We start from the raw sequence: 57,671 nt of genomic DNA, 5'->3' as shown, positions 1-57,671 counted from the left end.
TTTGAGTGCTGATTTTTTATAATGAGCAATAGTCCATCAGTGATTAAGAATCTTGCTCAAGAAATCCTGTGCACGATCAGACTTGGCATTTTGGAAAAACTCATCTTTACTGCAGTTTTCGATGATATGCCCTTGATCCATAAAGATGATACGGCTAGCCACTTGACGAGCAAAGCCCATCTCGTGAGTCACGCACATCATGGTCATGCCTTCTTTGGCAAGCTCAACCATCACTTCAAGTACTTCTTGGATCATCTCAGGGTCAAGCGCAGAAGTCGGCTCGTCAAACAGCATGGCAATCGGATCCATCGACAATGCACGAGCGATGGCGACACGCTGCTGCTGACCGCCTGACATCTCGGCAGGGTATTTTTTGGCGTGTGCAGCTAGACCGACACGGTCAAGATAGCCCATGCCTTTTTTGATGGCATCAGCTTCATTACGACCAAGCACTTTCATCTGTGCGATGGTCAGATTGTCGATGATTGATAGATGTGGAAACAGCTCAAAATGCTGAAACACCATGCCGACACGACTGCGTAGCTTTGGTAGGTCGGTGTTTTTGTCGCCGACGCTGATGCCATCGACTAGGATTTGACCGCCTTGAAATGGCTCAAGTCCGTTGATGGTCTTGATAAGTGTTGATTTACCAGAGCCTGATGGACCGCAGACGACAGTCACATCGCCTTTGTGCACATGGGCGGTGCAGTCGGTCAGTACCTGAAAATCGCCATAGCGTTTGGTGACATTGCTAAGCTTAATCATGATTTCATCTGAATTATGCCCATTGTCAGTGACCAGTCCGCCAAACTCATTGATATAAGTGGTTGCGTCAATTTGTGTTTGAATAGCCATAGATTATACTCGTAAATTCTTTTGAAGTTTCGCCACGCCTTTTGAGGCAATCAGACTGATAACAAAATACACTGCACCAGCACCTAGGATATAGTACTCAAGCAGACCCATCAGCTCGCCACGCACATAAGCGGCACGGAATAGATCAACGAGACCTACAGCAAAGACAAGCGTCGTATCTTGGAATAAGATGATGGATTGTTGAAGTACCAGTGGCAACATCTTGCGAAATGCCTGTGGTAGGATGACCAGTCGCATGGTCTGTGAATAGGTCATGCCCAGCGCTTTGGCGGCATTGATTTGACCTTTGCCAATTGACTGAATACCAGCACGCACCACTTCGGCAAAATACGCCGCTTCAAACATGATAAAGGCAATAGTACAGCTCATAAATTTGGCGTCAATGGTCAGATACTGACCTGTCACCATGCTGTACATCATCGGTACGGCAAAATAAAACCACAGTAGTACCAGTAGTAGCGGTACAGAACGAAAATAGTTCACATAAATCTTGGCAGGCGTGGCAAGCCAAGCTTTGCCCGACAGACGCATCAAGGCAAGCACTGTACCCAATGACAGACCGCCAATGACCGCCAAAATCAGCACCTTAAAGGTGACGGCAAGACCAGATAATAAGATAGGGGCTGCGGTTTGTAATTCGTTAAGCATGGCTACCCCCGTCGATTTGACCCTTGATACGCAGTTTCTTCTCAAGCGTAATCATGCCAAAAATCAGTGTTAAGTTGAAAATCAGATAAATCACTGTGGCAAAGGTATAAACTTCAAAACTGTTTTGGGTGTATTCGCTGATGGTTTTGGTTTGGCTAATCAGCTCGGTGACGCCGACCAAAGATGCGATAGATGCGTTTTTGAAACAGTTGGTGAGTTCAGAGCTTAGCGGTGGCAAAATCACACGGAACGCCTGTGGCAAAATTACATAGCGATATGATTGAGCGGTGCTAAAACCCAGAGCAGCAGCGGCATTTGATTGACCTTTTGGCAGAGACTCAATACCTGTACGCACCTGCTCAACGATACGAGCGGCGGTGAATAGACCTAGACCGATGGCAGCAGAGATGGCAGCAGAAGTGTTTGGGTCTAAGCCATACCAAAAACTGCGAAAGCCTTCGGTGAGTAGATTTGGCATGACATAAAACCAAAAGAACAGCTGAACAAGTAGCGGTACATTGCGAAAAAAATCCACATACAGCTTGCCAATCAGTTGGGCTGATTTACTTGGCAATGTACGCATGATACCAAGCACAGTACCAATCACCATGGCGATACACCAAGCGGATGCACCGATGATGAGTAGCCACTGAAAACCAGTGACGAGCCAGTGCCAGTAAAGCTCATTACCAACACCTGTTGGGCTAAATAAGACGCCCCAATTCCATTGATAGTTCACAAAAAACCCCTTAATAAAACATACAATCACAGCCAATATCCGATGGATACTGACTGTGAATTGTTAGGGTGGTGTTTGATTATTTAGCTTGTGTTGGTTTGTCGGTTGGATTTGCCAACAGGGCTTTTAGGTTGTCAGACATTGGGAATTCCATGTTGACATTCTTCGGTGGGATTGGCTGAGTGAACCACTTGTTGTAGATGTTGTTGATCTCGCCTGAGCTGTACACGCCTTTTAGGGTGTCATCAACCAGTGCTTTGAACTCGGTGTCGCCTTTGCGCATCATACAGCCATAGATTTCAAATGACTGTGGCTCACCAACGATGTGCCATTTGGCAGGATCTTTGGCTTTGGCTTTTTCGCCAGCTAATAGGACATCGTCCATCATAAAGGCTTTGGCGCGGCCATTTTCAAGCATCAAGAACGCTTCGCCGTGGTCTTTGGCTGAGATGATGTTGATGTTGAGTTTTTTCTCGTCGTTGAATTGACGGATATAACGCTCAGAAGTCGTACCTGCGGTGGTAACGAGCGTTTGATCTTTTAGATCTTCAAAGCTGTTGATGCCTGAGTCGGTGGCAGTCAATAGACGAGTACCGATTTCAAAGAAACCGACTGAGAAATCGACTTGTTGTGCACGCTCTTCGTTATTGGTGGTAGAGCCACACTCAAGATCGACTGTACCGTTTTGAACCAATGGAATACGAGTTTGTGAAGTCACAAGGTTATAACGAACCTTTAGGTCAGGCATTTGTAGCTTTTCTTTGACTGCTTCAACAACTTTTAGCTGTAGGTCGTGCGCATAGCCGACAGGTTGATTTGGATTGTCAGCGATGTAAGAAAATGGAATAGATGAGTCGCGGTGCGCCAATACAATCGTACCTGATTGTTTGATTTTTTCAAGCGTACCTTGTGTGTTGCCAGCAGGTGCAGCGGCAGCATCAGTGCCAGCAGCTGGTTGCTCAGCAGGCTTATTACAAGCAGTTAGTCCAACAGCCGCAACAAGGGCTAGACCCAAAGAAAGTGGTTTGATTTGAAACATTATATTTCCTTATAACAACAAGTCTGAGCGGTCAAACAAAAAAACATCACTGCAAAATAACCGCTCAACGGTAAAACAAATTCACCGTATTATTTAAAATAATCGAAAATTTGGACGAATGCAAGCAATGTTTAATGATTTATAGACAAATTTTGTAAGCTTATTGTAACATTTGATAGATGATATCAGTTGTAAAATGCCACCTTTGGAAGGTTATTTTACAAAATTATTCTATACAAATTGATAATATCATTAATACAAATCATCGATACAACCAGTTTTTATCAAATAAAATAAAAGGCGTTACTAAGAACGCCTTATCGTGGATAGCTAGAATTGTATGCAAAGAATAAAAATACATCTATTCACTGCTTAATAAATAATCAATAATCACCGGCGCATGGTCGCTAAACCATTGATCTTTATACACCCAAGCATTGACGGTGCGATCACGCCAATCTGGTGAGCAGGCTTGATAATCGATACGCCACCCGACATTCTTGGCACGGGCTTGACCTCGATTTGACCACCATGAATAGATGTCAGCATCATGGCGTACGACACGAAAAGTATCGACATAGCCAAGCTCATCATAGATATGATCAAGCCAAGCTCGCTCATGTGGCAGGCAGCCGGATGCTTTTTGGTTGCCTGACCAGTTTTTGATGTCGATACGCTTGTGCACGATATTATAGTCGCCACAGACGATGATGGATTTGTTGGCATCACGCCATGCCTTTAGGATGTGGCGGTATTGTTCTAGGAAATGATCTTTGCGGGCTTGGGCGTCATCGCCTGATGAGCCTGATGGCAAGTACAGCGATGCGATGTGTACGGGTGTATCAATGCCATGCGATGATAAGTCAAATTCAGCCGTGATAAAGCGTCCTTGACTATCAGCAAGCTCAAAACCTAAGCCATCTATGACCGACACAAAGGGCAATCGGCTATAAATCGCCGTGCCTGCATAGCCTGCGCGCTCGGCAGGGAATAGATGTGTGTGCCAACCATCGGGGCGAAATTTATCCGTCCACTGCTCATGGGTGATGCGGGCTTCTTGGATGCACACGACATCGGCATCGGATGTGGCTAACCACTCAAAAAAGCCTTTTTTATCAGCAGAGCGTAGTCCATTGACATTGATGGAGATGACACGCAGCACTTTGGCGGGATTGTCATAGATGGCTTTGGTGGGTACGACATCATTGGGCTTGACATCAAAGCTTGGCGTTACGCCTGTTGCCTTTGGTGCGCCTGTGGTGGCGGATTTGGCGATGCGTTTGGGCTTGATGGTGTTGGTCGCAGGTGGTGCGACTGATGGCTCAGCTTTGGACTTAGCTTCTGAAGTGGTTTGGGTGGATGGCTTGGTATTTAAAATTGATTTGGGTTTATTTAAAATGGATTTAACAGTCATAATCATCTAAAAAAACAAAAAGGGCGAAAACTCGCCCCATGCTACTTGGAACTTGATAAAATAGCAAGTAAAAATCTTACGATTTTATCAATGATTGGCTTTGATAATTGTATTTAATGACACTCTTGCCATCGATTTAATTTTTGATTTGCTCATCAAGCAAGGTTTCTTCGCTTGATTTCCAATTATACGCCCCGTACAGCACCATTTGCATTTGACGAGTACAGCGATGAAGCATGGCTTGTTTTTTGGCTTCAAGCTCATCGACGCTTGGGCGTTCGTCTTCATCGAGCAGATCAGGCATATAGGTCAAATCAAGCCAATCAATAATCCATGAGAACGACAGATTGACCCCAGTTTCGGCGAGCAAATAGCGATCTTCGATACTGATGTGCTCAAAGGCAGGCTGCATCCCCAGATCTTCACTCATAATCTTGGCAAAAGTGGCAATCTGCTCGCTGATGGCACGGCGAACCGCTTCAGAACCGCCAAAACGCTCGGATGCGATGAACTGCCAATAGCGTGGCTGGGCATTGACCGCCTTAAAAAACAGCTGAACGCTTTTGGCGATTTGTCGATCAAAGCTACGCTTGCGACCCAGTTGCATATGTTCACGCAACATGGCAAGGGCGCTACCTAGCTCATCTTCGACCAATGCCTTACCAAGGCTTTCCATGTCATCAAAATGTCGATAAAATGCTGTCGGCACGACACCAACTTCACGGGTAACTTGGCGTAAGCTGATTGAGCTGTAGCCCTGACCGCTCATACACAGATCAAGTACCGCATTAAAAAATGCTTGGCGTGTTTGGCGTTTTTTTTGTTCACGATTGGTGGATTTTTCGACGCTCATGGTTTGTCCATAAAATTGAGTGAATGACTGTATATTATCGACAAAAAGCCACACAGTTGCAAGTGATAAAGCCTAAGATGATGATTTTTTGTGCTAAAAATTGTTTACAAGTGTTGCAATCGTGCCGTTTTGATTGGATAAATAAAAAAATCCACCTGCAAGCAAGTGGATTTGGTAAGTATAATCAATGGAGAATAACCACAGATTAGCTCTTTTTGGTGCAATCAAGTAGCACGGCATTGTCGCTACCAACCACTTTGGCTTTGTCGCCATCAATGGTGAGTGTCATGCCTTTGTTTTCACCTTGAATGCCGTCATTGGTGGTGTAGTTGTTTTTGTTGTTTGGATCTTGGTTGAGATCATAGACGATGCTGTCATCGGTCAGATGGGCTTCGATTTCACCTTCGTGGTCATGGACGACGATATGTACAGTCTTGTCGCCACATTGATATGCATCACCTTCGACGTGCATATGGTCGTGCCCTGCGTGGTCGCCGTGATCATGACCTTCGTGATCATGCCCCTTGTGGTCATCACCTTCGTGATTGTGTTCTGCATGGTCAGCTTGTGCCGTTTCACCTTCTGTGGCTGGTGCTTGAGCGGTGTCGGCTGTCTTGGTGTCAGTGCTTGTGCTTTGGGCGGTTTCAGTTTTGGTTTCGGCAGTTGGCTGTTCGCTTGGTTGTGAACAGGCGCTTAGTCCAAGTGTGGCAATGATACTTGCGATGAGTAGTTTTTGTTTCATGATACAGCTCCTTGATGTGGATAACCGAAATAGTATAACCCAAAATCGAAATGATTTTCAATTAAAAAAATCAGCCAATACATAAGCATTGGCTGATTGAGTTTGTGATTATTAGACATTGAATCTAAAGTGCATCACATCGCCATCTTGGACGATATAAGTTTTGCCTTCTAAGCGAGATTTACCAGCGGCAGCAGCACCTTTTTCGCCACCATGCTCGATAAAGTCATCATAAGCAATCACTTCAGCACGGATAAAGCCACGCTCAAAGTCGGTATGAATCACGCCAGCTGCTTCAGGGGCAGTTGCGCCAACTTTCACCGTCCAAGCACGCACTTCTTTGACACCAGCGGTGAAGTAAGTTTGCAGATTCAGTAGTTCATAACCTGCACGAATCACACGGTCAAGTCCCGCTTCTTCCATGCCAAGACTCTCAAGAAACTCCGCCTTGTCCGCTTCATCAAGTAGGGCGATTTCCGCTTCGATTTGGTTGCACAGTGGCACGACGATGGCATCTTCGCTGGCGGCAAATTCACGCACTTGGTCCAGATATGGGTTATTTTCAAAGCCATCTTCTGACACATTGGCGATGTACATCACAGGTTTTAGGGTGATTAGGCCATAGCTTTTGATGAGTTTTTTCTCATCGTCATCCAGACCTGCTAGGCGGGCAGGCTTACCATCTGCCAAGAATGGCTCGATTTTTTGAAAGACAGCTAGGGCAGCTTGTGCGTCTTTATCACCGCCTTTGGCTTTTTTGTTTAGGTTGGTGATGGCGCGAGTGACGGCATCTAGGTCAGCTAGAGCAAGCTCGGTGTTGATGGTCTCGATGTCTGATAGTGGATTGACACGGCCATCGACATGGATGACATTATCATCATCAAAACAGCGCACCACATGAGCGATGGCGTCAGTTTCACGGATATTGGCAAGGAATTGGTTGCCCATGCCTTCGCCCTTTGATGCGCCTGCGACCAAGCCTGCGATGTCCACAAACTCCATACTGGTTGGGATGGTGCGTTCAGGATTGACGATTTTTGCCAATGCTTTTAGGCGTGGGTCAGGCACAGGGACGATACCCGTGTTTGGGTCTTTGGTACAAAATGGGAAGTTTTCCGCTGCGATACCTGCTTTGGTCAGTGCGTTAAAAAGGGTTGATTTGCCGACATTTGGCAGGCCGACGATGCCACAGTTAAAGCCCATGATACTCTCTTTTTGATGGTTAATAAGTTAAAAAGGTCAAAAATATAATCTATCTATTATACCAAATCCGACCGATAAATGCTTGCTAATATTTTGTTTGCTTATACCAAATCACGCCATAAATCATCATCAAAATCACGCAGATTGTCGTCGTCGCCACAAAATAATGCGTATCTGAAAATTGGCTAATCATAAAAGCGCCGAACATCGGGCCTAAAGCATTGCCAAGTTCACTAAATGCTGCAGCCCCAAAATAACTGCCACGCAAACCGGGCCTTGCAAAGCTATCAATATGCACGCTGATGGTGGGGATGACGATGACTTCAGCAAGGCTAAATACAAAAAACGCCACCGCCCACGCCAATATCGACTGCTGATCCATCAGTAGGAATAAGACTTGTGCAGACAATAAGCACGCAAGCCCAATCTGCGTGCGAGCACTGATGTGTAGTCGTCTGAATAATTTTAATAATGGAAATTGTAGCACGACGACCGTCATGCAGTTCACCACAGTCAAAAGCACAATCAGCTGTGCTGCATCATCACCCATGAGTGCAGTGATCAGCTGCGGCACGGTAGCGCTCGCCTGTGAATAGACGATAAGAATCAAAAAGATGGCAATAAGCAAGGTCAAAAACAGCAAATCTTGGCGGATGACATTGAGCGTGCTTTTAAAGTTTGGCAAGGCTTCTGTACGCACATGGCGCGTGCTACTAATCAGACGATAAATCCAAATACAAAAGCAAAAATAAGCAATGCCTGTGAGCGTAAATAAGCTATCGGCATGGCGAAGTCCCACCCACAGCCCAAGCAGTGGCCCGATAGCACCAGCAACATTGATCAAAAAATAGCGGATATACAGTGCGGTTTCACGATCTGATGGCTTGGCAAGCTGATTGCACATGATGGTCTTGCCGACGACTTCGACGAGCGGACGCACAAGCCCAAGTAGTGCCATGATGGCAAAATACTGCCAAAAGCTACTAGCAAAGGGCAATAGCACATAGCACACCATGCCAACGAGACAGCCTGTCATCAACAGGGGCTTTTCGCCAAATTTATCCGCCAAATAGCCGACATAGACCGCCGATAATGCCGCAACACCTGCCGAAAATCCCAAAATAATCCCCACGCCCATTGCAGATGCGCTGGGGTTATTATTGAGCACGATAATCAAAAATGGCCACGACATAAAGTAGCTGATACGCACCACAAAACTGCCTGAGAGCATCGCCCAAACGGTTTGGTTAAAATTGGCGACAGCAGGGTGGCGGGTGAGCGACTTGGGTAAATGCATGGCAGGAAGTGGGCAAAAAAACACCCATTATAGCGTGAAATGCATCAGATAGCCATGAAAAAGGCACAAAACAAAAGCCCCCGAATCATCGAGAGCTTTTGGTGTTTGGTCGGTTATCAATTAGTGGTCAGATGCACCAGAGATACCGATACCAGTCATAGAGCGAACAAACTGTTGGTCAAATGCTTTTTTCTCAGCAGCAGCACGAGCTGATTTATCAGTCACTGAGAAGAACCATGCGCAGATGAATGACAATGCCATTGAGAAGATTGCAGGGTTGCTCATGTTGATGACAGGCTCAGTGCCTAGACCTAGTGTATCTACCCAAACTGCTTTGGTTAGACCGATTAGGATAACTGCACTGATTAGACCAGCAAAGCCACCAATGACCGCACCACGAGTAGTCAAACCTTTCCAGAACATAGATAGTACTAGTACTGGGAAGTTAGCAGAAGCTGCAACAGCGAATGCTAGACCAACCATGAATGCCACGTTTTGTTTCTCGAACAAGATACCCAATACCATCGCTAGGATTGCCAGGCCAAGAGTGGCGATTTTTGACATTTTTAGCTCAGATTCTGGGGTGGTTTTGCCTTTGCGATAAACGTTAGCATATAGGTCATGCGAGATGGCTGATGCGCCAGATAGTGTTAGACCAGCAACAACCGCCAAGATGGTTGCAAATGCCACAGCTGAGATAAAGCCTAAGAACAAGTCACCACCGACAGCATGACTTAGGTGAATCGCTGCCATGTTGTTACCGCCAAGCAGTTCAAGCTTGCCACTGACTGCCATTTTCGCTGCATCGATATAAGCTGGGTTTTGTGAAACAAGTAGAATAGCACCAAAACCGATGATGAAGGTCAATAGGTAGAAGTAGCCGATGAAACCTGTAGCAACAACCACTGATTTACGAGCTTCTTTAGCGTCAGATACAGTGAAGAAACGCATCAAGATGTGTGGCAGACCTGCAGTACCGAACATCAATGCCAGACCTAATGAGATAGCATCGATTGGGGTCTTAACAAGGCTGGTTGGGCCCATGATTTTGGCAGCTTCTTCAGGTGCTTTGTTGTGCACTTGTGCAAAGACATCGATAGACTTTGAGAACATCTCAGAGAAGCTAAAGCCGACATGGTTCATCACCATAAATGCCATGAAAGATGCGCCTGATAGCAGCATAACTGCTTTGATGATTTGTACCCAAGTGGTTGCAAGCATACCACCGAAGATAACATATGCCATCATCAATAGACCGACGATGATTACAGCGATGTTATAATCCAAACCAAATAGTAGCTTGATAAGCTGACCTGCACCGACCATCTGAGCGATGAGATAGAATGCCACAACCACAAGCGAGCTATAGGCAGCCATCGTACGCACTGGTTTTTCGTCTAGGCGGAACGAGACTACGTCAGATAGGTTGTATTTACCTAGGTTACGCAGACGCTCAGCAATCAAGAATAGAACGATTGGCCAACCCACCATAAAGCCTAGTGAGTACAAAAGACCGTCATAACCTGATGCAAATACCATCGCCGAGATGCCTAGGAATGACGCCGCTGACATATAGTCACCAGCAATCGCTAGGCCGTTTTGGAAACCAGAGATACCACCACCTGCGGTGTAGAAATCTTTGGCAGAGGTGGTTTGCTTGGCAGCCCATTTGGTGATGAATAGAGTAAAGCCAACAAAGATACCGAACATGATGATGGCGGTCCAGTTGGTGGCTTGTTTTTCTGCTTCACCTTCTAGGGCAGCAGCGAATGCTGGGCTGGTCATCAGCGTGGTCAATGCTAGTGCCGACCATGCTTTGATGTGAGAAAATTTCATTAGGCATCTCCTTTTCCTTTGCTGTGGGTGATTGCTTCAACCTCATCCATGGCTTCTTGATTGAGTTTGTCAAATGAGTTGTTAGCGACAAAAGAATAGACGCCACATAGTACAAATGACATGACAATCACGCCAATCCCCAAAGGAATACCCCAAGTAATGACGCCGCCTGAGATAGAGGTGCGCAGAAATTCAGGGTTGTATGCCACTAATAATGTAAAGCCAATGTAAATAAATAACATTAACGCCGTTAAGCTCCAGCTTAAATTGCGTTTTTTGGCTACCAGTGTTTTAAATTTTGGGTTTTCAAGAATTCTCTTGACTTGAACCTCATCCATAACCTTTCTCCATGAAATCCATTGGCAATCAATTTGCCATAGGTTATAACTAAAAAAGAGATAATCATTATCGCTTATTATTAAACATATCGGTACTGCCTATACTTAAGAAGTAAATTACATCAAATAAATCAATATCTTATCATGGATAGGGCAAGGTGATGAACGTCCAAACCGCTAGGCACTCATCGATATTAACCGTCAAGCAAATACAACAAGTATGTTAATAACGTGGCAATACTAGCATAATCTAGTGAACATTGCTACACTTATTTTGTCTAGACAAACCATAAATTTGTACAAAATTATTTCATGCAAAGGCGGAATACTAAGTTTTTATTTCAAAGAATAATTGTATAATATAACATTCTTACTATTAATGTATGATTAATAAGTAATAATAATGCAAATATTTTTTGGTAAAAGGCTGTAAATTGCCCAAAAAATTGGTATAATCATCACAACTTATTTTTCCCTTAACCATTAGCAATCAAGGATATTCCCATGGCTATCGAACGTACTTTATCTATCATCAAGCCAGACGCAGTTGGCAAAAACCACATCGGCGACATCGTTGCTCGTTTTGAAAAAGCTGGCCTTAAGCCTGTTGCGATGAAATACAAGCACCTAACTCAAGCAGAAGCAGAAGGCTTCTATGCTGAGCACAAAGAGCGTGGTTTCTTTGCTGACCTAGTGGCATTCATGACTTCAGGCCCAGTCGTGGTATCTGTCCTAGAAGGCGAAAACGCAGTACTTGCACACCGTGATATCCTAGGTGCGACCAACCCACAAGAAGCTGCTGCTGGTACTATCCGTGCAGATTTTGCGGTAAGCATCGATGAGAACGCAGCACACGGCTCTGACTCTGTAGCTTCTGCTGAGCGTGAAATCGCTTACTTCTTTGGTGCGGACGAGATTTTCCCACGCACTCGCTAATTTGGTCGTTTGACCAATTCAAAAAGCAACTGCCAATCGGTGGTTGCTTTTTTTGTGTATTTATTATGACTTTGGTGCAAAACTTTAGTATAATATTCTGATTTTTAATCCAATACTTGATGAGTCCATCTGTGAACAAAATTCCTGTCATTCATACGCCTGATACCACAAGCGATACGACCAATAAAATCAATCTTTTGGGTATGTCAAAAGATGAGCTTGCGGCTTTTTTTGTGTCGATTGGTGAAAGGCCGTTTCGAGCGACGCAGGTGATGAAGTGGATTTATCAATTTGGCGTGACTGATTTTTTTGAGATGACTAATATCTCAAAAAAACTGCAACAACGCCTACATGACACTGCCTGCGTGACACCGCCAACGGTAAAATACAAGGAATTTAGCCAAGACGGTACGCGTAAATGGGTCTTTGAAGTGGCAGGCGGGTCACTGGTTGAGACGGTGCTGATTCCTGCTGATGACAATAAGCAGTTTGGGCGTAAGACTTTGTGCATCTCAAGTCAAGTTGGCTGTGCGCTGGATTGCTCATTTTGTAGTACAGGTAAGCAAGGTTTTGAGCGAGATTTGACACCGAGCGAGATTATCGGACAGCTGTGGGTGGCGAATCAGTCCTATATGGAAGATGTCGCCCCGACCGAGCGTGAGAACCGTGTCACCAATGTGGTGATGATGGGCATGGGCGAGCCGCTGCTCAACTATGAGCCTGTGGTGGCATCGATGTCGCTGATGCTTGATGACCATGCCTTTGGCTTATCCAAACGCCGTGTAACGCTCTCGACATCAGGCGTCGTGCCAAAGATGTACGACCTAGCCAAAGACATCGATGTGGCGCTTGCCATCAGTCTGCACGCACCCAATGATGAGCTACGCAATGAGCTTGTACCCATTAACAAAAAATATCCGCTATCAGAGCTCATCGCCGCTGCCAAAGCTTATGTCTATGACGAAAATCCCCGTCATAAGAAACACGTCACCATCGAATATGTGATGCTATCAGGGGTCAATGATAGTGATGAGCACGCAAGACAGCTTGTAGCACTGCTTAAGGATTTGCCAAGTAAGATTAACTTAATTCCGTTTAATCCATTTCCACACGCGCCATATGACCGCTCAAGCAACAACCGCATTCATGCGTTTAGCAATATTCTAAATAATGCAGGCTTTGTGTGTACCATTCGTCAGACTCGTGGCGATGATATTGATGCAGCGTGTGGGCAGTTGGTCGGACAAGTGGCGGACCGGACACGCCGAGCCAAAAAATGGCAAGAAAGTATCGAAAAACGCCAACAAACTCAATGAGATTCAGATGAGTCAGATAGATATCGCCAAATTGCCAAAGCCATCAAAGATTGTTAGAATGACTAATGGCAACCACTTTCTGTGACATCATCTATATCATCCAACTTAACAATAAAAAAGTGTGGTAACTATGTCAGCACATAATCCAATCAAACGCCGCCCAACCAAAAAAATCTATGTGGGTAATGTCGCCATCGGTGGTGATGCACCCATCAGCGTGCAGAGTATGACCAATACCAACACCTGCGATGTGGCGGCGACGGTCGCACAGATTCAGCGCTGTGTCGATGCAGGGGCTGATTTGATGCGTGTGTCCACGCCGACGATGGAGAGTGTGGCAGCCTTTGCCGAAATCAAAAAACAAGTCAGCGTGCCACTCATTGCTGATATTCATTTTGATTATAAGATTGCTTTGGCGGTGGCGGATGCTGGTGCAGACTGCTTACGCATCAATCCGGGTAATATCGGCAACGATACCAAAGTGCGTGAAGTCGTGGCGGCGGCTCGCCATCATAATGTGCCGATTCGTATCGGGGTGAATGCAGGCTCGCTCGAAAAAGACTTGCAAAAAAAATACGGCGAGCCAACGGGTGAAGCGATGCTAGAATCAGCACTGCGTCATATTGATATTTTGGAAAAATTGGATTTTCAAAATTATAAAATCTCGGTCAAAGCATCCAATGTCTTTTTGACGCTAGATGCGTATCGCTTGATTTCGGCGCAGATTGATAATCCGCTACATTTGGGCGTGACCGAAGCAGGCGTGTATCGTACCGGCACGGTCAAATCGGCGATTGCACTTGGTGGACTGCTCCTTGATGGCATTGGCGATACCATGCGTATCTCGCTTGCTGCTGAGCCTGAAGAAGAAATTAAGATTGGCTTTGATATCCTAAAATCGCTTGGCATCCGCTCAAATGGCGTGAATTTTATCGCTTGTCCAAGCTGTAGCCGTCAAGAGTTCGATGTCATCCGAGTGATGAATGAGCTTGAAGCACGCCTAGAAGATGTGCGTGAACCGATTGATTTGTCGGTGATTGGCTGTAAAGTCAATGGGCCGGGTGAAGCCAAAGAAGCGACCATCGGTGTCGTCGGTGCCAGCCCAAATAGCCTAGTGTACCGTAATGGTGCGAAGAGCCATTTGATTGACTCTACTAAGCTTGTCGATGAGATTGAAACTATGGTTCGTGCGCAAGTCAAAGAAATCCAAGAAGCTCGTGCCAATGAGATTTTGCGTGTGCAAGGCTGATTTGGGTTGAAAATGTCTGAATCTAAACTAAGAAAGATTGTTGAATATGAACAATTCTTATCCTTACTAAAGGAAGTTGAGCAAAGCGGCTTAACAAATGTAACTGACTTATGCGAAAATCTTGGTATTAGTAGGCAAAAATATTATAGATTGATGGCTTTTGCAGGATTGCCTAAAGCGGTGTTGCAGTATTTGGATGAGTTTCCAAATGTGATCTCGGGCGATACTGCTCAAAAAATTGTAAAGCAAATAGAGCGTTATGCATATAGTGAAGCGATTGTAGAGCGGATTGTACTGTACTATGTTCGAGATAAAAAAATTACCAAACAACAAAAATTACAGTCAAGAATTATTGAGGCTTTTAAAAATCCATCAGCAGATGCCAGTTTCTCGCACGAGCCTGGCAGTGGTGAGATTGATGAATTAGCAAGATTTGATCAGGAGCACTTGCGGTATAGCAACAGATTTAATACCGAGAATGAAAGAGCTTTACACCCCGTTCTTAGCTATTTTCTTGGTCATCATGAATATTTTAAAGTTTACACAAAGACAATTTTGCATGAGTCAAGCCAAAAAAGTATTCGTGGAAAGAATAAGTGGCTCTACCCAGATATGGTTGCGGTAAATTTTGAACATATTATTTACCAAAATGAGTTTGTATTAAGTTTTATAAAAACTTTTGATACAATACCAATCAAGATTTATTCATTTGAAATCAAAACTAGCTTGAATTTTAGCAACTACAAAGAGTATTTCTTTCAAGCGGTTAGTAATTCAAGTTGGGCAAATGAAGGCTATTTGGTAGCAATCAATGTGGATCGTGATGTTAAATTTCTTGAAGCATTAAAAAAATTAAGCCAAAGTTTTGGAATTGGGATAATTGAACTTGATTTGGATAATGTTTATCAAAGTAGCATCTTATCACCTGCGCGATATAGAGAAAAGTTAGATTATTCAGTCATGAATGAGTTAGCTGAAACTAATCCTACTTTTGAACAATTTCTTGAAATCATCTCTGACTTTTCATCTAAGAGAAAAAGCTTGGAGAAGTGCAAAATTTTGTTTGATAAGACTTTTTCAGAAAATGAAATGATTGATTATTTGCTACATACCTTTGCAGAGAATAATAAGGAAACCTGATGAGTAAAATTACCGCCATCAAAGGCTTTAATGATGTGCTGCCAAGCGACAGCCCAAATTGGCGTCGCCTAGAAGCCAAATTAATCAGCGTGCTAGACAGCTACGGCTTTAGCCAAATCCGCTTGCCGATTGTCGAAGAAACGCAGCTATTTGCCCGTGGTGTGGGCGAAGCGACCGACATTGTCGAAAAAGAAATGTACAGCTTTTTTGATAAAAGCGAACCGCCAACCCCATTGACATTACGCCCTGAAGGGACGGCAGGTGCAGTGCGTGCGGTCGTTGAGCATAATCTGACTCGTGGCGATACGCCAAAGCTGTGGTATATCGGCCCGATGTTCCGCTACGAACGCCCACAAAAAGGACGCTATCGTCAGTTTCATCAGTTAGGTGTGGAGTGCTTTGGTAGTGAGCTGCCTGATGCCGATGCTGAGCTGATCGCGATGACGCATCGTATGTGGCAGGTGCTAGGCATCGACCATGAAGTGACGCTACAGCTAAACACGCTAGGCGAAGCTGATGAGCGTATGGCGTATAAGGCGGCATTGGTTGAGTATCTGACGGCGCACAAAGACAGTCTGGACGAAGATTCACAGCGCCGCCTAAGCACCAATCCGCTACGCATCCTAGATTCAAAAGATGATAAAACCCAAGCAATTTTGCAAAATGCACCAAAGCTCGGTGAATTTTTGGGTGAAGCGACCAAATCGCATTTTGCACAAGTGCAGGCATATCTGACAGCGCTTGGCATTGGCTTTGAGATTAATGAGAAGCTGGTGCGTGGTTTGGATTATTATAACAAGACCGTTTTTGAATGGGTGACGGATAAGCTTGGTTCACAAGCGACCGTCTGTGGCGGTGGTCGTTATGATGGCTTGATTGGCGTGATTAAGGGTAAGCCTGAGCAGTCTGAGCCTGCGGTAGGCTTTGCGATGGGGCTTGAGCGATTATTATTGCTTATCGAAGTGGTAAATCCATTTGCACCACAAAGCGACTGCGATGTCTTTGTCATTGCCCATCCTGATTACTTTATCCACGGCGTGCAGTATGCTAATGCACTACGAGCAGCACAGCCTGCCTTGCGCGTCAAAATGGCAAGCGCTACAAGCCTAAAAGCGCAGATGAAAAAAGCAGACAAATCCGGTGCGACGCATACCGTCATCATCGCCGAAGATGAAGTGGGCGCAGGTGAAATCACCGTCAAGACGATGGCAACGGGCGAGCAGCAACGATTGCCTATGACCTATTATTTTGCATAATTGGCGACAGCGATAATGCGATATGCTATAATGGCTTGAAATTCACTTTAGAGTATAACAATGACAGACAGTTCGAACGACAACAAACAATTTGCGGATAAATCATCGCTTATGGCGCTTAAGATGCATGGCGAAAAAATCGTCTATGCGGTGATTGCGGTATTGGTCATCTTTTTTGGTTGGCAATATTACCAAAAGCATTATGCCAAAGTTGATACCGTCGCAGCTGATATGTACACGGGCATTGCAGCTCATGATGAGCAGTTGGTTCAAACCGCCATCAATCCATCATTGGATGATGCTGCCAAAAAACAGCTTGCCGATGACGAAGCTAAGCTATTTGCTGATATTGATGCATTGGTAGCGACGCATGGCGACACCGCTTATGCGTGGCAGGCACTGATGATTAAGGCACGCCATCAGACGGATAATGATGATTTGGCAGGTGCGGTAACGACGCTTAATCAAGCAACGACAATTAAGCTTGATGATGAAGGCTTATTGACCATGACCAAGCTACGCTATGCTCGTGCGATGCTTGCCAATAAAGATGTGGATGGTGCGCTTGCGGTAGCTAATGAAACCATGCCAAAAGCCTTTGAAGCATCACGCCAAGAGCTGCTCGGTGATATTTATCTTGCCAAAAATGATACCGAAAACGCCAAAAAAGCTTATCAAACGGCTTGGGATGCACTGCGTGAACGCCAAGAAAATCGTGCCGTGCTTAGCCTAAAACTACAATCGCTCGGCGTAACGGTTGAGCCAATTGAAACACCTGCAATCGTGGCAACACCAGTTGCGACAGCAAAAGCTGATGAGCAAACGGCTGAAAAAACCGCTGAACAGCCAGCAACCGAACAAGCAGCGACAGCTGAAACACAAACTACACAAACGGGCAATTAGTGCTTAGTAACATCGCTTTATAATAAGATGTATTTTATTATATGCATTTTATGTGATTAACAAGGATATGATATGTATCAAGGTTTTGTAAAAACGGCTTTAGTTGCCACGATGGCAGTAGTGATGGTTGGTTGTGGTGGCAAAATTATCGAAAAAGACCCACGCAAGCCTGCTAAGCTTGTTAAATTAGAAGCACCAGTTGCAGTCCTTAGCCCAGTGTCTAGCATCAAGCTTGAGCAAGGCACTTCAACTTTTAAGCGTAATAAAGCCAAAGCCAAAGATGTGGTGGATTTGCAAGTTGCACCAACTGCTGAAGGCTTCATCGCTGCGAGTCGTGGCGGTGTGGTATCAGCCATCAGTCATGGTCAGACTGCTTGGAGTAGCAATGTCAATGATGCCATCACCAGTGGTGTTGCAGTATCCAATGATACCGTTGTCGTCGGTACTCGACAAGGCAAAATCGTCGCCCTAGATGTGGCGAGCGGTCAAACACGCTGGACGGCACAATTACCATCAGCAAGCCTAGCCCCTGCGCTGATTAGCGGTGGCAAAGTGGTCGTATCAACCAACAGTAGCGTCATCTATGGACTAAACCTTGCCACAGGTGCGATTGATTGGCAGTACACCACCCAAGCACCGACTGTCAGCATTCGTGGTATGGCAAAGCCGATTTTGGTCGATGCCAAGACTGCGTTGGTTGGTGCATCTGACGGTCGTATCCACGCCATTGATATTGCCACAGGTTCACCTGCTTGGGTACGCCGTGTCGGTCTAGCGACAGGTTCGGGCGATATCGCCAAACTGCGTGATGTCGATGGCGCACCAATCGTCGCAGGCAATCATCTATACGCCACAGCTTATAGCGGACAAGTGGTGGGCTATGATATGGCAACAGGTCGCACAATGTTTGTCAGTGAGCTTGCCAGCACCAACACCTTGACTGTGCTTGGCTCGGCATTGATTGGTACGAATGTCGATGGTGAAATCGTGGCGTTCAATCGCCTAAGCGGTGAAGAACTTTGGAAAAATAGCGAGCTGAAATTCCGTGGGCTAACCAATCCTGTAGCAATCGGTCAGTACATCGCAGTCGGTGATAAAGATGGCGTGGTGCATATTTTGGATAATACGGGTAAAATCATCAGCCGTGTCGATGCCAAAAATGAACTGACAAGCCTACAAGCCATCGGCAATCGCCTATATGCCCAAAGCGCCAACGGCGTTGTGAGCGTTTGGCAGTTTTAATTTTATCAACAGCAATTAACCATCCTTTGTCGTCAAAAGACGGCAAAGGTTTTGCTATTTTAACCAATTATCAGTTTTATTATTAGATTTAATAAAGAGTAAATTATGAGCATCAAACCTGTCGTTGCCTTGATTGGTCGCCCCAATGTTGGCAAATCCACCTTATTCAATCAGCTAACCAAAAGCCGTCAAGCCTTGGTGGCAGATTTGGCAGGCTTGACCCGTGACCGTCAATACGGTGATGCACATTATGAGAATAAATCTTTCATCGTCGTCGATACGGGCGGTATCGGCGAGATGGACGATGGCTCGGGCAATATCGATGACTACATGGCGACGCAGTCTTATACTGCCATCCATGAAGCCGATATCGTGGTGTTCGTCGTTGATGCTCGTGTGGGGATGATTGGTGCGGATAGCGAAATCGCTCGCTTTTTGCATAGCCTTGGCAAGCCAGTATTTTTGGTGGCGAACAAGATGGATGGCGTACATGAAGCGTCATCGGCAGAGTTTTTTGCACTTGGCTTTGGCGAACCATTCCCGATGGCAGCAAGTCATGGCAAGGGGGTGAATAACCTACTTGAAGCCTTGACAGCAGATATGCCTGAAGATGAAGAAGCCGATGAGCTCGATGACAAGGCGCTCAAGCTTGCCATCATTGGTCGTCCCAATGTCGGCAAATCCACGCTGGTCAATCGCCTGCTTGGCGAAGAGCGTGTCGTGGTCTTTGATATGCCAGGAACGACTCGGGATAGTATCTATATTCCGTTTGAGCGTGAAGGGCGAAATTATGTGCTCATCGATACCGCAGGCGTGCGCCGTCGTGGTCGTATCGATGAAAAAGTCGAAAAATTCTCGGTGGTCAAAACCCTACAAGCCATCAAAGATGCTAATGTCGTCGTCGTAGTCATTGATGCCAAAGAAGGCATCGTCGATCAAGACTTGCATATGCTTGGCTATGCGCTCGATGCTGGTCGTGCGATTGTTGTGGCGATCAACAAATGGGATGGTCTAACCCAAGAACAAAAAGATATCGTCAAGATTGAGATTGATCGTCGATTTAACTTTGTGCCGTGGGTGAAGATTCATCTGATTTCAGCCCTATATGGTAATGGCGTAGGTAATCTGTATCCATCGATTCATAAGGCATACGATGCATCTATGTTCAAGGTATCAACCAATCAGCTAACCCGCATCCTAGAAGATGCCGTTGCCAACCATCCACCGCCGATGGTCTCGGGTCGCCGTATCAAGCTTCGTTATGCGCACCTTGGCGGGCATAATCCACCGGTGATTGTCATTCATGGTAACCAAACCCAAGCACTGCCAAAGAGCTACCAACGTTATCTTGAAAATGTCTATCGCAATGTGTTTAAGCTTGAAGGCACGCCACTTCATGTGGAATTTAAGCAAAACGCCAACCCATACGAAGGCAAGAAAAATCCTGTGGTCAAAAACAAAGCGAAGCTCATGCGTGAGAAAAAACGCATTCAAAAGTTTAAGCGTGCTGAGAAAAAACGTTGATAATATAATAAAATTACGACAGTTAAATTTAACTGTCGTAATTTTATTGAATGAGAATTGACTTAATCAGAGTGTGGTTTAATTACCAGTTGAAGTTACAATACTTTTTTTGACATCAATATTCAAAGTTGCTGGAATTTTTACATCATCTACAGTTGTGGCTGAATTGCTCATAACACCAGTCGATTCACTGCTATCGCCATAATTCCAAACTACAGTGCTATACCATGAAGTCTTGGCATGTACGTCATCAAAAGTCTCAGCGGCAGGGATTGCACCCAAGAACTGCGCTTTCAAACCTTGATTAACAGCCTTGGCAACAATATTAGCCAACCATGCATTCATCTCAGCGCCTTCATCAGTTGGCTGATGTGAATTTGTTTTTTTCATGATTTTGGTCGAAGTACCTTTTTTAGAATCAAAGTCTTCAGCAACGCCAAGTACCATCACCATGGCTGCACCGCCATCATTTAGCTCTTTGATTTGATTAAAGATGGTTTCTTCAAGTTGTGCACGTTTGGCATCGCCGCCGTAGAAGCCGTATGAAAAATTCGAAAGCCCTGTCGATAAAAATACCGAAGCGCCTTGTAATGCGCCACTGCGTTTGGCAGCAGGAATGTATTCTTTTAGAATAACAGGTGGTGTTTTGCTATGTTTTGCAAAGCGATGCGTCACACCATTTGGAACAGTTTTTGAGGATTTTGGAAAGCCTTCAGCAATGCTATCGCCGACTGAAACTCGGTTTTGGGCGTGTGCAGTTGATGACAGGCAAATAGCAGCCGCACTCAATGTGGCAACTAGACCCAATGCAATATGTTTTGGTTTGTGCAATATAGACATATTAATCCTAAGTTAAATGTGGAGGGCTTGTATTATATCTGTTTTTGCGATATTAAAAAAACTTGATACTAGAATAATTACAAAATGCCAACATCAGAGTAGTAAGATAAAATTATAGTTACTTGAATGAATATGGGTTGCAACTGTTATAAATTCCAAAAAATTAAAAACAATCAGTCATCCACCCAATAAGCATTATTCACAAAGCCATCTCGATACAGCTGTGTAATCGGCATATAACTGCGTCGATGCTCGGGCAAAATCCCGTGTGTCATGATGGCGGCCTTGTGCACGGCAGTCAGATAGCCTTTATGACTGTCGATGCGATATTCAGGATACTTTGCACCGTAGGCGATCATTTGCCGATCTCGATGTACTTTGGCAAGAATACTGGCGCAGGCGATGGTGGTGTGCGTGGCATCGCCCTTGACCATCGTCTGTTGATGATAAAAGCGGGTTGTACAGCTATCGCTAAGCGTAGGAAATTCATTACCATCCACCAAAAGGGCGGTATCATTAGACAGTCCATGCTTGGCAATTAGGCTTGTCATCGCAAGGCGCATCCCAAGCATCGTTGCCTTTGAGATATTAATCGTATCAATCACTGCTCGTGGTACATCGACGATGGCATAATCTAGAGCTAGTGCCTTAATCGGCTCAAACAAGCTTTCACGGCGTTTTTCGGTGAGTTTTTTGCTGTCGTTGAGTAGTTTAAGCGGTGTATCGCTCAAATCAATTTCACCAAACAGACCTGTCAGCTCATCGGGCAAAATCACCGCACACACGGTCATATTGGCAAATAACGCCCCACGACCCACTTCATCGACACCGATGACAAGCTGTGAGCCTGTGATGGGCTTGGCATCAGCTTTGGTAGTGGTGGTGCAAAGCTGCTCAAGAGGGTAAGTCATCATAAGACCGCCTTATTTTTATAAAATCCATCAAGCACCGCCTGTGCAGGATTGGCATGACTATCGGCTCGCAGTGTCTTGGCTGTTTGGTGTAGCTTGGTGGTTTGCTTGGTTGTATCCGCCAAAATTATCTGTGCCTGCTCACTCACTGCCATCGCTGTAGCATCGGCTTGGATGAGCTCAGGCACGATGGCTTGACCGATTTGCTGATGTGATAGAATGTTTGGCAGGCTGACATAAGGGATTTTGACCAGTCGTTTGGCGATGGCATAGGTCATCGCACTGACTTTATACACTACCACCATCGGACGCTCAAGCAGTAGACACTCAAGCGTTGCTGTGCCTGATGCAAGTAGTACGACATCGCTGATATTCATACAAGCTTGGCTTAGCCCCAAATTAGATGTGTATAAAAATTGACCATCATTATGCACAATATGAATACTATCTGCCAATTCACCAGCGTGTGTTTGGCAATAGGCTTGCACCAATTGGGCGTGTACTTGGCTGACCACAGGTAGGATAAACTGACAATCTGCCTGCTGATTTGCCAATAATTTGGCACTGTCAATCAATAGTGGCAAGATGGCATTAATCTCTGATGTGCGAGAGCCAGCCATCAGACAAATCACTTGTTTGGCGGTCATCAGCTTTGTCAAATCAGTAAACTGCGGTAACGCATTAATCAGCTCGGCACGCTTATCAGCCTGTGCTCGGGTGTCGGCAGATAGCTTGGCAAGTAGTGGATGACCGACGCAGACGGCAGGGTGCTCGTGCTTGGCATAGACATCAAGCTCAAAAGGAAATAGGCACAGCACCAAATCAGTCGCTGCCTTGATGCCGTGAATGCGATTTTCGCGCCATGCCCACACCGATGGACTGACGTATTGCACAGAGTACACGCCTTTTGGCTTAAGCACTTTGCCCAGTCGCAGATTAAAATCAGGCGCATCAATCCCAACAAACACATCAATCTTGGCGTCATCAAACGCCGTCAAAATCTCTTTTTTTGCACGAAGTAAATCTGGTAGATGCTTGACGACTTCTACCAGGCCCATCACTGATAGGCGTGACATCTGTATCACCGAATCAAGCCCTTGTGCCGCCATCTGCGTGCCACCGACACCGACCCAGCGGATGTGTGGATGGATGGCGTTCATTTTTTGCATAAAATCCGCACCAAGTGCATCGCCTGAGACTTCGCCTGCGACGATACCGATGGTGAGTGGCTTGACGGGAAGAGTGGTGCTTGTCATAAAAAGACCTTTAAAAAGACTAAGCGTTATTGTAGCAGATTGCCCATTTTATGCAATTTTTATCCCAAATTATCCACGCAACATCGCCAAAATTTATATATTAATAAAACATATAAAAACATAAGAAATAATATTGAATAATTATAATTATTAAAACATAAGAAAAAATGATAAATAAAGCTTTTTTTATAAAAATAAACCGTTTTTCATTTGCATGGAAATTTTGCATACTATGTAACAACAAACAAGTTACACAAAGTTACAAAGCTACTAAGAAGCAATAGGAGAAAGTCATGAAGCTAATCAGTGCAATCATCAAGCCTTTCAAGCTCGATGAAGTCCGTGAAGGCTTATCTGAGATTGGCGTGCAAGGCATCACCGCCACCGAAGTCAAGGGTTTTGGTCGTCAGCAAGGTCATACCGAGATGTATCGTGGTGCTGAATATGTGGTGGATTTTTTGCCAAAAGTAAAGATTGAAATCGCCACAACCGATGAGATGGTCGATCAAGTCATCGAAGTAATTATGCAATCAACGAATACTGGTCGTATCGGCGATGGTAAGATTTTTGTGACACCACTTGAGCGAGTCATTCGCATTCGCACCGGTGAGATGGATGAAGCAGCTTTATAAACTCAGACAAATCAAATGCAAAAGGGGTAGCAAATGAAAGCGTTAAGAAAGTGGCAATCAGCCTTATTGGGACTTGGACTTTTGGGGATGTCGAATGTGGCATTTGCCGAAGATGTGCTAGATACCGGTGATACAGCGTGGGTGCTGGTCTCGACAGCGTTGGTGCTGATGATGACTTTGCCGGGGCTTGCGCTGTTTTATGCAGGGATGGTGCGTAAGAAAAACATTCTCTCAACCATGATGCATAGCTATGGGGCGACGGCGGTGGTGTCGGTGCTGTGGGTGGTGCTTGGGTATTCGCTGGCGTTTTCTGAAGGGAGTATGAATGCCTTTGTCGGCGGCTTTGCCAATACCATGTTAGCAGGCGTTGGGCTCGATGATGTCAGCGGTACGATTCCTGTGATTTTGTTCGTGATTTTCCAATTGACCTTTGCGGTGATTACGGTGGCGATTTTGGCAGGGTCATTGGCTGAGCGTATCAAATTCGGTGCTTTTATGTGGTTCTCGGCAGCTTGGGTGTTGCTTGTGTATGCGCCGATTTGCCACTGGGTATGGGGTGGCGGCTGGCTGACTGGCGATGCGCTTGACTTTGCCGGTGGTACTGTGGTGCATATCAATGCTGGTGTGGCAGGTCTTGTGTTAGCGGCGCTGCTTGGCAAGCGTAAAGACTATGGCAAAGGCAATCTTGCACCGGCAAACTTGTCATTGACTTTGATTGGTGCAGGTCTTGTGTGGGTTGGCTGGTTTGGCTTTAATGGCGGCTCGGCACTGGGTGCTAATGGCAGTGCAGCGATGGCGCTCGTTGTCTCACAAGTGGCAGCGGCAATCGGTGCAATCGCTTGGATGGTGTGCGAATACTTCGCTCGTGGCAAGGCGTCAGCGTTGGGCGGTGCATCAGGTGCGATCGCAGGCTTGGTAGGTATCACCCCTGCGGCAGGTTTTGTGGATGTTTCAGGTGCGCTGGCTATCGGTGTCTTGACTGCGGTGGCGTGTTTCTTGATGATTCAATACGGCAAGCGTCGCTTGGGCATTGATGATAGCCTAGATGCGTTCGGTCTGCATGGCGTGGGCGGTATCGTTGGTGCGGTCTTGACTGGGGTGTTCGTTAGCACTGAGATTTATCCTGATGCAGCAAATGTCAGCATGGCATCTCAGCTATGGCTACAAATCGAAGGCGTACTAGCTACCATTGCTTATAGTGCTGTGATGACTGCCATCATTGGTCTTGCAATCAAATACACCATCGGTCTGCGTGTCGATGCCGAAGATGAATATCAAGGTCTTGACCTAGCGATCCATGGCGAAAAAATTGCGGATTAATCGCAATTAACCCAAACCAACACCATTTAGGCAGATGCTTAAATGGTGTTTGTATTGGCGGATAGTCTTAAATATGATAACAAGATGTATTGTTAATCAAAGTGTGCTATCATATTGCTCGATTGTAACTTATCAACTGATTAACGATCAAATGACTGCATTGGGGAGCTAAATTGAGCATTTGCTTGATGATGGCTCTTTTTAATTTTAAGGTTGGCTTATGTCAAGTTCACATTCTTCAAGTTTCTTTGAAAAATTATTTCACTTATCAGTCAATGGCACGACCGTCAAAACCGAAGCCATTGCTGGTTTGACCACATTTTTGACCATGTGCTACATCATGATCATCAACCCAATCATCCTATCAGAGACAGGGATGGATCATGGGGCGATTTTTGTGGCGACCTGTTTGGCGGCGGCGATTGGCTGTCTGGTCATGGGGCTATTGGCAAATTATCCGATTGCTTTAGCGCCGGGTATGGGGCTCAATGCTTATTTTGCCTCCGTGTGCCTTGGGGCGATGGCAGTGCCGTGGCAGACGGCATTGGCGGCGGTGTTCGTCTCGGGCGTGGTGTTTTTTATCATCAGTGTATTGAGCATCCGTGAGCAGATTGTCAATGCGATTCCGATGTCATTAAAGCTTGCCATCGGTGGCGGTATCGGGCTATTTTTGGCGTTTATCGCCTTTCAAAAATCAGGCATCGTCGTCGCCAATCAGTTCACTTTGGTACAGCTTGGCGATATGAAATCCCCACAAGTGCTGTATGCCTTTTTGGGCTTTTTGATGATGATTGTGTTGCATCATTTTCGTGTGACAGGTGCGATTATCATCAGTATTTTGGTGGTGACTGCACTATCAACCTTGACAGGGCATAATGAATTTCAAGGCATCGTGGGCGAAGTGCCATCACTTGCGCCGACCTTTATGCAGATGGATTTTGATGGGCTGTTTACCGCAAGTCTGATTGGCGTGATTTTTGTGTTTTTCTTGGTGGATTTGTTCGACTCGACAGGGACTTTGGTAGGCGTGTCTTATCGTGCAGGTCTGCTGGTTGATGGTAAATTACCACGACTCAAGCGTGCCTTATTTGCCGACTCGGCAGCGATTGTCGCAGGTGCGGCACTTGGCACATCATCAACCACGCCATACATCGAATCAGCATCAGGCGTGGCGGCAGGTGGTCGCACAGGCTTGACCACTGTGGTGGTGGCACTGCTGTTCTTGGGCTGTCTATTCTTAGCACCATTGGCACAGTCGATTCCGGGCTTTGCAGTTGCACCTGCGCTACTGTTCATCGCTATTTTGATGATTCAAGGCATTCTTGATATTGACTGGTCGGATATCACCGAAGCGGCGCCTGCATTTTTGACCATCGTATTTATGCCGTTGACTTATTCGATTGCTGATGGCATTGCGATGGGCTTTATCAGCTATGCGCTCATCAAGCTATTGACAGGCAAGGCAAAGAGCGTACCGTATATGGTGTGGATTATCGCCGCATTGTGGGTATTTAAATTTGCCATGTTTGGTGGCTAAACTTAGCCATTATCCATAGCAAATCACCCCAAAGGTTAGTGCTTTTGGGGTGATTTTTTACTTATTTATCCAGTTTCTTTTTCTTTAGTAGTACAAGTACTGCACCGTTGCCACCGTCATTGGCGGGGGCGGAGACGAATGCCATGACATCGCTGATTTGGCGTAGCCAGCCATTGACGCAGGTTTTGATGATGGCGTCTTTGCCTTTGCCGTGTACGATTTTGACCACAGTTTCACCATTTGATAGGGCATTGGCGATGATGGTTTGTACCGCATTGCGGGCGTCTTCGATGCTTGAGCCGTGCAAATCCACCGCATCATACCAGCGCAGTTTGCCTTGTTTTAATTGCTCAAAAATCTTGTTCTGCAAGGTTGGATTTTTGTACGACAAATACGCTTCGCCTGCCACAGGGTTAAGTAGGGCTTGCATATCGGATAGATTAGCACCAAGCAGCTCTTCGCCACCTTCGGCAGCAGCGCGACGACGCAGGGCGTTCTCATCGGCTTTGGCGGGGCAGTGGCTGACGACGGCATCGGTTTTGAGTGGGGCGACACCGCTCATCGCCTGCATAAACAGCACTTTGTCTTCGTCGATGGCATCGTGATTGAAGCGTTTGACTTCGCCAGCGACTTGTTTGACATTCATAAGGCAAACAGGGTCGGTGGGCTTGCCTGTATCGCTCTCGGGCTTGGTTGATGGTTTGGCGAGATTTTTAAGATTGTCACGAAATTCTTTGGATAATAAATCTTTAAAACTAGGATTACTCATGGGGTGCTCGTTGTTTAAGTTGATAAATTGGCAATGTGAATTGGTTAATCAAAAATTGGGTGAATCAAGCGATTGTTCGGCTATTATAACGCCATAACGCAAAAACCGCCACGAATGACGGTTTTGCCTTATCAAAATACTTCTAAAAGTATTGCAAAGTTGCCCAATCAGCGATTTGGCAAATGTTCTTTAACTTCTTTAGCAAAGCTACGCAGTGTCTCAACAGTCGCCTCCCAATCTAGGCAGCCATCAGTGACTGACTTGCCGTATTCTAGCTGTGATAGGTCGGCAGGGATGTTTTGGCGACCGCCTTTTAGATGGCTTTCAATCATCAGACCCATGATAGATTTGTTGCCTTTGGCGATTTGACCGGCGACATTGCTGATGACCATTGGCTGTAGGTATGGGTCTTTGCCACTGTTGGCGTGGCTGGCGTCAATCATGATTTTGCCATTGGTTTTGCCTTTGGCGAGTTCATTTTCGGCAGCGGCGACGGCAGTTTCATCATAGTTTGGCTTATCATTACCACCACGCAACACCACATGGGCGTATTTGTTGCCTTTTGATTTGATGATAGCGACTTGACCATCACTTGATAAGCCTAAGAAGCTATGACCTGATTGCACCGCTTGCATGGCATTGACAGCAACGGTCATACTGCCATCCGTACCGTTTTTAAAGCCAACTGGGCAAGATAGACCTGAGCTCATCTCACGGTGCGTTTGGCTCTCGGTGGTGCGCGCACCGATGGCTGACCAGCTGATTAGGTCCTGCATATATTGTGGGGTGTTCGGGTCAAGTGCTTCGGTGGCGCATGGCAGACCTTTTTCGTTCAGCTCAAGCAGTAGCTTACGAGCGATATGCAGACCTTTTTCGATATCAAAGCTGTCGTTCATATCAGGGTCATTGATAAGACCTTTCCAACCTGTGGTGGTGCGTGGTTTTTCGAAATATACACGCATCACGATGAATAACTCATCTTTTAGCTCATCTGCAAGCACCTTTAATTTATCGGCATATTCATGAGCGGCTACGGTGTCATGGATAGAACAAGGGCCGACGACGACCAAGATGCGCTTATCGATACCATCTAGGATGTTTTGCACGACTTTACGACCGTTTAATACGGTTTGATAGGCGGTGTCAGATAGCGGTAATTCGGCTTTTAGGCTGCTTGGGGTAATCAGTGGAATGATTTTTTCGATGTTCACGTCGTCGATTTCTGTGTTTTGGGTGCTTGTTTGGCTCATAACTTGGCTTTCCGTCAATATTGGCTAAGATGCCACAATTTATTCAAAGACAACATTATGCCTGTACTTGACTTGTATTACAAGTGTTAGCTGGCTAAATTGTGTATGAAAATATAACAATTAGTTATGAAAAATTGTTCTAAGCAAACCAACTGGCTAATTTTTAAACAAATTTAGCGAATTTCACAAAAACATCGTGCAAGATTTTTGAGTAACACGGCGTGATATGGTATGATACGGTAAATTTTTTGTTAGATTTTTTTTGGCGTGCCTATATGACAGCTTCTATTCCCACTTATGCCGACATTCAAGCCATCGTCGCTGACGACTTTGCGATTATGGATAAGCAGGTTTTTGGTAGTCTTAATTCAAAAGTGCAACTGGTGATGAGTGTCTCAAAGCACGTCATCGACGCAGGCGGTAAGCGTATGCGCCCCTTGATTACGCTACTGACCGCGCGAATGCTTGCCGATGTCCAAAGTGAGCAAGCGATGCAACTAGCGGCGATTACCGAGATGCTGCATACCGCCACGCTTGTGCATGATGATGTCATTGATGCATCAGGATTGCGTCGTGGTCGCCCGACAGCGAACGCTACTTGGGATAATGCCACAGCGGTGCTTGTCGGGGATTATCTGATTGCTCGCTCGTTTAATTTGTTGGTAGGTTTTAATAATCTGCCACTACTTAAGCTATTTAGTGATGGCACTTGTGATATTGCCGAAGGTGAAGTGCTGCAGCTACAACATCAGCACAATCCTGAGACGGTAGAAGATGATTACCTACAAATCATCGATGGCAAGACATCACGCCTGTTTATGATGGCGACCAAGGGCGCTGCGATTTTACAAGGTCGTGATGAGCATCTGGATGCGCTTGGGGCGTTTGCCTATCATTTTGGTAATGCCTTTCAGATGATTGATGATGTGCTGGATTTTAGCGGTGATGCGGCAGTGATGGGTAAGAATTTGGGCGATGATTTGGCAGAAGGTAAGCCAACTTTGCCAATCATCAAAACATTAGAAATTCTAAAAAATAACAACAGCGCCGATTATGACAAACTGCGTATCGCTGTACAGACCGGTAAAGTGGACGATGCAGGCGAGCTGATTGCACTGGTACAAAGTTCAGGTGCGCTCGATTATTGCAAAGCACGAGCATTGGAAGAAACTAAGCTTGCCCAAGATGCGCTATCAAGCCTGCCAAATAACCGCTATCGTGATGGACTGTATCAGCTGACCCAGTTGGCAAGCAGTCGTTTGGTATAAGCTATCTTATTGATTAAATAAAAAGTGAGTAAAATCATGAAAAAAATTCTGCTAACGACTGTGGCGACAAGCGTACTACTATCTGCCTGTGCTACTAAAACCGAAGCGCCAAAGGCGAGTGAGCCGATGGTGGGTCTTGCCAATCCTGCATCGGTCTTTTGTCTTAATCAAGGCGGTAAATCGGAGCGTCGCACTGATAGCAACGGTGGTGAATATGCACTGTGCCATCTGCCAAATGGTCAGGTGGTCGAAGAGTGGGAATATTTCCGCAAGCACGCTAAGTAAGATTGTTATTTATCCGTCTTTATCCGTCTTTATCCGTCCTGATGGGCGGATTTTTTTTGCTTGGTGGATGAGTTTTACATTTTTTTCAAAGGAAAAAGTGTGGTATTGATACATTTTTTCGTATGAAAAAGTGTGGTTTGATGACATTTTTTCAAAGGAAAAAGTGTATATTTGCTGATTTTTATCCAAAAAACAGCTACAATAAGCACAAGATATTTTAAGCACAAGATACTTTGTGAGACAAACCATGAAACGCCACATACTAAAAAAACTCGAACTTTGGAAAACTCATCCAAAACGCAAGCCATTAATTATCCAAGGCGCAAGGCAGGTGGGTAAAACTTGGGCGATGAAAGAGTTTGGGCGACAGCATTTTGACAAGGTGGCTTATATCAACTTTGATCACAATCCACGAATGCAGGCATTGTTTGAGCAAGATTTTAATATTGATCGCTTGATTTTGGGTTTACAAATTGAGTCGGGTGTCGATATTGATCCGATTAATACTTTGCTGATTTTTGATGAAATTCAAGCAGTACCAAAAGCCATCAGCTCTTTAAAATATTTTTATGAAAATGCGCCTGATTATGCGATTATTGCCGCAGGGTCATTGCTTGGCGTATCCATTCATCATCAGGCATCATTTCCTGTGGGTAAGGTGGATTTTTTGGCTTTGTACCCGATGGATTTTGAAGAGTTTTTGCTGGCGATGAATCAGGAGCGGTTGTTATCATTGATTCAGCATAGGGACTGGTCAATGATGCAGATTATGAAATCTCAATTGATTGATTTATTAAGACTGTATTATGCAGTGGGCGGTATGCCTGAAGCTGTGCAGACCTTTATTGATACCCAAAATTTGGATGCTGTCAGAAGCGTACAACGGGCATTGTTGATGGCTTATGAGCAGGATTTTTCTAAGCACATCAGCGATACGCAGACACTACAGCGGGTGCGTGCGATGTGGCAGAGCATTCCAATCCAATTAGCAAAAGAAAATAAAAAATTCATCTATTCTGAACTGCAAAAAGGTGCAAGAAGTAAAGATTATGAAATTGCACTACAATGGTTGATTGATAGTGGATTGGTGCACAAAGTTGATCGAATCAAAAAACCACATTTGCCAATTTCAGCTTATGCTGATGGCGCATTTAAGCTGTTTATGCTAGATGTGGGATTGCTTGGCGCTATGAGCGAGCTTGATTTTACGGTGCTACTTGAAGCCAATCGATTATTTTCGGAGTTTAAGGGGGCTTTGACCGAGCAATATGTGCTACAGCAATTGATGGTGGTGCAGCCTTATCGGGTGCATTATTGGGCAAAAGAAAAAGGCACGGCGGAAGTGGATTTTGTGGTGCAATATGCTCAATCCGTTGTACCGATTGAAGTAAAAGCTGAAGAAAATCTAAAATCAAAAAGCTTAAAAGTGTATGTGGATGACTATCGGCCAACATGGGCATTGCGGTTTTCGATGGCGGATTTTCGTGAACAAGAGTGGATGATGAATGTGCCTTTGTACGCTATCGGTGCATTTGGTCAATTGTTTGATAAGCAGTGATGAGTGTGATGATTGGCAAATTTTCCCCATTTCCCCCAAAAATCTTTTATAATAACCAGTTTTAGCGATAACAAAGAGCAGTCATGAGCCAGTTAAATCCACGACAACACGAAGCGATGATCCATGTTTCAGGGCCACTTTTGGTGCTAGCAGGTGCAGGGTCGGGCAAAACATCGGTAATTACCCGCAAAATCGCCCATCTCATCCAAAACTGCAATATCCCCGCCGATCGCATCACGGCGATGACCTTTACCAATAAGGCGGCAAGGGAGATGAAAGCTCGTGTCCAAAAGCTACTACCAAGCGAGAAAACTCGTGGCTTGACGGTATCAACATTTCACCATTTTGGCTTACAATTCTTGCGCTTTGAGCTAAAAAATACACCGCTCAAATCCAACTTTTCGATCATGGATAGCGATGATTCCAAGCGTCTGTTGATGGAGCTGATGACCCGTGACAATATGAGTGGTGCTGAGAGTCGGGAGCTGGTGGCAAAAGCCATTAAGATGATTTCGGATTGGAAAAATGATTTGGTCAGTCCTGAGCAGGCAGCCGAGACCATCGAAGATCCCGAAGATATGATGTTTGCGCATCTGTATGGATTGTATGAGCGTAACCTGCGTGCGTATAATGCGGTGGATTTTGATGATTTGATTGTGATGCCGGTGCGGATTTTGACCGAGAATAAAGATGTGCGTGACAAATGGCAAAACCGTGTGCGTTACTTGCTGGTCGATGAATATCAAGATACCAACACGGCGCAGTATGAGCTGATTAAGCTGCTTGTCGGTGTGACAGCACGCTTTACGGTCGTTGGTGATGATGACCAGTCGATCTATGCGTGGCGTGGTGCTAAGCCTGAGAATATGGCGCTGCTCAAAGAAGATTTCCCATCATTGACGGTGGTGAAGCTTGAGCAAAATTATCGCTCAACCAATCGCATCCTAAATGCCGCCAACTCGGTCATCACCAACAATGAGCACATTTTTGAAAAATCGCTGTGGTCGGATAAGGGGCATGGCGAGCTGATTCGTGTGATTACTTGCCCGAGTGATTTGGATGAAGTGGAGCGTGTCGCCAAAGAGATTCTCACCCATCGCCTGCGTCATGACAACACTTGGGAGCAGTATGCGGTCTTGTACCGGAGTAATTTTCAGGCACGGATTTTGGAAACTGAGCTAAGACAGCTGGACATTCCTTATAAGCTGTCTGGTGGCACATCGTTCTTTGCTCGTACTGAGATTAAGGATGTGATGAGTTATTTGCGAATTATCATCAATCCTGATGATGATGCGGCGTTTTTGCGGATTATCAATACGCCTAAGCGTGGTCTAGGCTCAGCGACGCTTGAAAAGCTTGGACTGCTTGCCCAAGAATATGGCATTTCGCTATTGGCAGCGTGTAGCCATGCAGGGCTAAAATCCGCTGTCGGCAATAAGGCGAGCAATACTTTGGCGGATTTTGGGGAATTTATCGAGCGATATACGCGCGATTTATATGATAATTCTGATCCGATGCCATTGGTGCGTCAGATGATTGTTGAGACTGGCTACATTGATTATGTCAAATCAGATGCCAAAACACCACAACAAGAAAAGGTGCGCCTTGATAATATTGAGTCGCTGTACTCAAGTATCACCGCACTGATTAACCGTGCCGAAGATGAAGATGAGCAGACCATTGATGCGGTGATTCGTAAGCTTGTGTTGCTTGATATGCTTGAACAACAGCAAGAAGAAGAAAATACCAATAAGGTAAACTTAATGACCTTGCACGCTGCTAAGGGGCTTGAGTTTGATTTTGTGTATATTATTGGCTGTGAAGAAGAGATTTTGCCACATCGCAATTCGATCATTACAGATAGCATCGAAGAAGAGCGACGCCTGATGTATGTCGGTATCACTCGTGCTCGCCAAGAGCTGACGCTACTACTTGCCAAAAAACGCCGTGCCGGTAAGGATCTCAAAGATACCACGCCATCACGATTCTTGGATGAATTGCCACTTGAGCATATTGATTATCCTGCCAAAAAAGGCGCAATCAAACAAGATCCTAAGCAAGTGGCACAAGATTATCTTGCCAATATCCAAGCGATGCTAGCGGCAAAAAAGCGGGGCTAGGTTTGTTTGAGATGGTTTTGGTGGTTGGGCTTTGATAAGTTTGATGCTAAAATAAGTACAGCCACCAACTAGGGGTAAATTTATGATTGATATTGCAACATTACCAATGGCGGTACAAGAGCAAATTGCCAATTTGCAAGCACCTTTGGCTATCACCCAAAATGGCAAGCTGATTGCAACGCTAAATCCAACGCCAAGTTATACTAATGGCGAGTTCGATTATGACTTGAACCGCATGAAAGCGATGATGGATACTGAATTTAAGCCAATGCCTGATTTTGAGAATGAAGAAGCATTTTTGGCTTGGGTGCATTCATAAAATATCCCACCTTCAAACTTAATATCTCATTCACGCCCACGCATAAAGCCCACTACGATACCTAGTGCAATTACTTGCAAAATTAAAATCAGCCCAACTGTCCACAGCCACTGACCCTGTGCATAAGCAATCGCACAAATCCATGCACCAACAAAGCCACCACCATAATAGGACATATAATACAGCCCTGATGCCAATGAGCGACCTTGCTTGACATGACTGGTCAGATAGCTAATCGTCGCCGATTGGGTGACAAACACACCCGATGACATCAAAGTCAGCCCGACAATCACCACCCATAATGGTGTCAATAAAGTCATGCCAATGCCAATGGCAGACGTCAGCACCGCCAGTATGATGGTGGTCGTCATACCAAATCGTGTAGTGATTTTGGCGGATAGTGGCGTAATCACCATACCAATCAGATAGATGCTAAAAATATTGGCAAGATCAGCCGTGCTCAGCTGATAAGGTGCGTCGGATAAATGCAAATTGACAAAAGTAAAACAGCCGACCAAGGTAAATAATACGCACGCACCCAGAATACCACTGCTGATGACGTGGGGATTTTTGGCGTGAGATGTAAGTGTCTCAAAGGCTTCTTTGAATGATTCGCTGACCACAAAATTTTTGGACTTTGGCAAGGATTTTAGCACCCATAATGCCCCAATCAGCGTACAAATCGCCATCACACCATAGCCGTATCGCCAGCCAATAAAATGCTCCAAATGCCCTGCAAAAAACCGCCCACTAAAGCCACCAAGCACCGTGCCCGACACATACAAAGCCATCATCGTCGCGATGTGTTCGCTATATTCTTCACTAATATAAGCAATCAGCACCACCGTAATCCCTGGTACGCTAATTCCCTGTAAAAATCGCCACACGGTAATCTCACTCATGCTACTACTGATGCCAATCAGACCTGTAGGAATGGCGAGCAACAATAAACCACCAACAATAAATGGCTTACGCCCAATACCATCTGACAGCATCCCGATAAATGGTGAAATCACAGCAATGGCAAGTACCGTCGCGCCGACAGCCATCCCTGCTTCGATTTCATTGGCATTCAAATCAGCAATCAACACGGGCAAAATCGCCTGCACAGAATACACTTGCAAAAAGGCAAAAAAGCCAATCATGGCGATGGTAAATTTTTCGGATAAGCTTGGTGCGTGATGAGTCATAAGCTTTGCTTCTTATCATTGGTAGATTTATTGCAATAAAATCGCAAACAAGATACATTGTAGCATGATGATGGTGCTCAGAGAAATTGCTTGTAGTTATCTTTATCATAGCCAAAAACTATTACAAGTTTTCAAAAAATTAGTAAAATCATATAAAACTAGTTTGGCTTGTGATAGATTAACGAATTTGTCTCTGTGCAAACTGGTCATCTATGGCGTAAAGGTGTAGAATAACAGACAATTTTTATCAAGTTTGGCAAAATCACATGAATTTGAGCAATCCTAATGTATTAATCGTCGGCGGCGGTCATGTCGGGCTGTCATTTGCACTGCTTTTGGCGCATCATGGCATCAAAAGCACGCTGGTTGAACATAGTCGCTATCCTGTCATTGAGCCTGAAGCGGACACGGCACGCGCGCATTATCTGGATGCGCGTAACACGGCTTTGTCACGTCGTACGGTGCAGATTTATCAAGAAATCGGGCTGTGGGATCGCTTGCAAAGTCATGCTTGTCGGATTGATAAGGTGTTGATCAGTGAGCTGGGTAGCTTTGGTCGAGCGACCTTGGATAAGCAGGCAGAAGGCGTTGAGAGCTTTGGACAGGTGATGGAAAATGCCTATCTGGGCAGACAGCTACTCGTGGCAGTACAACAAAACGAGTTGATTACACTGATTGATGGTGCTACCGTGACAGACATCGCCCAAGATGAGCAGATGGCAAGTATCACTGTAGAAAATGATGATGGCGTGCAGACACTGTCAGCACCACTGGTCGTGGCGTGTGATGGACAGCATTCGAAGGTCAGACAGTTACTACACATCGATGTCGATACACATGACTATCAGCAGGTGGGTATCGTAGGCGTGGTACAGACGGATAAGCCACATCGCCATGAAGCGATTGAGCGATTCAGCGAAGCTGGGCCGTTGGCGGTGCTACCACTGACCGATGGCGTGGGTGATGGCGGTACAGATCAGACTGCAGGTTATCGCCGTTCGGTGGTGTTTATCTGTCCAAAAGGAGAAGAGCAGCAGTATCTTGAAGATGATGATAAATACCTATCGACCCTACAGGCGGTGTTTGGAGCAGATGCTGGACGCTTCGTGGCGACTGGGAAACGAGGTGCTTATCCGCTATCTAAGGTGCTGGCACATCGTCAGGTGGCAGGCAGATTTGTCATCATGGGTAATGCAGCACATACCCTGCATCCTGTGGCAGGTCAGGGCTTCAATCTGTGCCTACGAGATGCTTATGCACTGGCCAATCTACTTGCCCAAGCACTAGCAGATGATGGTGATGCGGTGGACTTTGGGCGATATGACCGCCTAGCACATTATGAAAAATCACGTCTAGCTGACCAAAAACGCGTCATCAAATTCTGTGATACTGTGGTCGGTAGCTTTACCCATCCTAATCCTGTGATGAAATTTGCTCGTAATGTCGGCTTGGTGTGTTTTGATAAAATCCCTGGGATTAAGCCATTGGTGGCGACTTATGCCATGGGGCTAAAATCTTAATTGGCTGATGATACCTATAATGATAAATAAAAAGAGCTTGTCATGTTTTTAAAGGGATTTTTGGTGATATTTGGCTGTTTGTTCATCGGGCAGGTCATCATCGCGTTGACTGATTTGCCACTACCGCCGAGCGTGATTGGTTTGGTGGTGCTGTTTGTTGCATTACAATCAGGCTTGGTCAAGCTTGCTACTGTCGAAAAACTTGCCAAAGTGCTGATGGATTATTTGGTGCTACTGGTCATTCCTGCGTGTATCTCTATCATGCAGTATCTGGACATCATCCGTGATGATTTGTGGGTGCTGCTTGTTGGCGTAAGTATAAGTACGATACTGGTGCTGATTAGCACGGCAGGTTCATATACTTGGCTACGCAGATTACAAAAATCTCGTCATCTCGAGCATCAGGAGCGTGTGCGATGATGCAGCAGCAGTGGTTATCCCTCGGTGATGAGCTGTTGAGAAGTCCATTTTTATTACTCATGCTGCTGATTGGGGTATTTGAATTGTCCGTATGGCTGCGTCAGCGTACAGGACAGCCATTGATCAATCCGACATTGGTCACGACAGTGGTGGTGATTGCTGTGTTGATGGTGCTGGATATTGAGTGGTCAAGCTTTGAAAAAGCAAGCAATTACATCACGTTTTGGCTGCAGCCTGTGGTGGTGTGCTTGGCGGTGCCTTTGTATATCCAATGGCAAAAAATCCGAGCGCAGTGGCTACCCATCATCATCTCCCAAATCATCGGTAGCGTGGTGGGTATCGTGACGGGCGTGGGATTGGTGCGACTGCTCGGCGGTAGCACGGATAGTATGGTCGCCACCGCCGCCAAGTCAGTGACCATGCCGATTGCCATCGAAGTGACAACAGTGCTTGGCGGTGTCATCGGCATCGCAGCAGCGACGGTGCTGATTGCTGGTGTGGTGGGGCAAATCATCGGCGTGTGGGTGTTGCATCGATGTGGCCTTAGACTGCCGATGGGCATGGGGCTGTCGCTAGGCGGTGCATCACACGCACTTGGTACAGTGCGGTCAATGCAGCTGGGTGCTCGCTATGTGGCATATGCAACTTTGGGGCTGATTTTAAATGGCGTACTGACGGCGTTTTTAGCACCTGTGCTTGTGCCTTGGTTGATTCCTTAGCACGCAATTAAATAACAACTTGCAACTATCCATCAGCTGATTGACGGGATTATCAAAGGGTTAGTAAAATAAGGACTACAAACTCATGAAAACGCTTGGCATTATTGGCGGTATGTCGCCAGCATCGACGGTGCTGTATTATCAAAGTATCAATCAGCTTGTTAATCAAGCGTGCGGGGCGAATACATCTGCGCCTTTGTTGATTGATAGTCTAAATTTTGAAGTGATTGCCAATCTACAGCGACAAGGCGAGTGGCAGGCGATGGGGCGGATATTGGCAAATAGTGCCAAGCGATTGTGCGAGTTGGGTGCTGATGGGATTTTGCTTGCGACCAATACCATGCACAAGGTGGCGGACGACATTCAGGCGGTGATTGATGTGCCATTTATCCATATCGTCGATGCCACCGCAGGGGCTATCGGTCAGCAGAGCATCACTCGGGTGGCGCTACTGGGCACGGCATTTACCATGAGTGAGACATTTTATCGGGATAAGATGGCAGAGTTTGGCATTGAGTGCATTGTGCCGACACCATCAGAGCAGGCGGTGATTCATCAGATTATCTTTGATGAGCTGACGCTTGGCGTGGTGCGTGATGAGTCAAAGCAGGCGTATTTGACAATTATCCAAGCATTATTAGAAAAAGGCGCTCAAGCGGTGGTGCTGGGCTGTACCGAGATTGGACTGCTTATCAATGAAGCAGATGTGCCCGTGCCGGTGTTTGACACAGCGCAGATTCATGCGATGGCAGGGGCGACATTTATTTTATCATCTGATTAATTGGATTTTTAAAAAACCATCAGTAAACAAGGAATATTGTGCAACAAATCATCATTCAGCTATCAGGTGGTATTGGGCTATTTTTGCTTGGTATGAGTCTGATGACCGACAGTCTCAAGGCGATGGCAGGTGAGAGTCTGCGTCAGTGGCTTGGGCGATTTACAGGGTCGCCGACCAAGGCGATGATGTCAGGCATTGGCTTTACGCTGGTGGTGCAGTCATCGACGGCGACGACGCTTGCAACTATTGGCTTTGTGAGTGCAGGGGTGCTTAGCTTTACCCAAGCCATCGGTGTCATCATCGGCGCCAATATCGGCACGACGAGCACAGGCTGGATGGTGGCGCTCTTGGGGCTCAAGTTCTCGGTGTCGATGATTGCCCTGCCGATGGTGGGCGTGGGCGCAATGATGAAACTGCTTGGCAAAAATACCACAGCATTACTCGGACTTGCTTTGGCGGGTTTTGGGCTGCTATTTATTGGGATTGACTTTCTACAATCAGCGATGGCGGGCTTTGCCGAGCAGGTGGATTTGTCCAGATGGTCGAATGATGGCTTGATGACACGGCTGATTTTGGTGTTGATTGGCATTGTGATGACGATTCTTTTGCAGTCATCGAGTGCGGCGATTACAGCGACTTTGGCGGCATTGGCAGGCGGGGCGATTGATTTGCCACAGGCATTGGCGCTGGTCATCGGTCAAAATATCGGCACGGTCGCTACAGCGGTACTGGCAGCGATGGGGGCGACGGTGAGCGCGCAGCGTACGGCGGCGGTACACGTGGTGTTCAATGTGGTGACGGCGGTGGTGGCGTTCTTTGTACTGATGCCTGTGGTGCTGTGGCAGGTACGTGATGGCGTGCTTGTCGGTTGGGAGAATGTGCTGATTATTGCGCTGTTTCACACGGCATTTAGTGTGATGGGGGCGATGATGTTTATGCCGTTTACTCGTGGCTTTCAGGCACTGCTTGAGAGACTGATTCCTGAGCGTATCGATGCGTCGAACACGCATTATCTCGATGAAAGCTTATTTTCGATGCCTGCGGTCGCCATCGCTACTGCCAAAGATGCGCTGTGTCAGACGACTGCCAATATCTTTGCCCAAGTGATTAAGGCGTGTCGTGGTGAGATTTCGGGTGCGACGGTGGCGGTGGCATCACTGGATGATTGCCTTGCCAAGGTGGATAAATATCTCAAAAAAATGCCCGTACCCCAATCACAAGCTGACCAAGAGCATCTGATGGCACTGCTACAGTTGGTGGTGTATATCCGTGTACTTCGTGAAGATTTGGTGCATAGTGCGTTTATTGATGTGCTAAGAACGGATGTCGATAGGGCATTGATGGTCGAAGCCATCAGTCAGTTCGAAGAATTGAGCGCGTTTTTGCTTGAGATGCCTGAGCGGCTGCCCAAGCAGTTTGTGGAGAGCTTTGTGGCATTTGGTGATTTGATGAAAGCCCAAAAAACCGATGTCCGCCTATCCATCATTGAGCAGTCAGCACATATCCAAAACCATGCATCTGATGCGCTAGATATGATTGTGGCTCGTCGCTGGCTTGACCGCTTGGTGAAGCATACGGCAAAAATGGTGATTTTGCTGGGCAAATAAGCGATTAACAAGCTTAAAAATCACAAACCTATAAACCCACAAAAAACAGTCATTACCAACCCAAATGACTGTTTTTTATAAAGATTTAATTATCAATAGTATAAGAATGGTAAGCAAAGCAAACGACGTATTCACATCAGTCATGCGACCAGCGTGTTTGACTAGATAATAAGCTTGTGACTTGCTGAATCAGTGCTTGTGGTTGCTTATCAGATTGGCGATTGATGGTGAGTGGTAGTAGTGGTGCATCAATCCGCCAATCCGCACCATCTTTGGCTAGATGCCACGTCAGCACGGCTTGACAGCTTTTTGGTAGGGTGTCAAGCAGGACACTGTGGGCGATGTTTTGTTCATTATCCATCAGGCTTGCTACGCCTTTTTTGGCTAGGCGAATTGGCTGATTGTGATGACTGGTCAGCACAAAAACCATGTGTGCGATACGCTCATCTATCTCATCAGGGCGGATGCGGATTTCTTCTTGATTGATTAGACTGTCTTCAAAGCTCTTTGCGCCTGATAGTGCATCACCGCCATGTCTGATGGCTTCGTCATCGGTGCGTAACTTGCCGTACCAAACTATATCCACAAGCCCAAACTGCTTATCAAACAACAAACAGCTCAAATCCAAATCCATAGCAATCGGCGCACTACCAATCAGGGGTAGCTTACCAAGTAGCGCATCCATGCCACGCTTTGGCAGAGATGTTTCGTGATAGCGTACAGTGGCAAGCAAGCTTGTCCCAACGAGCATCAGCTCGGTCAGTGTCTGTGCGTTAAATTGTGTCTGCAATGGGGTGTCGGCGGTGTGTGAATGGTCCATGAGTACGATGTGTCAAAAAAGTATGGTTGCATTGTAGCAAATTTGACGTCCAAAGACTATGGCTGATAGCAATTGTTGTGATAACCTTTTGCAAAAAGTGCATATCTATTTACTTAACTTAGCATAATTCACATAAAATTACAAAACATCATCATACTACCAACCAATCACTACAAAATGTTTGGGTATTGCCAAGCCAAAAATGCTACCATAAACGCACCAAAAGATAAGGTTTATACCTGTTTGATGATTTTGATAATACCTATTGATAACCCTGTTGATAATTACCGTTGATTGTTTAGTGATACTATGAAACTGCCTATGCTAAAATACCCAATGTCTGCTGTCTTGTTAATCGCAACTTCAATTTTTGCAAGTATTGCGTTTAGTGGATGCTATCAAGTGGGTGATGCGGTCAATGACGCAGTGCGAGACATCAAGATGACACCAACATCACAGCCTGTAACCAAATCCGCTCAAGGGTCTGCGCCAACGGTAGAGCAATTATCACGTTATGAATTTACTTTGGTCAATGCCGAAAAACAAGGCGCAACCACCGAAAGCTTGGCATCAGTCATTGCATCAGGCGCAGGCAAGCTGAGCTTTGGCAATAATCGCATTAATTATAGCGTTGGTTGTAACCGTGTCTTTGGTGCGTATAAGCTTGATGGTGCAAAGCTTGCAATTGGCGGTCTAGCAAGCACACAGATGGCGTGCCAAGATTTGGCTCAAGCTGAAGCTAAGCTTGGCAGCTGGATGACTGATAGTCAGCTGGCTATCGAAGTGCACGCTGATGATACGGCGACATTGACACAGTCAAAAGGTGCTGAAGTGCTGACTTGGCAGGGTAAGCTAACCCACAAAGCCCGTTTTGGCGAGCCTGTGACGCTATTTTGGGAAGTTGATCCGACCAAGACTGACTGCGTGGATAAATCAGGCAAGGATCAGCTCTGCCTACGAGTACGCAACATCAACTATGATGATCGTGGTATCAAGGTAGGTTCGGGCGCATGGCGTACTTTTTATGGTAATATCGAAGGCTTTGAGCACAATCCTGAGTTACGCCAAATCATCCGACTACACGCCTACAACAACCCAAATGGCGAACCAAATCCATACTATGTCTATGATATGACAGTGATGAGCGAGATTGTCAAATAAGCTGTTTAAGTCATTTGGGTTATTTCAGCCAGTTAAAAGACAAAAATCCACTTTGCTTAAAGTGGATTTTTTTATTGATATGATTATGCAAAAGTAGCTAAGTGTTCGTGATACGCCGCTTATATTTAGTTTTTTAATATTTTTTAGCAGTTTCAGCGATTTTTTAGGCGTAATAAATCATCATCAGCCAGTCGCCAGCGTCCTTTTTTCTTGGTGCTGCTGCGTCCAAGTAGGGCGGTATTGCCTAGTAGCTTGTGCATTGAGTGGCTTGAATGTGCATGACAGATAGCACACGCCAAGCCATCGGCGGCGTCCTGCTGTGGAATAACTTCAAGTGATAGAATCCGACAAACCATCGCACTGACTTGGTCTTTGTCCGCTGCGCCATAGCCACAGACGGCTTGTTTGATTTGGCGGGCGGTGTATTCAGAGACGGATAAATCAAGTGCGGTCAAAGCGGCAATCGCTGCGCCACGAGCCTGACCGAGCTTGAGCGCTGAGTCGGGGTTTGACGCCATAAACACCTGCTCGACGGCGGCGTGCATGGGCTTGTCGCTGTATTTTTGGTAATGGGTGACGATGCGGGTGATGCCTGAGAAAATTTGGGCGATACGCTCACTCATCTCGGTGCTATTGGTGCGGATAGTGCCTGCGTCCAAAAAGGTGATTTTGTCGCCTTCGGTGCTGACGATGCCATAGCCTGTCATGCGTGAACCGGGGTCGATGCCGATGATTAGAGTCATAGTAAATTTGTCATCAAAAGTGCTGATGGGCTTGAAAATTTGCCAATCGCCCAAATAGTTTGATAGTATAGCGTATTTTTAGCGATTTTTGCTTTTTAATTTGTTTTTGAAGGATGTATTCATGGGTGCTTTGGTTGGTATTGCCTTAGTTTGGTTCATTATTGAGATGCTGGTGTGGTATTTGGTTGCCCAATTACCGGGTATGAGTGGCTGGTATGTGTTCTTTTGGTTCGTGGCGGCGGTGTTTATTGGTCTAAATTTCATCCGCAAGGCTGCCGGCACACTAAATCCAATGGCTCAGCAGGTCAAAGCCATGCAAAGTGGTGTCATCCCTAATCCTGCCAATCAGCCATCAGAAGGTCTGGTCGCCAAGGCTGTCGCATCTGGTATCGCAGGCGTGCTGTTCTTGTTACCGGGTCTGATTAGCGATGTGGTGGCGGTGCTATTGCTGTTGCCATTTGTCCAAAAAATGCTAACGACCAAAGCCAAAAATTACGCCATGAAAAACCAAGACAAACTCATGCAGATGATGGCAAATCAAATGGGTGGCAAGGGCTTTGGGGCGATGGGCGGTCAAAGTCCATTTGGCAATATGAATGGTCAAAATCCATTCGGTCAAGGCAATCCGTTTGGCGGTAGTCCATTTGGCAAAAGTCCATTTGGCGGTACGACGGTCGATGGTGATGCCAAACCTGTCAATAAAGATGTCAAACGCATCACATCAGCGAATGATGAATAACTCAAATTCACCAAATAACCAAACCCCCCGATGCACTCGTATCGGGGGTTTGTTGTCTTGATATGTCGGATTGCGCAGCGGAATCATTTATATTTTGAAAATTATGCTAAAAATGATAAAATTGATTATTTAAAAAATTGGAGATTGTCATGAAAAAACTTTTGGTTTGCTGTGCGTTAATGAGTGCATCATTGCCTGCTTTGGCGGATACATTTTGGAATCATAATGGCTCAATCATGCGCCTGCAAGCGTATGGTAATAACCGAGTGTTCAGCTACGAAGTACCCACCAATCGCATGGCAGGCGCAGGTGTAGGTAGTGGCACAGTATTATTCAATGGCGTGCGTCAGGGCAATAAGTACTACGGGACAGCTCGTGTGTTTTCCAAATATTGTGCTTATCCGCTTGAATATCGTGTAACTGGTACGGTCGTGACTGAGCGTAAGGTTGTCTTGCGTGGTACTCGTGAAAGCTATGCAGCAGGCTGTCGTCCAACAGGTCGCTATACCACCGATGTGCTTGAATTTACCTATATCGGCAATCGCTACTAAGCGAATATAAAGTTAAAAAGCAAACAGTAGGTAGTTTGCTTTTTTTATTGCAAGCGGAAAAATTGCCCACCATCATGGCAGGCAATTTATATCACAGTATCAAATCATGAGTTACTCATAATTATCGATACTTGGGCAAGAGCAGATCAAATTCTTGTCACCATAGACATCGTCCACACGACCGACCGATGGCCAGAATTTGTGGGCTTTGATGTAGTCTAGCGGGAAGGCTGCTTCAGTACGGCTGTATGGACGATCCCATTCGCCAGTCACGACAGCTTGGGTGTGCGGAGCATTGACCAATGGGTTGTTGTCCGCTGTCCAGCCATCAGTACCTGCTTGTACTTTTAGCGCTTCTTGTTTGATTTGCTTAAGTGATGAGATAAAGCGGTCAAGCTCATCTTTGCTCTCAGATTCAGTCGGCTCAATCATCAAGGTGCCTGCCACAGGGAATGACATGGTCGGTGCATGGAAACCATAGTCCATCAGACGCTTAGCGATGTCAGTCTCAGTGATGCCAGTTTCTGCTTTGAGTGGGCGAATGTCGATGATACATTCGTGTGCCACACGGCCGTTTTTACCTGTGTATAGCACTGGATAGTCAGCCGATAGTTGGCTTGCCACATAGTTGGCGTTCAATAGCGCTTGCTTGGTCGCTGCCAATAGACCATCACGACCCATCATGGTGATGTACATCCATGAGATTGGTAGGATGCTTGCAGAGCCATACGGTGCTGCTGAGACAGCAGATTGACCTTCTACTGCATTATGCACAGGGGCGACGCTGTGGCTTGCGATGAATGGCGCTAAGTGTTTTTTCAGACCAATCGGACCCATGCCAGGGCCACCGCCGCCGTGTGGGATGCAGAAGGTCTTGTGCAGGTTCATGTGTAGCACGTCCGCACCGACATCAGCAGGCTGCATGATGGCAACTTGGGCGTTCATGTTAGCGCCGTCCATATAGACTTGACCGCCATGAGCGTGGATTAGATCACAAATATCACGGATACCTTCTTCAAACACACCATGCGTTGATGGATAAGTAATCATCAAAGCACCTAGGTTGGCTGAATGTTCTTCACACTTGGCTTTTAGGTCATCAAGATCCACGTTGCCTTGCTCGTCGGTCGCTACGACGACAACTTTCATACCCATCATCTGAGCGGTAGCAGGGTTGGTACCGTGTGCTGAGCGTGGGATTAGGCAGACATTGCGGTCGGTTTGACCTAGGCTTTCGTGATAGCGGCGAATAGCAAGTAGGCCAGCATATTCACCAGATGCACCTGAGTTTGGCTGCATACTGATTTCATCAAAGCCCGTGATGGCTTTGAGTTGATCTTGTAGGCTGTCAATCATCTCAATGTAGCCGACCACTTCATCACGGGGAGCAAATGGATGCACATTGGCAAACTCATTCCAAGTAATTGGCAACATTTCGCTCGTGGCGTTTAGCTTCATGGTGCATGAGCCAAGCGAAATCATCGAGCGGTTCATCGCCAAATCTTTGTCTTCTAGCGATTTTAGATAACGCAGCATTTGATGCTCGGTGTGGTGGCTGTTGAATACTGGATGGGTCAAGATGTCATCGGTGCGTACTTGTGCGCCAAGCACTGATTTGACTTCGCTTAGCGTGCCTGTTACACCAAAGAAACCACAAAGGGCGTTAAATTCTTCTTCGTCGGTCAATTCGTTAAACGCTACCGAAATGCGAGTGTCGCCATCACGCCATAGGCTGTAACCAGCTTCTTTGGCAGCTTGCATGATGCTATCGGCAGCTGCTTTGTCCGCCACATCTACTAGCACGGTGTCAAAGAATGTATCGTGTACAACAGCAAATTTGGCTTTGACAGCGTCGCTGAACGCCACAGCCAATGCATGAATGCGAGTGGCGATGCGTTTTAGACCGTCAGGACCGTGATACACAGCGTACATACCTGCTAGGTTGGCAAGCAGTACTTGCGAAGTACAGATGTTTGAGTTGGCTTTTTCACGGCGGATGTGCTGTTCACGAGTTTGTAGCGCCATGCGTAGGGCGGTGTTGCCTTGAGCGTCCACCGATACACCGATGATACGACCAGGGGCTGAGCGTTTGTCTTTGTCTTTGAACGCAAAATAGGCAGCGTGTGGACCACCAAAGCCCATCGGGATACCAAAGCGCTGTGTGCTACCTAGTGCAATATCAGCGCCCATCTCGGCAGGTGATTTAAGCAGTACTAGGCTTAGGATATCGGCTGCCACGATGGCATACGCGCCTTTTTCTTTGACTGCTGAAATGATGTCGGTCAAATCAACCACATCACCTTCTTTACCGACATATTGGAAATATGCACCAAAGAAATCACCATTTTTGGCGGCGTCAAAGTCGCCCACAACCACATCCCAACCAAAGTATTTGGCACGAGTGCGGATAACATCTAGGGTTTGTGGATAAGTGCGTTCATCAACGAAGAACTGCGTTGATTTTGACTTGCTGACACGATTTGCCATCGCCATCGCTTCAGCGGCGGCGGTTGCTTCGTCTAGTAGTGATGCACCTGCCAAATCCATACCAGTCAAATCGATACAGACTTGTTGGAAGTTTAGCAATGCTTCAAGACGACCTTGAGCGATTTCGGCTTGGTATGGCGTGTAAGCGGTGTACCAGCCTGGATTTTCTAGCACATTACGCTGAATGACCGCAGGCAGGCGAGTTGGTGCATAGCCTTGACCGATGTAGCTTTTTGAGACGGTGATTTTATCCGCCATTTTGCGTAGCTTGGCTAGGGCATTGTGCTCGCTCATCGCCACTGGCAAATCAAGCTCTTTGCCCAAGCGAACTGCTTTTGGGACGACAGCATCAATAAAGCTGTCCATATCATCAAAGCCAACAGCTTTTAGCAGGGCTTGTTGTTCGCTTGCGTCCTTGCCTAGATGACGATGGACAAAAGCATTTTCATAAAATAAATCGGAAAAGGTGTTAAATGACATAATTTATCCTTTTAGGGTTAGTAATCAGAATAGCTTTGTAATAATTTCACTTCATTGGGTGAATTATCCCAAAAAAATTGTATGTCATTTTTGTCAAAAGAACCCATAATGACCATGCCACAATCATCATCTTTTTCAAAAATATCATAATAAACCAAATCGCCATTTGTGTCATAAAATGATGTTTTGGCTTTTTTATCAACTTCAATCCATTCTGTTTTTTGAGATTGGGTTAAAATTAATTTATCATTGACTTTGCGATAATCTTCAAAACCATTTTCTGTGTATTGACGCATACCAATAATGGTAAGATGGTCTGGTGCAAATACAACATCAGCAATGTGCTTTCCGTCTGAATTGTATTCGGATAACTCATCTTGAATGATGTTGTTGTCTTTGTCTAAAACCAAAATGCGACAAGTTACATCGTCAGCATTGCGATAATAAATTTTAATGAAATCATCGTAATCTAAAATTTCTGTTTGCATTTTTTACCTTCGTTTGTCCAAAATCTATTTATCTAAAACCTGCTGCATTGGCTTCTGCTTTGTTTGGCTTTGTTGGAGCTGCTTTTGTAGACCACGTTGTTGCATCTTTCGATACATACTTTCCACATTGTGCCAACTTAGCATCGGTAATATATGTACTTAATATACTTCTTTGCTTTTCGTACATTTGAATATGTCCTTGATAGGAGCCGTAGGTTGGATGTGCATTTTTGACACTATTATGTTTTGCATGCAAATTATATCTATCAAGTAGCAAATCGTAATATCTATTCCGAACAGTTGGCACTTGATTATTTATTTTATCTGTATATAATTTGCATTCTTGGGCTGTTTTTTCTTTTGCTGATTTATTACCCTTATTACCCTTATTGCCTTTGGCTTGAACTTCTGTCATTGAAAGGTTAATAAAGGCAGTCAAAAACACAAACAGGAAAGCACTTGATAAAATTCTCTTTTTCATAAATAAACTCCAAAGCTACCAAAATAGCGTAAGCTCAAATTGAACTTACGCTATTTTTAATTACAGGCTGTTTTCGTACTCTTCAGCACTCATTAGACTGTCATAATCGGCAGGATTGGCAGGCTTAACTTTAAAGAACCATGCTTTGCCGTATGGGTCTTCGTTGGCAAGTTCTGGGCTGTCGACCAATTCTTCGTTGATCTCAACGATTTCACCGCTGATTGGTGCATAGACATCAGATGCAGCTTTGACAGACTCAACGACAGCGATTTCTTGGTCAGCTTCAACAGTGGTGCCAACTTCTGGCAGCTCAACGAATACCACATCGCCAAGTGCATCTTGGGCGTGGTCAGTGATGCCGACAGTGATGGTGCCGTCTGCTTCTAGGCGTAGCCATTCGTGGCTGGCGACATATTTTAGATCAGCTGGGATATTGCTCATGGGTTTTCTCCTTTGAGTGTGGTTTGGGGGTAAGAAAAAAAGTAAAAATGCTACCGTAAAAAAAGAACATGACCCAAATAAACGCATATGCTCTAAGAATTAGACATTCACGTGTAATTATTCCATATACAATACCAAGTGTGCCAATTGAACTTCCAATTAGATATAGCAATTTAGGCATTTCAAGTAGCAACTTATCTACGGCAGAACCAAGTATATCAGATGAATTTTCACCCATATTCTTAGTAACCTTTTCAAATAAGCTTAACAGTCCTGCAATAACTAGTACAGCTAAGCAGGTAAATGTAAATTCGGTAACTGTCAAGCTGTCAAGTTTTGATGATGCAAAATCTTCAAAAGCTTTAGTATCTCGAAAAAAGTTACTCGAAAAAGCCATAACGAGTGCAAAAACGAGCGACTGCATGGCAAAAATAGGAAACTCATTTGCGATAAAACTAAGTAGTCTCTTCATTATTAATCACAATCAAATTGTTTTTGACCATTTCTTACAAAAGGTAGCTTAAGCACACGCACATCGACTTCTTTGCCACGCATGATGACTTTGGCGGTATCACCAGTGAAGTCACTTGGCACACGAGCGATGGCGATAGATTGTTTTAGACTTGGGCTAAAGACACCGCTTGTGGTGATGCCATTACCTGCATCGGTCACGACTTCCATATGGTCACGCAGTACGCCACCTTTACCAGTCAATAATAGACCAACTTGCTTGACTTTGACGCCATTAGCTTTTAGGGCGACAAGCTTGTCTTTACCGACAAAATCACGGCTTTCATCTTTTAGATCTACCGTCCATGCCATGCCTGCTTCTAGTGGGCTGACATCATCGTCCATATCGTTGCCGTATAGGTTCATACCTGCTTCCATACGCAGGGTGTCACGAGCACCCAGACCACATGGCTGTACGCCTGCATCTGCTAGCGCTTTAAAAAATTCTCCTGCTTTATCGGCAGGCATGATCACTTCCACACCATCTTCGCCAGTGTAGCCTGTGCGAGCGACGAACCAATCATCACCAAGATCGACGCCAACAAATGGCTTAAGTGCGTTGACTTTTTCCGCCCATTCAGGCTTGACGGTGAGTAGTTTTTCAATCGCTTTTGGGCCTTGAACAGCAAGCATTGCCACATCGTAGCGTGGATTTAGTGTCACGCCAAATTCGCTACCGACTTTGGCAAATTGCGCTGAGTCTTTTTCACGAGTTGCGCCGTTTGAGACGATACGATAAGTGGTTTCATCTTCGCTAGTGCGATAAACGATTAGGTCATCAATCACACCGCCATTGTCGTTTAGCATTGCTGAATACAGTGCTTTACCAACAAAGCCAAGTTTATTGACATCATTAGCGATAAGCTTGCGGAAAAATGCTTTGGCATTGTCGCCAGTCACATCGGTCACTAGCATATGCGAGACATCAAACATACCTGCATCGGTACGCACGGCTTCATGTTCGACGATTTGTGAGCCATAATTGACAGGTAATTCCCAACCGCCAAAGTCAATCAATTTGCCATTGAAAGCGACATGAGAATCATATAGGGGGGTGCGTTGTGGTGCGGTCATGGTCGTATCCTTTTTAAAGATGTCGGTGCAAAAATTCACTGGTTCATCATATCACACAGATATGACAACCCATCGAGCATAAGCTCAATAAAAATAAGCACCCCATCTGTCCTTTGACCTGAGATTTTCAACCAAAAAATGGTTTTCTTCCCTTCGGTGGATAATGCCAAGCAAAAATGGGTAATTGGCAATACCGCTCTCCAGATTGTGTTGATAAATCTAAGCTGTTGATTTATCGAGATTTTCAGTCCGTTTACCTGAGCGATTATGGGGATTGTGCGAGCACAGTTTACGCCTTCGGTGGTGTTTTTACCATGTATTGACATGGCTTTGCTGTTTTATCCTTCCTATCAAAAAAAGCAAAAAACACACTCTCCTGAAAATCAAACACCCTTATTATGAAAAATAATGCTACAATTTACAAGTAAAATTATGAACTTTTGTAAAATATTTGTCTTGACAAGTGCTTTTTACAAATTTTAATCAATAATTTATATCAAATAATTGATGAATATGCGAATGATTATTCATATAACCCATTGAATTATTTGATAAAAATGAGAGTAGGATTGACTATGCATTGTGATGTTTATAAATTCCCAAAAAACGAAGACTGGTATGTGTATATCGCACGCCCAAATTACCCAAATGACACCGAGACTTTGATCGATTGGCTGGGTGTGTTGCCAACCGCACTACGAGCCAAGCTTGGCATGGGTCAGTTTGTGATGCACCTAGATTTGTCAAGCCGAGATAAATTGGCGCGAGCCAATATCGATGATGTGCGTGCCAAGCTTGCCGAGCAGGGCTATTATGTCCAAGCGCCGCCTGCTGATATTTTGGCAGCACAAGCACTTGCCAAAGCCAAAGATGCTCAAGACAAAAAATATGATTGATAACTGACTGATTTTTTGTAAGATTTTAAGTTTTACGAATTTTTAACAGTTTTTGGTAAAAAGCGTGTTAAAATAGCGATAATTTTATTGTTGGTTGTTACGATGAATTGGTTAAAAGACTTACCGCTTGAAAAAATCAGTGAAAGCTTGGCTCAATTTTTTGTTTGGTGGGCTCAAATCACTGAAGGTATTCCTGCTGCGCAATTGCCATTGACCGTCTATGTGATTGGCTGTGTGCTTGTGCTATTGCTTTGGCTACTTGTGATGCGCCTGATTCCTAGACCGTTTAAGGGGATTAGCTGGGTGATGGTGGCATCGATTTTGTTTGCACCGGGTCAAGCGGCAGGCGGTACGGGTGAAGTTGCACCTGCGATGCTTGGTGTGTTTCATTCGATTTTGATGAAAGATTTTGCTGGTGCTGTGGTGGCTTTTTTGCCGATTTTGGCGGTGTTTGCTGCACTGCTTGTGGTGGGTGCAATTTGGCAGATGCTGCGTAGTGTGATTGCTGGTGATGCCGAAAAGCAAGCCGAAACTGCTCGTATCCAAGAACAAAAACGTCAAATGGCGCAGATGAACGCCCAAAATCCACAGCCTTAACTGTGCTTGAAATAATTTAGGCAATAGCAAATAAGCCTTGCTATTGCCGATAAATCAGCGTATAATATGCGCTTTGTTAAATGGGTTTGGTTTAGCAAACCTACTTTTTCAATCTCCTTGCTGCTGTCAGATACGGTCTGGTGGTGGCTGTTTTAATCCGTAGGGAGTCCTTATGAGACATTATGAAGTGGTGCTATTGGTTCATCCAGACCAAAGCAACCAAGTTGCCGACATGGTAACTAAGTACCGTACTATTGTTGAAGAAAATGGCGGTGCAAACCATCGTCTAGAAGACTGGGGCCGTCGTCAATTGGCTTACCCAATCAACAAAATCCACAAAGCGCACTATGTGCTACTAAACATCGAATGTAACGATGAGACTCTAGCTCAGCTAGAAGAACTATTCAAGTACAACGATGCCATCATCCGTAGCCTAGTTATCCGCCGTGACGCTGCTATCACTGAACAATCGCCACTAGCGAAAGAAGCAGAAGATAAGCGCACTCGCAAAGCTAACCGTCGTAACGACGTTCGCACCGAACAAGGTGAGAGCGACGCTGACAGCGATAACTAATTAAGGAGATATTATCATGGCACGTTTTTATCGTCGTCGTAAGTTCTGCCGCTTTACCGCTGAAGGCATCTCACACATCGATTACAAAGATGTTGAACTTCTAAAGCAATACATCAGCGAAAATGGCAAAATCGTTCCTAGCCGTATCACTGGTACTTCTAACAAGTATCAGCGTCAGCTAGCAGTTGCGATTAAGCAAGCTCGCTACTTGGCTCTATTGCCATACACTGACAACCACAAGTAATTAACGGAGATAAATCATGCAAGTTATTCTATTACAGCGTGTCGTTAATCTTGGTAAACTTGGTGAAACGGTTGATGTAAAAGCTGGTTACGGTCGTAACTACCTAATCCCACAAGGCAAAGCACTACCTGCAACTGAAGCGAACATCGCTAAGTTCGAAGCTCGTCGTGCTGAGCTAGAAGCTATCGAAGCAAAAGAACTAGAAGTTGCTAACCAACGCGCTGCTGCATTGGCTGATGTTAATGTTATCATGCGTGCTAAAGCTGGTGACGAAGGTAAACTATTCGGTTCTATCGGTACTCGTGACATCGCTGATGCCTTGACTAAGTCTGGTCTAGAAGTAGATCGTGCTGAAGTGAAGATGCCTGAAGGCGCATTCCGTCAAGTGGGTGAGTACAAAGTTACTATCCAACTACATCACGACATCTCAGCTGACATCCTTGTGACAATTCTAAGCGAAGACGCACCACAAGCTGATGCAGACGAAGAATAATCATTAAGATTATTTGAGTATGATAAACCCCTAAAGTGTATAACTTTGGGGGTTTTGTTTTTTTGGGATTTGGCTTGGAATATGAATAGGCGGTTAAGTTTTTAACTTTATATTCTAATCGATGCTATGGAAGCCAAAGTAAGTCATGCTAGACTGATTTGCTACAATGTCATCAGTTGTTGTCATTCAATAATAACATCAATCAAGCACATCAAACAAAGAAGGCTGCGACAAATTATCATCCGTCCCAAAATTCGAAAAAGTCACACCCACCAAGCGAATGGCAAGCTTACGATCGATTTGCTGGAATAATTGCACCGCCCATTGATAGGCTTGTTCGGCACTCTCAAAAGGTAGCTTATGCGTATGACTGCGAGTGATTTGGCTAAAGTCGGCATATTTGACCTTCAGCGTGATGGTGTGCGCTGTCAGCGAACGTGCTTTGAGTGCGTCATAGGCATCGAGTGTCTGCTCATGGATTTTGGCTAGGATAATCTCATCTTGGCTGATATTCTCGCCAAAGGTAATCTCAGTGCCAATGGATTTGCGAATGCGTTCAGCCTGTACAGGACGATGGTCGATGCCGTGGGCGATATCGTGATAATATTGACCCCGTTTTTGCCCAAAGAGATTCACGAGCGTGCTAAGTTCGGTTTTACGCAGCTGTAAGCCGGTGTGAATGCCTAAATCGTGCAGTTTGGCACTGCTGGATTTGCCAATCCCGTGAAATCGCTCAATCGGCAGGCTATCAATCAATGCTTGGGCGTACTCGGGCACGATGACGGTAATGCCATTAGGCTTGTTGATGTCGGATGCGATTTTGGCAAGCATTTTATTGTACGATACGCCAGCGGATGCGGTTAGCCCTGTGGTATCAAAAATCGCTTGGCGTAGGTGATTTGCCATCAGCGTTGCCGAACCTTGATACAGATGGGTGTCAGTGACATCAAGATAGGCTTCATCGAGTGATAATGGCTCAACAATCGGCGTCAGCGTACGCATGATTGCTTGTACTTGTGCACTCACGGCACGATACGCATCAAAGCGTGGGCGGACAAAGATGGCGTGCGGACAGCGTTTTTTGGCTTCATAACAGCTCATTGCCGAGCGAATGCCATATTGACGAGCTTCATAGCTTGCGGTGGAGACGACACCACGCCCATTGGGGTCGCCACCGACGATGAGCGGTTTGCCACGCAAGGCGGGGTTATCTCGCTGTTCGACACTGGCAAAGAAAGCATCCATGTCGATGTGAATGATTTTACGCATGGCTTATTATACCGTACCTGTGCATAAACAAAAAGCGCATCACGATGGTGATACGCTTTTGGCGGTATTCTGCGATTAGAAGTGCACTTCTAAACCGACATAAGGGCCTTTAAAATCAGCCTTATACGGTGTTTGCTTACCAAAGACAGTGCCTAGATACTTGACATTCATCTCGTCATAATCCAGCGATAGGATGCGATAACCGCCTTTGATGCCCAAATCGACAGCAGCGGTCTTGACGAAGTCGTATTTTAGCTCTGCTTGTGCATCTGTGGCTTTGACATTTGTGCCGACACCCACACCAAGCTCAGCTTTGGCTGATAGGCCGGTGAATGGTAGTTTTGCGCCGACAGATGCGTATGCCATTGGTAGGGTTTTGTTCAAATCCAGCGTTTTGCCGCCTGTGTATTTGACATCGCCAGAGATGCGCTTAGCACCCAAGCCCAAATCAACACTCACGACATTGTCTAGGATTTCATAATACGCAATGGCATCGGTGCTGGTGAATGCCACTTCGTCTTTGGCGATGGCAGTGTTTTGGCTGTGATTGATGTCAGCATGACGCACACGCACATTTGGGATTAGTGGTACACCGTGCTCAAGGCTTGCAGATAGCATATAGTTGCCTTCATCATCAAAGTTTTGTTTGACGCCATTGTCGGTGACATCAGCAGAGGTGTGCCAGTAGTTGGCATCGGCATATAGACCGTACAGGGTGTCAGCGTGCGCTGTGCTTGCGACAAGTAGTGCAGTTGCGATTGCGATTTTTTTCATAAATAACACTCAAAAATTGCCCCATCAATGACAGGGCAGGCTAGGGAAAATTTGACCAGTTATGCCAAAGTCGCACCAACTGGCATGGTGTCAGGTAGGGTGATGACGGTTAATTGACCGTCTTTTTCGGCGGATAAAATCATACCTTCAGAGATGCCAAACTTCATTTTGCGTGGCGCAAGGTTGGTCACGCAGACGACTTTTTTGCCGGTCAGCTCTTCAGGTTTATAGAACTTGGCAATGCCGCTAAACACATTGCGGGTGCTCTCTTCGCCGACATCTAGGGTGAACTGAAGTAGCTTATCTGCCTCTTCGACGCTGTTACACTCAACGACATGAGCAACTTTCATGGTCACTTTGGCAAAGTCATCAATACCGATGAACTCGCTACCTGCTTGAGCAGCTTTGTCAGCATTTTTGACTTTGTTATCAGTTTTGTTATCGGCTTTTTGGGCAGGTTTGGATTCTAGATTTTCTTTAGAATCATTCACCATCGCATCAACTTTGTCTTTTTCGACTCGGCTCATCAGTGGGCTAAAGGCATTGATGCTATGACCAAGCAAATGCTGCTGACGGCTGTCGAAGTCCAGCGTCTCAACATTCAAGAAATTACGAGCATTGTCAGACAATACTGGCAAAATCGGCGCAAGATAAATCACAAGCTTATGGAAAATGTTTAGCGCAACGGTGCAGACAGCTTGGACTTCTTCGGTTTTACCTTCTTTATTTAATGCCCATGGCTTGTGCGTGTCGATGTATTCATTTGCCTTATCCGCACACGCCATGATTAGACGGGTGGCACGGCCAAATTCACGCGCTTCATAGGCGGCGGCGATATCGCTGCCTGCATCGATGATTTCTTGGACTAGGGCAGGCTCTGCCAAAGTATCCGCCAATTTGCCATCGTTATTCTTATGAATAAAGCCTGCACAGCGAGAGGCGATATTGACGACTTTACCAACCAAGTCTGAATTAACTTTTTGCATAAAGTCTTCTAAATCTAGGTTAATGTCTTCGACGCTGGCTGAGAGTTTGCTGGCAAAATAATAGCGCAGATATTCAGGGTTTAGATGATTCAGATACGTTTCGGCTTTGATGAAAGTACCACGAGATTTACTCATTTTCTCGCCATTGACGGTCAAAAAGCCGTGTGCATTGACCGCTGTCGGTGTGCGCAGGCCAGCACCTTCTAGCATCGCCGGCCAAAATAGCGCATGGAAATAGACGATGTCCTTGCCGATGAAATGATACAGCTCGGTAGTGCTGTCTTTTTTCCAATATTCATCAAAATCAAGCCCTGTACGCTCGCACAGATTCTTAAAGCTTGCCATATAGCCTACAGGTGCATCTAGCCAAACATAAAAATATTTATCAGGCTCACCGGCTGGTGTATTTGGAATTTTAAAGCCAAAATATGGCGCGTCACGGCTGATGTCCCACGGGGCAAGACCTGCGTCAAACCATTCAGACAGCTTATTATAAATCGCTGATTGCAAGCGGTTGTCGCCTTTTGTCCATGATTTTAGAAAATCTTCAAACTTTGGCAAATCAAAGAAATAGTGCTTGGATGATTTGACCACAGGCGTTGAATTGCTCAATGTCGAATACGGGTTCTTCAGCTCGGTGGCGTTATAGGTGCTTGAGCAGACTTCGCAGTTATCGCCGTATTGGTCTTTGGCGCCGCATTCAGGGCATTCACCTTTGACAAAGCGGTCGGCTAGGAATAGGCCTTTTTCGGTGTCGAATAATTGCTCAACATCTTTGGTAAAGATATAGCCGCCTTGCTCAAGCTTGGTGTAAATCTCTTGGGAAAACTGCTCGTTCTCTGGGCTGTGCGTTGAGTAATAATTATCAAAACCGATATGAAAGCCTGCAAAGTCCTTTTCGTGCGATGCTTTGACAGTGGCGATTTGTTCTTCGGGGGTGATGCTGTTGGCTTCAGCCTTTAGCATGATGGCGGTGCCGTGTGCATCATCGGCGCAGACATAGGTGACGG

56 protein-coding genes, 1 pseudogene and 2 riboswitches (1 of these 59 only partly in view) are annotated in these 57,671 nt (G+C 45.5%); of the genes and pseudogenes, 29 read left to right on the top strand and 28 right to left on the bottom strand.

Annotated features, from left to right (window positions below; genetic code table 11):
* Positions 1–36: 36 nt before the first annotated feature.
* From B0680_RS06445 to B0680_RS06390, 11 genes are all read right to left on the bottom strand, one after another.
* Positions 37–765 carry an amino acid ABC transporter ATP-binding protein gene (locus B0680_RS06445; RefSeq protein WP_143821380.1) on the bottom strand — a complete coding sequence of 243 codons (729 nt, stop codon included), beginning with the start codon at positions 763–765 and terminating at the stop codon, positions 37–39.
* A gap of 93 nt (positions 766–858) precedes the next feature.
* Positions 859–1,524 (bottom strand): amino acid ABC transporter permease, encoded by a 666-nt coding sequence (locus B0680_RS06440; RefSeq protein WP_078254273.1) that lies wholly within the window; start codon positions 1,522–1,524, stop codon positions 859–861.
* Positions 1,517–2,263 (bottom strand): amino acid ABC transporter permease, encoded by a 747-nt coding sequence (locus tag B0680_RS06435; protein WP_078254272.1) that lies wholly within the window; start codon positions 2,261–2,263, stop codon positions 1,517–1,519. The genes B0680_RS06440 and B0680_RS06435 overlap by 8 nt, the downstream gene beginning before the upstream one ends.
* Before the next feature lie 79 nt (positions 2,264–2,342).
* Positions 2,343–3,302 carry a glutamate/aspartate ABC transporter substrate-binding protein gene (locus B0680_RS06430; protein ID WP_078254271.1) on the bottom strand — a complete coding sequence of 320 codons (960 nt, stop codon included), beginning with the start codon at positions 3,300–3,302 and terminating at the stop codon, positions 2,343–2,345.
* A gap of 361 nt (positions 3,303–3,663) precedes the next feature.
* Positions 3,664–4,485, bottom strand: a complete 822-nt coding sequence (locus B0680_RS06425) for an exodeoxyribonuclease III (RefSeq protein WP_407662008.1) — start codon at positions 4,483–4,485, stop codon at positions 3,664–3,666.
* 367 nt (positions 4,486–4,852) lie between these two features.
* Positions 4,853–5,569 (bottom strand): TetR family transcriptional regulator, encoded by a 717-nt coding sequence (locus tag B0680_RS06420; protein ID WP_078254270.1) that lies wholly within the window; start codon positions 5,567–5,569, stop codon positions 4,853–4,855.
* 205 nt (positions 5,570–5,774) lie between these two features.
* Positions 5,775–6,311 carry a hypothetical protein gene (locus B0680_RS06410; RefSeq protein ID WP_078254268.1) on the bottom strand — a complete coding sequence of 179 codons (537 nt, stop codon included), beginning with the start codon at positions 6,309–6,311 and terminating at the stop codon, positions 5,775–5,777.
* Positions 6,312–6,422: 111 nt separating this feature from the next.
* A complete protein-coding gene (gene ychF / locus B0680_RS06405; protein ID WP_078254267.1) occupies positions 6,423–7,514 on the bottom strand; it encodes a redox-regulated ATPase YchF in 1,092 nt (363 codons plus the stop codon).
* Between the two features lie 85 nt (positions 7,515–7,599).
* The gene (locus B0680_RS06400; protein ID WP_078254266.1) at positions 7,600–8,811 is read right to left on the bottom strand and encodes an MFS transporter; all 1,212 of its coding nucleotides are present in this window, start codon (positions 8,809–8,811) and stop codon (positions 7,600–7,602) included.
* Positions 8,812–8,931: 120 nt separating this feature from the next.
* Positions 8,932–10,647: a cation acetate symporter gene (locus B0680_RS06395; protein WP_078254265.1), complete on the bottom strand. Its 1,716-nt coding sequence runs from the start codon at positions 10,645–10,647 to the stop codon at positions 8,932–8,934.
* Positions 10,647–10,985, bottom strand: coding sequence for a DUF485 domain-containing protein (locus B0680_RS06390; protein WP_078254264.1), 339 nt, complete (start codon positions 10,983–10,985; stop codon positions 10,647–10,649). Before B0680_RS06390 ends, B0680_RS06395 begins: the two co-directional genes overlap by 1 nt.
* Before the next feature lie 504 nt (positions 10,986–11,489).
* Between B0680_RS06390 and ndk the strand changes: the two genes are divergently transcribed.
* From ndk to der, 8 genes are all read left to right on the top strand, one after another.
* Entirely contained in the window at positions 11,490–11,921 is a 432-nt protein-coding gene (gene ndk, locus B0680_RS06385; protein WP_078254263.1) for a nucleoside-diphosphate kinase, read from the top strand.
* 131 nt (positions 11,922–12,052) lie between these two features.
* Positions 12,053–13,237 (top strand): 23S rRNA (adenine(2503)-C(2))-methyltransferase RlmN, encoded by a 1,185-nt coding sequence (gene rlmN / locus B0680_RS06380; RefSeq protein ID WP_078254363.1) that lies wholly within the window; start codon positions 12,053–12,055, stop codon positions 13,235–13,237.
* A 130-nt stretch (positions 13,238–13,367) separates the two neighbouring features.
* A complete protein-coding gene (gene ispG, locus B0680_RS06375) occupies positions 13,368–14,486 on the top strand; it encodes a flavodoxin-dependent (E)-4-hydroxy-3-methylbut-2-enyl-diphosphate synthase (RefSeq protein WP_078254262.1) in 1,119 nt (372 codons plus the stop codon).
* A gap of 12 nt (positions 14,487–14,498) precedes the next feature.
* Positions 14,499–15,626 carry a hypothetical protein gene (locus tag B0680_RS06370; RefSeq protein WP_078254261.1) on the top strand — a complete coding sequence of 376 codons (1,128 nt, stop codon included), beginning with the start codon at positions 14,499–14,501 and terminating at the stop codon, positions 15,624–15,626.
* Positions 15,626–16,882, top strand: coding sequence for a histidine--tRNA ligase (gene hisS, locus B0680_RS06365; RefSeq protein WP_078254260.1), 1,257 nt, complete (start codon positions 15,626–15,628; stop codon positions 16,880–16,882). The genes B0680_RS06370 and hisS overlap by 1 nt, the downstream gene beginning before the upstream one ends.
* A 60-nt stretch (positions 16,883–16,942) precedes the next feature.
* Positions 16,943–17,785 (top strand): YfgM family protein, encoded by an 843-nt coding sequence (locus B0680_RS06360; protein WP_078254259.1) that lies wholly within the window; start codon positions 16,943–16,945, stop codon positions 17,783–17,785.
* Positions 17,786–17,857: 72 nt separating this feature from the next.
* A complete protein-coding gene (gene bamB / locus B0680_RS06355) occupies positions 17,858–19,027 on the top strand; it encodes an outer membrane protein assembly factor BamB (protein WP_078254258.1) in 1,170 nt (389 codons plus the stop codon).
* Positions 19,028–19,132: 105 nt separating this feature from the next.
* Positions 19,133–20,551, top strand: a complete 1,419-nt coding sequence (gene der, locus B0680_RS06350) for a ribosome biogenesis GTPase Der (RefSeq protein WP_078254257.1) — start codon at positions 19,133–19,135, stop codon at positions 20,549–20,551.
* Between the two features lie 78 nt (positions 20,552–20,629).
* On the opposite strand, the gene B0680_RS06345 is transcribed toward der, so the two are convergent.
* The 3 genes from B0680_RS06345 to lpxB all read right to left on the bottom strand — a co-directional run bounded on the left by B0680_RS06345 (position 20,630) and on the right by lpxB (position 23,558).
* Positions 20,630–21,391, bottom strand: coding sequence for a hypothetical protein (locus B0680_RS06345; RefSeq protein ID WP_078254256.1), 762 nt, complete (start codon positions 21,389–21,391; stop codon positions 20,630–20,632).
* 173 nt (positions 21,392–21,564) lie between these two features.
* A complete protein-coding gene (locus B0680_RS06340) occupies positions 21,565–22,305 on the bottom strand; it encodes a ribonuclease HII (protein WP_228143760.1) in 741 nt (246 codons plus the stop codon).
* Positions 22,302–23,558, bottom strand: coding sequence for a lipid-A-disaccharide synthase (gene lpxB / locus B0680_RS06335; protein ID WP_078254255.1), 1,257 nt, complete (start codon positions 23,556–23,558; stop codon positions 22,302–22,304). The genes B0680_RS06340 and lpxB overlap by 4 nt, the downstream gene beginning before the upstream one ends.
* Positions 23,559–23,851: 293 nt before the next feature.
* Here lpxB and glnK point away from each other — a divergent pair, with 293 nt between their 5' ends.
* From glnK to B0680_RS06320, 3 genes and pseudogenes are all read left to right on the top strand, one after another.
* Positions 23,852–24,190, top strand: coding sequence for a P-II family nitrogen regulator (gene glnK, locus B0680_RS06330; protein ID WP_078254254.1), 339 nt, complete (start codon positions 23,852–23,854; stop codon positions 24,188–24,190).
* Between the two features lie 108 nt (positions 24,191–24,298).
* Positions 24,299–25,510, top strand: a pseudogene (locus B0680_RS06325) (ammonium transporter); the annotation flags it as partial.
* Between the two features lie 220 nt (positions 25,511–25,730).
* Positions 25,731–27,047 carry an NCS2 family permease gene (locus B0680_RS06320; RefSeq protein WP_078254252.1) on the top strand — a complete coding sequence of 439 codons (1,317 nt, stop codon included), beginning with the start codon at positions 25,731–25,733 and terminating at the stop codon, positions 27,045–27,047.
* A 61-nt stretch (positions 27,048–27,108) separates the two neighbouring features.
* On the opposite strand, the gene B0680_RS06315 is transcribed toward B0680_RS06320, so the two are convergent.
* Positions 27,109–27,816 carry a Smr/MutS family protein gene (locus B0680_RS06315; protein WP_078254251.1) on the bottom strand — a complete coding sequence of 236 codons (708 nt, stop codon included), beginning with the start codon at positions 27,814–27,816 and terminating at the stop codon, positions 27,109–27,111.
* A gap of 167 nt (positions 27,817–27,983) precedes the next feature.
* On the bottom strand, positions 27,984–29,066 hold the full coding sequence (locus B0680_RS06310; RefSeq protein ID WP_078254250.1) for a 3-deoxy-7-phosphoheptulonate synthase: 1,083 nt from the start codon (positions 29,064–29,066) through the stop codon (positions 27,984–27,986).
* Between the two features lie 275 nt (positions 29,067–29,341).
* On the opposite strand from B0680_RS06310, the gene B0680_RS06305 reads away from it, so the two are divergent.
* The 5 genes from B0680_RS06305 (at position 29,342) to B0680_RS06285 (ending at position 34,616) form a co-directional block, all read left to right on the top strand.
* On the top strand, positions 29,342–30,334 hold the full coding sequence (locus B0680_RS06305; protein WP_078254249.1) for a polyprenyl synthetase family protein: 993 nt from the start codon (positions 29,342–29,344) through the stop codon (positions 30,332–30,334).
* A gap of 36 nt (positions 30,335–30,370) precedes the next feature.
* Positions 30,371–30,619 carry a putative hemolysin gene (locus B0680_RS06300; RefSeq protein WP_078254248.1) on the top strand — a complete coding sequence of 83 codons (249 nt, stop codon included), beginning with the start codon at positions 30,371–30,373 and terminating at the stop codon, positions 30,617–30,619.
* Positions 30,620–30,866: 247 nt separating this feature from the next.
* The gene (locus B0680_RS06295) at positions 30,867–32,177 is read left to right on the top strand and encodes an ATP-binding protein (protein ID WP_078254247.1); all 1,311 of its coding nucleotides are present in this window, start codon (positions 30,867–30,869) and stop codon (positions 32,175–32,177) included.
* 83 nt (positions 32,178–32,260) lie between these two features.
* Complete coding sequence (locus tag B0680_RS06290; RefSeq protein ID WP_078254246.1) at positions 32,261–34,297, top strand: UvrD-helicase domain-containing protein; 2,037 nt, start codon at positions 32,261–32,263, stop codon at positions 34,295–34,297.
* An 82-nt stretch (positions 34,298–34,379) separates the two neighbouring features.
* A complete protein-coding gene (locus B0680_RS06285) occupies positions 34,380–34,616 on the top strand; it encodes a hypothetical protein (protein ID WP_078254245.1) in 237 nt (78 codons plus the stop codon).
* Positions 34,617–34,642: 26 nt separating this feature from the next.
* On the opposite strand, the gene B0680_RS06280 is transcribed toward B0680_RS06285, so the two are convergent.
* Positions 34,643–35,806, bottom strand: a complete 1,164-nt coding sequence (locus tag B0680_RS06280; RefSeq protein WP_078254244.1) for an MFS transporter — start codon at positions 35,804–35,806, stop codon at positions 34,643–34,645.
* Between the two features lie 266 nt (positions 35,807–36,072).
* Between B0680_RS06280 and B0680_RS06275 the strand changes: the two genes are divergently transcribed.
* From B0680_RS06275 to B0680_RS06255, 5 genes are all read left to right on the top strand, one after another.
* Entirely contained in the window at positions 36,073–37,326 is a 1,254-nt protein-coding gene (locus B0680_RS06275; protein ID WP_078254243.1) for an FAD-dependent monooxygenase, read from the top strand.
* Between the two features lie 42 nt (positions 37,327–37,368).
* Positions 37,369–37,746: a CidA/LrgA family protein gene (locus B0680_RS06270; protein WP_078254242.1), complete on the top strand. Its 378-nt coding sequence runs from the start codon at positions 37,369–37,371 to the stop codon at positions 37,744–37,746.
* Positions 37,743–38,465 (top strand): LrgB family protein, encoded by a 723-nt coding sequence (locus B0680_RS06265; protein WP_228143759.1) that lies wholly within the window; start codon positions 37,743–37,745, stop codon positions 38,463–38,465. The genes B0680_RS06270 and B0680_RS06265 overlap by 4 nt, the downstream gene beginning before the upstream one ends.
* A gap of 85 nt (positions 38,466–38,550) precedes the next feature.
* Positions 38,551–39,246 (top strand): aspartate/glutamate racemase family protein, encoded by a 696-nt coding sequence (locus B0680_RS06260; protein WP_078254241.1) that lies wholly within the window; start codon positions 38,551–38,553, stop codon positions 39,244–39,246.
* A gap of 38 nt (positions 39,247–39,284) precedes the next feature.
* Positions 39,285–40,853 (top strand): Na/Pi cotransporter family protein, encoded by a 1,569-nt coding sequence (locus tag B0680_RS06255; RefSeq protein ID WP_143821373.1) that lies wholly within the window; start codon positions 39,285–39,287, stop codon positions 40,851–40,853.
* A gap of 136 nt (positions 40,854–40,989) precedes the next feature.
* On the opposite strand, the gene B0680_RS06250 is transcribed toward B0680_RS06255, so the two are convergent.
* Positions 40,990–41,673, bottom strand: coding sequence for a TerD family protein (locus tag B0680_RS06250; RefSeq protein WP_078254240.1), 684 nt, complete (start codon positions 41,671–41,673; stop codon positions 40,990–40,992).
* Positions 41,674–41,994: 321 nt separating this feature from the next.
* On the opposite strand from B0680_RS06250, the gene B0680_RS06245 reads away from it, so the two are divergent.
* Positions 41,995–42,834 (top strand): META and DUF4377 domain-containing protein, encoded by an 840-nt coding sequence (locus B0680_RS06245; protein WP_158078307.1) that lies wholly within the window; start codon positions 41,995–41,997, stop codon positions 42,832–42,834.
* A 152-nt stretch (positions 42,835–42,986) separates the two neighbouring features.
* On the opposite strand, the gene ruvC is transcribed toward B0680_RS06245, so the two are convergent.
* The gene (gene ruvC, locus B0680_RS06240; protein WP_078254359.1) at positions 42,987–43,577 is read right to left on the bottom strand and encodes a crossover junction endodeoxyribonuclease RuvC; all 591 of its coding nucleotides are present in this window, start codon (positions 43,575–43,577) and stop codon (positions 42,987–42,989) included.
* 121 nt (positions 43,578–43,698) lie between these two features.
* Here ruvC and B0680_RS06235 point away from each other — a divergent pair, with 121 nt between their 5' ends.
* Entirely contained in the window at positions 43,699–44,316 is a 618-nt protein-coding gene (locus tag B0680_RS06235; RefSeq protein WP_078254238.1) for an FxsA family protein, read from the top strand.
* 149 nt (positions 44,317–44,465) lie between these two features.
* Entirely contained in the window at positions 44,466–44,867 is a 402-nt protein-coding gene (locus B0680_RS06230) for a hypothetical protein (RefSeq protein WP_078254237.1), read from the top strand.
* 111 nt (positions 44,868–44,978) lie between these two features.
* On the opposite strand, the gene gcvP is transcribed toward B0680_RS06230, so the two are convergent.
* The 6 genes from gcvP to gcvT are packed head-to-tail and all read right to left on the bottom strand — an operon-like array spanning position 44,979 to position 50,828.
* On the bottom strand, positions 44,979–47,834 hold the full coding sequence (gene gcvP, locus B0680_RS06225) for an aminomethyl-transferring glycine dehydrogenase (protein WP_078254236.1): 2,856 nt from the start codon (positions 47,832–47,834) through the stop codon (positions 44,979–44,981).
* Positions 47,835–47,851: 17 nt separating this feature from the next.
* A complete protein-coding gene (locus B0680_RS06220; protein ID WP_078254235.1) occupies positions 47,852–48,322 on the bottom strand; it encodes a hypothetical protein in 471 nt (156 codons plus the stop codon).
* 28 nt (positions 48,323–48,350) lie between these two features.
* The gene (locus B0680_RS06215) at positions 48,351–48,803 is read right to left on the bottom strand and encodes a hypothetical protein (protein ID WP_078254234.1); all 453 of its coding nucleotides are present in this window, start codon (positions 48,801–48,803) and stop codon (positions 48,351–48,353) included.
* 60 nt (positions 48,804–48,863) lie between these two features.
* Positions 48,864–49,244: a glycine cleavage system protein GcvH gene (gene gcvH, locus B0680_RS06210; RefSeq protein ID WP_078254233.1), complete on the bottom strand. Its 381-nt coding sequence runs from the start codon at positions 49,242–49,244 to the stop codon at positions 48,864–48,866.
* A complete protein-coding gene (locus B0680_RS06205; protein WP_078254232.1) occupies positions 49,225–49,716 on the bottom strand; it encodes a hypothetical protein in 492 nt (163 codons plus the stop codon). Before B0680_RS06205 ends, gcvH begins: the two co-directional genes overlap by 20 nt.
* Positions 49,717–49,718: 2 nt before the next feature.
* Positions 49,719–50,828 (bottom strand): glycine cleavage system aminomethyltransferase GcvT, encoded by a 1,110-nt coding sequence (gene gcvT, locus B0680_RS06200; protein WP_078254231.1) that lies wholly within the window; start codon positions 50,826–50,828, stop codon positions 49,719–49,721.
* Between the two features lie 96 nt (positions 50,829–50,924).
* Positions 50,925–51,042: riboswitch (glycine riboswitch) on the bottom strand.
* Between the two features lie 21 nt (positions 51,043–51,063).
* A riboswitch (glycine riboswitch) is annotated at positions 51,064–51,217 on the bottom strand.
* A 186-nt stretch (positions 51,218–51,403) separates the two neighbouring features.
* Between gcvT and B0680_RS06195 the strand changes: the two genes are divergently transcribed.
* The 5 genes from B0680_RS06195 (at position 51,404) to rplI (ending at position 53,632) form a co-directional block, all read left to right on the top strand.
* Positions 51,404–51,724: a YcgL domain-containing protein gene (locus B0680_RS06195; RefSeq protein ID WP_078254230.1), complete on the top strand. Its 321-nt coding sequence runs from the start codon at positions 51,404–51,406 to the stop codon at positions 51,722–51,724.
* Between the two features lie 102 nt (positions 51,725–51,826).
* Complete coding sequence (locus B0680_RS06190) at positions 51,827–52,321, top strand: hypothetical protein (RefSeq protein WP_078254229.1); 495 nt, start codon at positions 51,827–51,829, stop codon at positions 52,319–52,321.
* Between the two features lie 172 nt (positions 52,322–52,493).
* Positions 52,494–52,895, top strand: coding sequence for a 30S ribosomal protein S6 (rpsF, locus tag B0680_RS06185; RefSeq protein ID WP_078254228.1), 402 nt, complete (start codon positions 52,494–52,496; stop codon positions 52,893–52,895).
* Between the two features lie 16 nt (positions 52,896–52,911).
* The gene (gene rpsR / locus B0680_RS06180; RefSeq protein ID WP_076556033.1) at positions 52,912–53,139 is read left to right on the top strand and encodes a 30S ribosomal protein S18; all 228 of its coding nucleotides are present in this window, start codon (positions 52,912–52,914) and stop codon (positions 53,137–53,139) included.
* Between the two features lie 16 nt (positions 53,140–53,155).
* Positions 53,156–53,632 (top strand): 50S ribosomal protein L9, encoded by a 477-nt coding sequence (rplI, locus tag B0680_RS06175; protein ID WP_078254227.1) that lies wholly within the window; start codon positions 53,156–53,158, stop codon positions 53,630–53,632.
* 198 nt (positions 53,633–53,830) lie between these two features.
* On the opposite strand, the gene dinB is transcribed toward rplI, so the two are convergent.
* The 3 genes from dinB to metG all read right to left on the bottom strand — a co-directional run.
* Positions 53,831–54,901, bottom strand: a complete 1,071-nt coding sequence (gene dinB, locus B0680_RS06170) for a DNA polymerase IV (protein ID WP_078254226.1) — start codon at positions 54,899–54,901, stop codon at positions 53,831–53,833.
* Between the two features lie 75 nt (positions 54,902–54,976).
* On the bottom strand, positions 54,977–55,675 hold the full coding sequence (locus B0680_RS06165; RefSeq protein WP_078254225.1) for a TIGR04219 family outer membrane beta-barrel protein: 699 nt from the start codon (positions 55,673–55,675) through the stop codon (positions 54,977–54,979).
* 59 nt (positions 55,676–55,734) lie between these two features.
* On the bottom strand, positions 55,735–57,671 hold the 3' portion of the coding sequence (metG, locus tag B0680_RS06160) for a methionine--tRNA ligase (RefSeq protein ID WP_078254224.1). 130 nt of this gene lie beyond the right edge of the window; only the last 1,937 of its 2,067 coding nucleotides appear in the window; its start codon lies beyond the right edge, outside the window — the gene reads right to left on this strand; its stop codon occupies positions 55,735–55,737.

The sequence above is a fragment of the Moraxella pluranimalium genome, from assembly GCF_002014825.1.
GTDB classification, from domain to species: Bacteria; Pseudomonadota; Gammaproteobacteria; order Pseudomonadales; family Moraxellaceae; genus Moraxella; species Moraxella pluranimalium.
This window is presented reverse-complemented; position numbering and strand designations above follow the sequence as displayed.

Bases quoted from the DNA above. Each gene is read 5' to 3' on its own strand.
- B0680_RS06300 (WP_078254248.1), top strand. From the start codon at position 30,371: ATGAAAAAAATTCTGCTAACGACTGTGGCGACAAGCGTACTACTATCT.
- B0680_RS06290 (WP_078254246.1), top strand. From the start codon at position 32,261: ATGAGCCAGTTAAATCCACGACAACACGAAGCGATGATCCATGTTTCA.
- der (WP_078254257.1), top strand. From the start codon at position 19,133: ATGAGCATCAAACCTGTCGTTGCCTTGATTGGTCGCCCCAATGTTGGC.
- B0680_RS06205 (WP_078254232.1), bottom strand. From the start codon at position 49,716: ATGAAGAGACTACTTAGTTTTATCGCAAATGAGTTTCCTATTTTTGCC.
- hisS (WP_078254260.1), top strand. From the start codon at position 15,626: ATGAGTAAAATTACCGCCATCAAAGGCTTTAATGATGTGCTGCCAAGC.
- gcvP (WP_078254236.1), bottom strand. From the start codon at position 47,834: ATGTCATTTAACACCTTTTCCGATTTATTTTATGAAAATGCTTTTGTC.
- B0680_RS06370 (WP_078254261.1), top strand. From the start codon at position 14,499: ATGTCTGAATCTAAACTAAGAAAGATTGTTGAATATGAACAATTCTTA.
- B0680_RS06345 (WP_078254256.1), bottom strand. From the start codon at position 21,391: ATGTCTATATTGCACAAACCAAAACATATTGCATTGGGTCTAGTTGCC.
- B0680_RS06295 (WP_078254247.1), top strand. From the start codon at position 30,867: ATGAAACGCCACATACTAAAAAAACTCGAACTTTGGAAAACTCATCCA.
- B0680_RS06250 (WP_078254240.1), bottom strand. From the start codon at position 41,673: ATGGACCATTCACACACCGCCGACACCCCATTGCAGACACAATTTAAC.
- B0680_RS06235 (WP_078254238.1), top strand. From the start codon at position 43,699: ATGGGTGCTTTGGTTGGTATTGCCTTAGTTTGGTTCATTATTGAGATG.
- B0680_RS06260 (WP_078254241.1), top strand. From the start codon at position 38,551: ATGAAAACGCTTGGCATTATTGGCGGTATGTCGCCAGCATCGACGGTG.
- B0680_RS06230 (WP_078254237.1), top strand. From the start codon at position 44,466: ATGAAAAAACTTTTGGTTTGCTGTGCGTTAATGAGTGCATCATTGCCT.
- B0680_RS06420 (WP_078254270.1), bottom strand. From the start codon at position 5,569: ATGAGCGTCGAAAAATCCACCAATCGTGAACAAAAAAAACGCCAAACA.
- rplI (WP_078254227.1), top strand. From the start codon at position 53,156: ATGCAAGTTATTCTATTACAGCGTGTCGTTAATCTTGGTAAACTTGGT.
- B0680_RS06305 (WP_078254249.1), top strand. From the start codon at position 29,342: ATGACAGCTTCTATTCCCACTTATGCCGACATTCAAGCCATCGTCGCT.
- B0680_RS06430 (WP_078254271.1), bottom strand. From the start codon at position 3,302: ATGTTTCAAATCAAACCACTTTCTTTGGGTCTAGCCCTTGTTGCGGCT.
- rpsR (WP_076556033.1), top strand. From the start codon at position 52,912: ATGGCACGTTTTTATCGTCGTCGTAAGTTCTGCCGCTTTACCGCTGAA.
- B0680_RS06395 (WP_078254265.1), bottom strand. From the start codon at position 10,647: ATGAAATTTTCTCACATCAAAGCATGGTCGGCACTAGCATTGACCACG.
- B0680_RS06215 (WP_078254234.1), bottom strand. From the start codon at position 48,803: ATGAAAAAGAGAATTTTATCAAGTGCTTTCCTGTTTGTGTTTTTGACT.
- B0680_RS06245 (WP_158078307.1), top strand. From the start codon at position 41,995: ATGCTAAAATACCCAATGTCTGCTGTCTTGTTAATCGCAACTTCAATT.
- B0680_RS06310 (WP_078254250.1), bottom strand. From the start codon at position 29,066: ATGAGCCAAACAAGCACCCAAAACACAGAAATCGACGACGTGAACATC.
- ruvC (WP_078254359.1), bottom strand. From the start codon at position 43,577: ATGACTCTAATCATCGGCATCGACCCCGGTTCACGCATGACAGGCTAT.
- B0680_RS06400 (WP_078254266.1), bottom strand. From the start codon at position 8,811: ATGCATTTACCCAAGTCGCTCACCCGCCACCCTGCTGTCGCCAATTTT.
- B0680_RS06320 (WP_078254252.1), top strand. From the start codon at position 25,731: ATGTCAAGTTCACATTCTTCAAGTTTCTTTGAAAAATTATTTCACTTA.
- B0680_RS06190 (WP_078254229.1), top strand. From the start codon at position 51,827: ATGAATTGGTTAAAAGACTTACCGCTTGAAAAAATCAGTGAAAGCTTG.
- rpsF (WP_078254228.1), top strand. From the start codon at position 52,494: ATGAGACATTATGAAGTGGTGCTATTGGTTCATCCAGACCAAAGCAAC.
- ispG (WP_078254262.1), top strand. From the start codon at position 13,368: ATGTCAGCACATAATCCAATCAAACGCCGCCCAACCAAAAAAATCTAT.
- B0680_RS06445 (WP_143821380.1), bottom strand. From the start codon at position 765: ATGATTAAGCTTAGCAATGTCACCAAACGCTATGGCGATTTTCAGGTA.
- glnK (WP_078254254.1), top strand. From the start codon at position 23,852: ATGAAGCTAATCAGTGCAATCATCAAGCCTTTCAAGCTCGATGAAGTC.
- B0680_RS06410 (WP_078254268.1), bottom strand. From the start codon at position 6,311: ATGAAACAAAAACTACTCATCGCAAGTATCATTGCCACACTTGGACTA.
- B0680_RS06280 (WP_078254244.1), bottom strand. From the start codon at position 35,806: ATGACTCATCACGCACCAAGCTTATCCGAAAAATTTACCATCGCCATG.
- ndk (WP_078254263.1), top strand. From the start codon at position 11,490: ATGGCTATCGAACGTACTTTATCTATCATCAAGCCAGACGCAGTTGGC.
- B0680_RS06315 (WP_078254251.1), bottom strand. From the start codon at position 27,816: ATGAGTAATCCTAGTTTTAAAGATTTATTATCCAAAGAATTTCGTGAC.
- B0680_RS06270 (WP_078254242.1), top strand. From the start codon at position 37,369: ATGTTTTTAAAGGGATTTTTGGTGATATTTGGCTGTTTGTTCATCGGG.
- gcvT (WP_078254231.1), bottom strand. From the start codon at position 50,828: ATGACCGCACCACAACGCACCCCCCTATATGATTCTCATGTCGCTTTC.
- B0680_RS06265 (WP_228143759.1), top strand. From the start codon at position 37,743: ATGATGCAGCAGCAGTGGTTATCCCTCGGTGATGAGCTGTTGAGAAGT.
- B0680_RS06440 (WP_078254273.1), bottom strand. From the start codon at position 1,524: ATGCTTAACGAATTACAAACCGCAGCCCCTATCTTATTATCTGGTCTT.
- B0680_RS06360 (WP_078254259.1), top strand. From the start codon at position 16,943: ATGACAGACAGTTCGAACGACAACAAACAATTTGCGGATAAATCATCG.
- lpxB (WP_078254255.1), bottom strand. From the start codon at position 23,558: ATGACAAGCACCACTCTTCCCGTCAAGCCACTCACCATCGGTATCGTC.
- B0680_RS06220 (WP_078254235.1), bottom strand. From the start codon at position 48,322: ATGCAAACAGAAATTTTAGATTACGATGATTTCATTAAAATTTATTAT.
- B0680_RS06285 (WP_078254245.1), top strand. From the start codon at position 34,380: ATGATTGATATTGCAACATTACCAATGGCGGTACAAGAGCAAATTGCC.
- bamB (WP_078254258.1), top strand. From the start codon at position 17,858: ATGTATCAAGGTTTTGTAAAAACGGCTTTAGTTGCCACGATGGCAGTA.
- B0680_RS06275 (WP_078254243.1), top strand. From the start codon at position 36,073: ATGAATTTGAGCAATCCTAATGTATTAATCGTCGGCGGCGGTCATGTC.
- ychF (WP_078254267.1), bottom strand. From the start codon at position 7,514: ATGGGCTTTAACTGTGGCATCGTCGGCCTGCCAAATGTCGGCAAATCA.
- B0680_RS06340 (WP_228143760.1), bottom strand. From the start codon at position 22,305: ATGATGACTTACCCTCTTGAGCAGCTTTGCACCACCACTACCAAAGCT.
- gcvH (WP_078254233.1), bottom strand. From the start codon at position 49,244: ATGAGCAATATCCCAGCTGATCTAAAATATGTCGCCAGCCACGAATGG.
- B0680_RS06195 (WP_078254230.1), top strand. From the start codon at position 51,404: ATGCATTGTGATGTTTATAAATTCCCAAAAAACGAAGACTGGTATGTG.
- B0680_RS06165 (WP_078254225.1), bottom strand. From the start codon at position 55,675: ATGAAAAAAATCGCAATCGCAACTGCACTACTTGTCGCAAGCACAGCG.
- dinB (WP_078254226.1), bottom strand. From the start codon at position 54,901: ATGCGTAAAATCATTCACATCGACATGGATGCTTTCTTTGCCAGTGTC.
- B0680_RS06390 (WP_078254264.1), bottom strand. From the start codon at position 10,985: ATGGATGAGGTTCAAGTCAAGAGAATTCTTGAAAACCCAAAATTTAAA.